The sequence below is a fragment of the Streptomyces sp. NPDC057010 genome (assembly GCF_042673805.1).
Taxonomy (GTDB): Bacteria; Actinomycetota; Actinomycetes; order Streptomycetales; family Streptomycetaceae; genus Streptomyces.
On record NZ_JBHUSC010000006.1, the window covers coordinates 167238 to 219227 of the forward strand.

The 51990-nt window shown below is 71.7% G+C and carries 51 protein-coding genes and 1 pseudogene (1 of these 52 cut by a window edge); 27 read left to right on the forward strand and 25 right to left on the reverse strand.

The features are described 5' to 3' along the window. The 6 genes from dacB to folE form a co-directional block, all read left to right on the forward strand. Positions 1-1326: the 3' portion of a D-alanyl-D-alanine carboxypeptidase/D-alanyl-D-alanine-endopeptidase gene (gene dacB, locus ACFTXQ_RS09890; RefSeq protein ID WP_382637814.1), read on the forward strand. The gene continues 96 nt to the left of window position 1, outside the view; 1326 of the gene's 1422 nt are visible here — the last part of the coding sequence; its start codon lies off the left edge, out of view; it ends in the stop codon at positions 1324-1326. 38 nt (positions 1327-1364) lie between these two features. After that, positions 1365-2510 carry a zinc-dependent metalloprotease gene (locus ACFTXQ_RS09895; RefSeq protein WP_382637816.1) on the forward strand — a complete coding sequence of 382 codons (1146 nt, stop codon included), beginning with the start codon at positions 1365-1367 and terminating at the stop codon, positions 2508-2510. 196 nt (positions 2511-2706) lie between these two features. Then, on the forward strand, positions 2707-3738 hold the full coding sequence (tilS, locus tag ACFTXQ_RS09900) for a tRNA lysidine(34) synthetase TilS (RefSeq protein ID WP_382637819.1): 1032 nt from the start codon (positions 2707-2709) through the stop codon (positions 3736-3738). A 65-nt stretch (positions 3739-3803) separates the two neighbouring features. Continuing rightward, entirely contained in the window at positions 3804-4364 is a 561-nt protein-coding gene (gene hpt, locus ACFTXQ_RS09905; RefSeq protein ID WP_362394741.1) for a hypoxanthine phosphoribosyltransferase, read from the forward strand. 205 nt (positions 4365-4569) lie between these two features. Beyond that, positions 4570-6606, forward strand: a complete 2037-nt coding sequence (gene ftsH, locus ACFTXQ_RS09910; RefSeq protein WP_382637822.1) for an ATP-dependent zinc metalloprotease FtsH — start codon at positions 4570-4572, stop codon at positions 6604-6606. Between the two features lie 97 nt (positions 6607-6703). Then, complete coding sequence (folE, locus tag ACFTXQ_RS09915) at positions 6704-7312, forward strand: GTP cyclohydrolase I FolE (RefSeq protein WP_382637825.1); 609 nt, start codon at positions 6704-6706, stop codon at positions 7310-7312. Between the two features lie 136 nt (positions 7313-7448). Here folE and ACFTXQ_RS09920 read toward each other — a convergent pair whose 3' ends face one another. The 6 genes from ACFTXQ_RS09920 to ACFTXQ_RS09945 form a co-directional block, all read right to left on the reverse strand. Continuing rightward, entirely contained in the window at positions 7449-7934 is a 486-nt protein-coding gene (locus ACFTXQ_RS09920; protein ID WP_382637828.1) for a DUF3180 domain-containing protein, read from the reverse strand. Between the two features lie 49 nt (positions 7935-7983). After that, entirely contained in the window at positions 7984-8592 is a 609-nt protein-coding gene (folK, locus tag ACFTXQ_RS09925) for a 2-amino-4-hydroxy-6-hydroxymethyldihydropteridine diphosphokinase (RefSeq protein ID WP_382637830.1), read from the reverse strand. Beyond that, positions 8589-8948, reverse strand: coding sequence for a dihydroneopterin aldolase (gene folB, locus ACFTXQ_RS09930; protein WP_360894955.1), 360 nt, complete (start codon positions 8946-8948; stop codon positions 8589-8591). The genes folK and folB overlap by 4 nt, the downstream gene beginning before the upstream one ends. Positions 8949-9079: 131 nt before the next feature. After that, positions 9080-9523: a nuclear transport factor 2 family protein gene (locus ACFTXQ_RS09935; protein ID WP_382637832.1), complete on the reverse strand. Its 444-nt coding sequence runs from the start codon at positions 9521-9523 to the stop codon at positions 9080-9082. 25 nt (positions 9524-9548) lie between these two features. Then, complete coding sequence (folP, locus tag ACFTXQ_RS09940; protein ID WP_382637835.1) at positions 9549-10421, reverse strand: dihydropteroate synthase; 873 nt, start codon at positions 10419-10421, stop codon at positions 9549-9551. Positions 10422-10570: 149 nt separating this feature from the next. Next, entirely contained in the window at positions 10571-12424 is a 1854-nt protein-coding gene (locus tag ACFTXQ_RS09945) for a phosphatidylglycerol lysyltransferase domain-containing protein (RefSeq protein WP_382637838.1), read from the reverse strand. Between the two features lie 155 nt (positions 12425-12579). Here ACFTXQ_RS09945 and ACFTXQ_RS09950 point away from each other — a divergent pair, with 155 nt between their 5' ends. Beyond that, positions 12580-13689: an alpha/beta hydrolase-fold protein gene (locus ACFTXQ_RS09950; RefSeq protein WP_382637841.1), complete on the forward strand. Its 1110-nt coding sequence runs from the start codon at positions 12580-12582 to the stop codon at positions 13687-13689. 58 nt (positions 13690-13747) lie between these two features. Here ACFTXQ_RS09950 and ACFTXQ_RS09955 read toward each other — a convergent pair whose 3' ends face one another. Next, entirely contained in the window at positions 13748-14716 is a 969-nt protein-coding gene (locus ACFTXQ_RS09955; RefSeq protein WP_382637843.1) for an ABC transporter ATP-binding protein, read from the reverse strand. A 154-nt stretch (positions 14717-14870) separates the two neighbouring features. On the opposite strand from ACFTXQ_RS09955, the gene ACFTXQ_RS09960 reads away from it, so the two are divergent. From ACFTXQ_RS09960 to ACFTXQ_RS09975, 4 genes are all read left to right on the forward strand, one after another. Continuing rightward, positions 14871-15563 (forward strand): ABC transporter permease, encoded by a 693-nt coding sequence (locus ACFTXQ_RS09960; RefSeq protein ID WP_382637845.1) that lies wholly within the window; start codon positions 14871-14873, stop codon positions 15561-15563. Between the two features lie 7 nt (positions 15564-15570). Then, on the forward strand, positions 15571-16239 hold the full coding sequence (locus tag ACFTXQ_RS09965) for an ABC transporter permease (RefSeq protein WP_382637955.1): 669 nt from the start codon (positions 15571-15573) through the stop codon (positions 16237-16239). A gap of 96 nt (positions 16240-16335) precedes the next feature. Continuing rightward, positions 16336-17325: an ABC transporter substrate-binding protein gene (locus tag ACFTXQ_RS09970; protein WP_382637847.1), complete on the forward strand. Its 990-nt coding sequence runs from the start codon at positions 16336-16338 to the stop codon at positions 17323-17325. A 98-nt stretch (positions 17326-17423) separates the two neighbouring features. Beyond that, on the forward strand, positions 17424-18410 hold the full coding sequence (locus ACFTXQ_RS09975; protein ID WP_382637850.1) for a hypothetical protein: 987 nt from the start codon (positions 17424-17426) through the stop codon (positions 18408-18410). A 12-nt stretch (positions 18411-18422) separates the two neighbouring features. Here ACFTXQ_RS09975 and ACFTXQ_RS09980 read toward each other — a convergent pair whose 3' ends face one another. Beyond that, complete coding sequence (locus ACFTXQ_RS09980) at positions 18423-19046, reverse strand: TetR/AcrR family transcriptional regulator (RefSeq protein ID WP_382637852.1); 624 nt, start codon at positions 19044-19046, stop codon at positions 18423-18425. A 114-nt stretch (positions 19047-19160) separates the two neighbouring features. Here ACFTXQ_RS09980 and ACFTXQ_RS09985 point away from each other — a divergent pair, with 114 nt between their 5' ends. After that, on the forward strand, positions 19161-20036 hold the full coding sequence (locus ACFTXQ_RS09985; protein ID WP_382637855.1) for an NAD(P)-dependent oxidoreductase: 876 nt from the start codon (positions 19161-19163) through the stop codon (positions 20034-20036). Positions 20037-20196: 160 nt separating this feature from the next. Here the strand turns inward: ACFTXQ_RS09985 and ACFTXQ_RS09990 are convergent, their stop codons facing one another. From ACFTXQ_RS09990 to ACFTXQ_RS10005, 4 genes are all read right to left on the reverse strand, one after another. After that, on the reverse strand, positions 20197-20694 hold the full coding sequence (locus ACFTXQ_RS09990; RefSeq protein WP_382637857.1) for a DUF1877 family protein: 498 nt from the start codon (positions 20692-20694) through the stop codon (positions 20197-20199). Positions 20695-20745: 51 nt separating this feature from the next. Next, positions 20746-20961, reverse strand: coding sequence for a hypothetical protein (locus ACFTXQ_RS09995; RefSeq protein WP_382637860.1), 216 nt, complete (start codon positions 20959-20961; stop codon positions 20746-20748). Between the two features lie 62 nt (positions 20962-21023). Continuing rightward, positions 21024-21866, reverse strand: a complete 843-nt coding sequence (locus ACFTXQ_RS10000) for an arylamine N-acetyltransferase (RefSeq protein WP_382637862.1) — start codon at positions 21864-21866, stop codon at positions 21024-21026. Between the two features lie 57 nt (positions 21867-21923). Then, positions 21924-23066 carry an NADH-quinone oxidoreductase subunit D gene (locus ACFTXQ_RS10005; protein ID WP_382637865.1) on the reverse strand — a complete coding sequence of 381 codons (1143 nt, stop codon included), beginning with the start codon at positions 23064-23066 and terminating at the stop codon, positions 21924-21926. Between the two features lie 31 nt (positions 23067-23097). Between ACFTXQ_RS10005 and ACFTXQ_RS10010 the strand changes: the two genes are divergently transcribed. The 3 genes from ACFTXQ_RS10010 (at position 23098) to ACFTXQ_RS10020 (ending at position 25847) form a co-directional block, all read left to right on the forward strand. Further along, on the forward strand, positions 23098-23589 hold the full coding sequence (locus ACFTXQ_RS10010; RefSeq protein ID WP_382637868.1) for a PH domain-containing protein: 492 nt from the start codon (positions 23098-23100) through the stop codon (positions 23587-23589). Further along, on the forward strand, positions 23586-25085 hold the full coding sequence (locus ACFTXQ_RS10015; protein ID WP_382637871.1) for a PH domain-containing protein: 1500 nt from the start codon (positions 23586-23588) through the stop codon (positions 25083-25085). The genes ACFTXQ_RS10010 and ACFTXQ_RS10015 overlap by 4 nt, the downstream gene beginning before the upstream one ends. A gap of 147 nt (positions 25086-25232) precedes the next feature. Then, a complete protein-coding gene (locus ACFTXQ_RS10020) occupies positions 25233-25847 on the forward strand; it encodes a hypothetical protein (RefSeq protein ID WP_382637873.1) in 615 nt (204 codons plus the stop codon). 61 nt (positions 25848-25908) lie between these two features. Here ACFTXQ_RS10020 and ACFTXQ_RS10025 read toward each other — a convergent pair whose 3' ends face one another. After that, positions 25909-26589 carry a response regulator gene (locus tag ACFTXQ_RS10025; RefSeq protein ID WP_382637876.1) on the reverse strand — a complete coding sequence of 227 codons (681 nt, stop codon included), beginning with the start codon at positions 26587-26589 and terminating at the stop codon, positions 25909-25911. A 38-nt stretch (positions 26590-26627) separates the two neighbouring features. Further along, the gene (locus tag ACFTXQ_RS10030; protein WP_382637878.1) at positions 26628-27830 is read right to left on the reverse strand and encodes a sensor histidine kinase; all 1203 of its coding nucleotides are present in this window, start codon (positions 27828-27830) and stop codon (positions 26628-26630) included. A gap of 106 nt (positions 27831-27936) precedes the next feature. Here ACFTXQ_RS10030 and ACFTXQ_RS10035 point away from each other — a divergent pair. Further along, positions 27937-28632, forward strand: a pseudogene (locus ACFTXQ_RS10035) (SAM-dependent methyltransferase); the annotation flags it as partial. Here ACFTXQ_RS10035 and ACFTXQ_RS10040 read toward each other — a convergent pair. Together ACFTXQ_RS10040 and ACFTXQ_RS10045 are read right to left on the reverse strand one after the other, a co-directional pair. After that, a complete protein-coding gene (locus ACFTXQ_RS10040) occupies positions 28631-30181 on the reverse strand; it encodes a M28 family metallopeptidase (RefSeq protein WP_382637881.1) in 1551 nt (516 codons plus the stop codon). The pseudogene ACFTXQ_RS10035 and the gene ACFTXQ_RS10040 sit on opposite strands and share 2 nt — an antisense overlap. A 139-nt stretch (positions 30182-30320) precedes the next feature. Then, positions 30321-31445 carry a DUF5937 family protein gene (locus ACFTXQ_RS10045; protein WP_382637884.1) on the reverse strand — a complete coding sequence of 375 codons (1125 nt, stop codon included), beginning with the start codon at positions 31443-31445 and terminating at the stop codon, positions 30321-30323. Between the two features lie 163 nt (positions 31446-31608). Here ACFTXQ_RS10045 and ACFTXQ_RS10050 point away from each other — a divergent pair, with 163 nt between their 5' ends. Continuing rightward, the gene (locus ACFTXQ_RS10050; RefSeq protein ID WP_382637886.1) at positions 31609-31827 is read left to right on the forward strand and encodes a hypothetical protein; all 219 of its coding nucleotides are present in this window, start codon (positions 31609-31611) and stop codon (positions 31825-31827) included. Here the strand turns inward: ACFTXQ_RS10050 and ACFTXQ_RS10055 are convergent. Genes ACFTXQ_RS10055 through ACFTXQ_RS10075 form a run of 5 tightly spaced genes read right to left on the reverse strand, consistent with a single transcriptional unit; the run spans position 31797 to position 37232 of the window. Next, positions 31797-32606: a type III pantothenate kinase gene (locus tag ACFTXQ_RS10055; RefSeq protein WP_382637889.1), complete on the reverse strand. Its 810-nt coding sequence runs from the start codon at positions 32604-32606 to the stop codon at positions 31797-31799. The genes ACFTXQ_RS10050 and ACFTXQ_RS10055 overlap by 31 nt on opposite strands. A gap of 3 nt (positions 32607-32609) precedes the next feature. Further along, positions 32610-33581: a carboxylating nicotinate-nucleotide diphosphorylase gene (gene nadC, locus ACFTXQ_RS10060; protein WP_382637892.1), complete on the reverse strand. Its 972-nt coding sequence runs from the start codon at positions 33579-33581 to the stop codon at positions 32610-32612. Positions 33582-33583: 2 nt separating this feature from the next. Beyond that, on the reverse strand, positions 33584-35338 hold the full coding sequence (locus tag ACFTXQ_RS10065) for an L-aspartate oxidase (protein ID WP_382637894.1): 1755 nt from the start codon (positions 35336-35338) through the stop codon (positions 33584-33586). Further along, positions 35335-36330 carry a pantoate--beta-alanine ligase gene (gene panC, locus ACFTXQ_RS10070; RefSeq protein WP_382637897.1) on the reverse strand — a complete coding sequence of 332 codons (996 nt, stop codon included), beginning with the start codon at positions 36328-36330 and terminating at the stop codon, positions 35335-35337. Before panC ends, ACFTXQ_RS10065 begins: the two co-directional genes overlap by 4 nt. Next, on the reverse strand, positions 36327-37232 hold the full coding sequence (locus ACFTXQ_RS10075; protein ID WP_382637899.1) for a Rossmann-like and DUF2520 domain-containing protein: 906 nt from the start codon (positions 37230-37232) through the stop codon (positions 36327-36329). The genes panC and ACFTXQ_RS10075 overlap by 4 nt, the downstream gene beginning before the upstream one ends. Before the next feature lie 97 nt (positions 37233-37329). Here ACFTXQ_RS10075 and ACFTXQ_RS10080 point away from each other — a divergent pair, with 97 nt between their 5' ends. The 7 genes from ACFTXQ_RS10080 (at position 37330) to ACFTXQ_RS10110 (ending at position 41333) form a co-directional block, all read left to right on the forward strand. Next, on the forward strand, positions 37330-38472 hold the full coding sequence (locus tag ACFTXQ_RS10080; protein ID WP_382637902.1) for a threonine aldolase family protein: 1143 nt from the start codon (positions 37330-37332) through the stop codon (positions 38470-38472). A 142-nt stretch (positions 38473-38614) separates the two neighbouring features. Next, entirely contained in the window at positions 38615-38800 is a 186-nt protein-coding gene (locus ACFTXQ_RS10085; protein ID WP_382637904.1) for a DUF397 domain-containing protein, read from the forward strand. Positions 38801-38889: 89 nt separating this feature from the next. Then, a complete protein-coding gene (locus ACFTXQ_RS10090) occupies positions 38890-39546 on the forward strand; it encodes a hypothetical protein (RefSeq protein ID WP_382637906.1) in 657 nt (218 codons plus the stop codon). Between the two features lie 14 nt (positions 39547-39560). After that, on the forward strand, positions 39561-39728 hold the full coding sequence (locus tag ACFTXQ_RS10095) for a hypothetical protein (RefSeq protein WP_382637908.1): 168 nt from the start codon (positions 39561-39563) through the stop codon (positions 39726-39728). Positions 39729-39849: 121 nt separating this feature from the next. Continuing rightward, the gene (locus ACFTXQ_RS10100) at positions 39850-40290 is read left to right on the forward strand and encodes a BlaI/MecI/CopY family transcriptional regulator (RefSeq protein WP_382637911.1); all 441 of its coding nucleotides are present in this window, start codon (positions 39850-39852) and stop codon (positions 40288-40290) included. 11 nt (positions 40291-40301) lie between these two features. After that, a complete protein-coding gene (locus ACFTXQ_RS10105; protein WP_382637913.1) occupies positions 40302-40832 on the forward strand; it encodes an amino-acid N-acetyltransferase in 531 nt (176 codons plus the stop codon). Positions 40833-40997: 165 nt separating this feature from the next. Next, complete coding sequence (locus ACFTXQ_RS10110; RefSeq protein ID WP_215018699.1) at positions 40998-41333, forward strand: Lsr2 family protein; 336 nt, start codon at positions 40998-41000, stop codon at positions 41331-41333. Here the strand turns inward: ACFTXQ_RS10110 and ACFTXQ_RS10115 are convergent. Then, positions 41312-41896 (reverse strand): SCO3374 family protein, encoded by a 585-nt coding sequence (locus tag ACFTXQ_RS10115; RefSeq protein ID WP_382637916.1) that lies wholly within the window; start codon positions 41894-41896, stop codon positions 41312-41314. The genes ACFTXQ_RS10110 and ACFTXQ_RS10115 overlap by 22 nt on opposite strands. Positions 41897-42358: 462 nt before the next feature. On the opposite strand from ACFTXQ_RS10115, the gene ACFTXQ_RS10120 reads away from it, so the two are divergent. Continuing rightward, positions 42359-44884 carry an ATP-dependent Clp protease ATP-binding subunit gene (locus tag ACFTXQ_RS10120; protein ID WP_382637918.1) on the forward strand — a complete coding sequence of 842 codons (2526 nt, stop codon included), beginning with the start codon at positions 42359-42361 and terminating at the stop codon, positions 44882-44884. A 73-nt stretch (positions 44885-44957) separates the two neighbouring features. Here the strand turns inward: ACFTXQ_RS10120 and ACFTXQ_RS10125 are convergent, their stop codons facing one another. Continuing rightward, a complete protein-coding gene (locus ACFTXQ_RS10125) occupies positions 44958-47933 on the reverse strand; it encodes an NACHT domain-containing protein (protein WP_382637921.1) in 2976 nt (991 codons plus the stop codon). A gap of 352 nt (positions 47934-48285) precedes the next feature. Here ACFTXQ_RS10125 and ACFTXQ_RS10130 point away from each other — a divergent pair, with 352 nt between their 5' ends. After that, on the forward strand, positions 48286-48903 hold the full coding sequence (locus ACFTXQ_RS10130) for a M23 family metallopeptidase (protein ID WP_382637923.1): 618 nt from the start codon (positions 48286-48288) through the stop codon (positions 48901-48903). Between the two features lies 1 nt (position 48904). On the opposite strand, the gene ACFTXQ_RS10135 is transcribed toward ACFTXQ_RS10130, so the two are convergent. Beyond that, positions 48905-50107: a LamG-like jellyroll fold domain-containing protein gene (locus ACFTXQ_RS10135; protein WP_382637925.1), complete on the reverse strand. Its 1203-nt coding sequence runs from the start codon at positions 50105-50107 to the stop codon at positions 48905-48907. 71 nt (positions 50108-50178) lie between these two features. Continuing rightward, on the reverse strand, positions 50179-51495 hold the full coding sequence (gene cseC / locus ACFTXQ_RS10140) for a two-component system sensor histidine kinase CseC (RefSeq protein ID WP_382637928.1): 1317 nt from the start codon (positions 51493-51495) through the stop codon (positions 50179-50181). A 143-nt stretch (positions 51496-51638) separates the two neighbouring features. On the opposite strand from cseC, the gene ACFTXQ_RS10145 reads away from it, so the two are divergent. After that, positions 51639-51990, forward strand: a 352-nt coding sequence (locus ACFTXQ_RS10145) for a helix-turn-helix domain-containing protein (RefSeq protein ID WP_382637931.1), incomplete at its 3' end; no start/stop codon positions are given.

Genomic DNA, 51990 nt, shown 5'->3' on the forward strand with positions numbered 1-51990 from the left:
TCCGGCCAGCGTAAGGCCGAGCGGGACAGGGCCGCCTCCTGGGGCGGCACGGGTGGCGCAGATCACGGTGGGACCGGCCTTCCGCAGGCCGCGCCCAGTGCCCCCGGGGTGCTCGGAGCCGTCGGGCCCGCAGCTCCGCGCAGTGAGGTCGCGGCCGCCTCGTCCGGGCTCGCCGGTGTGCTGAAGCCGTTGCTCGCCGATCCCGCGCTCGGGAGCGTGCGTACCGCCTCCGTGGTCGACGTGGGCAGCGGGCAGGTGCTGTACGAGGCCGGGGCGGGGGACGCCATGACACCCGCTTCCACGATCAAGATCGTTACTGCTGCCGCGGCGCTGGCCGCGCTCGGGCCCGAGCACCGGATCAAGACCAGCGTGGTGGGTGGGGCGGGGGCCGGGCAGATCGTGCTCGTGGGGGGCGGGGATCCTTCGCTGACCGCCAAGAAGAAGAGTCCGGCCGGGTCCGGGGGGAGCCTCGTCGCCCTCGCCGCCGACACCGCGCAGGCGCTGAAGGCCGCCGGGACCGGGAGCGTGACCCTGGCGTACGACGACAGTCTGTTCGTCGCCGGGCGGCATCCGATCGGGGCCAACCCGAACATCGCCCCCGTGACCGCGCTGGCGGCCGATGAGGGGCGACCCGACGATTCCGTCTCCGGGCCCGTGGAGAGGTCCGAGGATCCCGCCAAGGACGCTGCGCGGGCCTTCGCCGGGCTGCTGGCGGAGAGGGGGGTGAAGGTCACCGGGGAACCCGTACGGGCCAAGGCGGCGGGCGGGGCGCAGCCGCTGGCCGTCACGCTGTCCACACCGGTCGGCGGGCTCGTCGAGCGGATGCTGACCAACAGCGACAACGACATCGCGGAGGCGCTGGCCCGGCAGACCGCCCTCGCCTCCGGGCAGCCCGCCAGTTTCGACGGCGCCGAGAAGGCGGTGGGCGCGCGGCTGGCCGGGCTGGGCGTGGACGTCTCCGGGGCGCGGTTCGCCGACGGGAGCGGGCTCAACCGGGCCGACAAGGTCAGTGCCGGGCTGCTGACCGGGCTGCTGGCCAAGGCCGCCGATCCGGGGCACCCGGAGCTGCGGCCCGTGCTGACCGGGCTGCCGGTGGCGGGATTCACGGGGACCCTGCGCGCCCGCAACGCCGGCACCTCCCCGGCCGCCGGGCTGCTCCGGGCCAAGACCGGCACCCTGACCGGGGTCAATTCGCTGTCCGGGACCGTCGTCGATTCGTCGGGGAGGCTGGTCGCCTTCGCCTTCCTGACCGCGAACAGCGCCGACGGGTCCGCCGCCGAGAAGGGGCTCGACAAGCTGGCCGCCGCCGTCGCGAGCACTTCGTAGGGGGTCCGCCGGAGGGCTGGTCCACGTACGGTTGACGCATGACGAGCATCAGTGGTGCGGAGATGGTCGACTGGAACCTCGCGGTGGCGACCGCGACCCGGCTGGTGCGGCCCGGCCCGGAGGTCAGCCGGGACGAGGCCCGGGCCGTCGTCGCGGAGCTGCGCGGGCACGCCAGGACCTCGGAACGGCACGTGCGCGAGTTCACCCGGATGATCCCGGAAGGGACACCCGTCAACGACACCCCCGTCCTGGTCGTCGACCGGGCCGGCTGGGTCAAGGCCAACGTGGCCGGCTTCCGCGAGCTGCTCCAGCCGCTGCTCGGGAAGCTCCAGGACCGCCGCGCTGGCACCCCCGGCGGAGCCGTCCTCGGCGCGGTCGGCGGCAAGGTCACCGGCGTGGAGCTGGGCATGCTGCTGAGCTTCCTGGCCTCCCGGGTGCTGGGGCAGTACGAGACCTTCGCGCCGGTCTCCCATGATCTGCCGGGCTCCTCGGCCGGCGGCGGGCGGCTGCTGCTCGTCGCGCCCAACATCGTGCACGTCGAGCGCGAGCTGGAGGTGAACCCGCACGACTTCCGGCTGTGGGTCTGCCTGCACGAGGAGACGCACCGTACCCAGTTCACGGCCGTCCCGTGGCTCCGGGACCACCTGGAGGGCGAAATCCAGACGTTCCTCGGCGCCACCGAAGTGGACCCGATGACCGTCCTGGAGCGTCTGCGCGAAGCCGCCCAGTCCTTCGCGGGCGCCCGCCCCGACGCCGAGAGCGGGGACGAGGGCCGCTCCCTCGTGGAGCTCGTGCAGACGCCCGAACAGCGCGAGGTGCTGGCCCGGCTGACCGCCGTCATGTCGCTGCTGGAGGGGCACGCCGACTACGTCATGGACGGGGTCGGGCCGCAGGTGGTGCCCTCCGTCACCGAGATCCGCGAGAAGTTCCAGCAGCGCAGGGCGAGCGGCGCCGGCCGGCTCGACGCCGCGCTGCGCAAGCTGCTGGGCCTGGACGCGAAGCTGCGGCAGTACCGGGACGGCGAGCGGTTCGTGCGCGCCGTCGTCGGCCAGGTGGGGATGGACGGCTTCAACCGGGTGTGGACCTCCCCGAACACGCTGCCGACCAAGGCCGAGATCGCCAAGCCCGCCGACTGGGTGGCCCGGGTGCACCGCAAGGGGAGCGAAGAGAGCGAACGAGGGTGACGCAGGGGGCGTAAACATGTCTCACTGGGGGAAGCAGCATCACCCGTCCGAGGGACCGTGGGCCGTGGAAGGGCGTGCGATGCTCGGGGAACGGCTCGCTTCTGTCACCATCGACGCACTCTGAGTGACAACCACCCCAGCGCGCCACACCCCCAAAGCCTCCGAGGCATCCGAACTCCATCGAAGGGCACCGGACATGGGTCCCCATCCTGCGGTCGCGGCGATACGCCTGGCGGTCCGCCGCGTACTCCACGACGTCCTCACCGACCTCACCCTTCCCGCCGACCCTCGCACCGGCGCGGGCCTCCCGCCACTCGTCCTCGTCGCCTGCTCCGGCGGAGCCGACTCCATGGCCCTCGCCTCGGCCCTCGCCTTCGAGGCCCCCAAGCTCGGCATCCGGGCCGGCGGCATCACCGTCGACCACGGCCTCCAGCCCGGCTCGGACCTGCGCGCCGCCGAGGTCGTCTCCCGCATGACCGCCCTCCGCCTCGACCCGGTGGAGTCCGTCGCCGTGCGCGTCGGCCGCGACGGCGGACCCGAGGCCGCAGCCCGCGACGCCCGCTACGGGGCCCTGGACGAGGCCGCCGACCGGCTGGGCGCCGCAGCCGTGCTGCTCGGACACACCCGGGACGATCAAGCCGAAACCGTCCTGCTGGGCCTCGCCCGCGGCTCCGGCATCCGCTCCCTGTCCGGCATGGCGGAAGTCTCCGGCGGGCCCGGCCGCAGCAAGCGCTACCGCCGTCCCTTCCTCCAGGTCGACCGGCAGACCGCCCGCAAGGCCTGCATGGTCCAGTCCCTCCCCGTCTGGGACGACCCGCACAACATCGACCCCGCCTACACCCGCTCCCGCCTGCGCCACGAGGGACTGCCCGCCCTGGAGAAGGCGCTGGGCAAGGGGGTCGTCGAGGCGCTCGCCCGCACCGCCCAGCTCTCGCGCGACGACGCCGACGCCCTGGACGCCTGGGCCGCCGAGGCCGAGACCGGCGTACGGGACGAGGACGGCCGCCTGGAGTGCGCCAAGCTGTACGCCCTGCCCCCGGCCGTCCGCCGCCGGGTGCTGCGCAGGGCCGTGGTCGCCGCCGGTTCTCCGGCCGGCTCCCTCTTCGCCCGTCACATCGAGGAAGTCGACCGCCTCATCACCGGATGGCGCGGTCAGGGCGCCATCAACCTGCCCGGCCGGGTCGAGGCCCAGCGGCAGGGTGGCAGACTTGTCATCCGGCAGGGCTGATTGGTGCTGAAACACGGCTGAGTCCTCCGGGGGCACCCCCGGAGCCCCGGCCGACAACGAAAGTGATGCGGGTGGACGAGAAGGACATGGGCGGCGACCTCCAGTCGGTGCTCATCACCAAGGAAGAGATCGACGCGAAGCTGGCCGAGCTGGCCGCGAAGATCGATGCGGAGTACGCGGGCAAGGACCTGCTCATCGTCGGTGTCCTCAAGGGCGCGGTGATGGTGATGGCGGACCTGGCGCGTGCCTTGTCCACCCCGCTCACCATGGACTGGATGGCGGTGTCCTCCTACGGCGCCGGGACCCAGTCCTCGGGCGTGGTGCGGATCCTCAAGGACCTGGACACCGACATCAAGGACAAGCACGTCCTGATCGTCGAGGACATCATCGACTCGGGCCTGACGCTGTCCTGGCTGCTGTCGAACCTGGGCTCCCGCCAGCCGGCCTCCCTGGAGGTCGTCACGCTGCTGCGCAAGCCCGACGCGGCGAAGGTCGCGATCGACGTGAAGTGGGTCGGCTTCGACATCCCGAACGAGTTCGTCGTGGGCTACGGCCTCGACTACGCGGAGAAGTACCGCAACCTGCCGTTCGTCGGCACGCTCGCCCCGCACGTCTACGGCGGCTGATCCCGAGCCCGGCCCCCGGGTACTCCGGTGAACGCCCGGGGAACCTGGGGGCGATTCCCGCCGTTGGAGCAGGGGAAAGCGGGTCTGTCAGCCGTCCCACGAGGCCGCGGGTGACAATACAGGGGTACATTCCGAAGAACAGTCTTTACTCACAGCAGCATTTACCTACGGGCAGGAGGGACGGGGTGCCTGGCGCCCCGTATGGATGGACGTGAAGCGATACTTCCGTGGGCCGGTCATGTGGATCGTGCTGGCCGTCCTCGCCGTGGTCGTGTTGATGAATGTCGTCGGCTCCGGCGGCGGCTACAAGTCGGTGGACACCAGCGAGGTCATCAAGGCGATCAACAGTGGCCAGGTGGAGACAGCCAAGCTGACCACCGGTGACAGCCAGCTGATCAAGATCGAGCTGAGCCAAGGCCAGAAGCTCGGCAAGCACGACGGCACCAAGTTCCAGGCCAACTACATCGGGGACCAGGGCGTCCAGATCGCCCAGAACCTCCAGACCAAGGTCGAAGCCGGTCAGATCCCGGACGGATACTCCGTCACTCCGGACAAGACCAGCCCGTTCCTGAGCGTGCTGCTCTCGCTCCTGCCCTTCGTCCTCATCGTCGTTGTCTTCCTGTTCCTGATGAACCAGATGCAGGGCGGCGGCTCCCGGGTCATGAACTTCGGGAAGTCCAAGGCCAAGCTCATCACCAAGGACACCCCGAAGACGACGTTCGCCGATGTCGCGGGCTCGGACGAGGCCGTCGAGGAACTCCACGAGATCAAGGAGTTCCTCCAGGAGCCGGCGAAGTTCCAGGCCGTCGGCGCCAAGATCCCCAAGGGCGTGCTGCTCTACGGCCCGCCCGGCACCGGCAAGACCCTGCTCGCGCGCGCCGTCGCGGGCGAGGCCGGTGTCCCCTTCTACTCGATCTCCGGTTCCGACTTCGTCGAGATGTTCGTCGGTGTCGGTGCCTCGCGTGTCCGCGACCTGTTCGAACAGGCCAAGGCCAACGCCCCGGCGATCGTCTTCGTCGACGAGATCGACGCCGTCGGCCGGCACCGCGGTGCGGGCCTCGGCGGCGGTCACGACGAGCGCGAGCAGACCCTCAACCAGCTGCTCGTCGAGATGGACGGCTTCGACGTGAAGGGCGGCGTCATCCTGATCGCCGCCACGAACCGCCCGGACATCCTCGACCCGGCGCTCCTGCGCCCCGGCCGCTTCGACCGGCAGATCGCCGTCGACCGTCCGGACATGCAGGGCCGTCTGGAGATCCTCAAGGTCCACCAGAAGGGCAAGCCGGTCGCTCCGGACGTCGACCTCTCGGCCGTCGCCCGCCGCACCCCCGGCTTCACCGGTGCCGATCTCTCCAACGTCCTGAACGAGGCGGCCCTGCTGACCGCCCGCTCGGACAAGAAGCTGATCGACAACCACATGCTGGACGAGGCGATCGACCGCGTGGTGGCGGGCCCGCAGAAGCGGACCCGGATCATGTCGGACCGGGAAAAGAAGATCACCGCGTACCACGAGGGCGGCCACGCCCTGGTCGCGGCGGCTTCCCCGAACTCCGACCCGGTCCACAAGATCACGATCCTGTCCCGCGGCCGGGCCCTGGGCTACACCATGGTCCTGCCCGACGAGGACAAGTACTCGACCACGCGCAACGAGATGCTCGACCAGCTGGCGTACATGCTGGGCGGGCGCGCGGCCGAGGAGCTGGTCTTCCACGACCCGACCACGGGCGCGGCGAACGACATCGAGAAGGCCACGGCGACGGCCCGCGCGATGGTCACCCAGTACGGCATGACCGAGCGCCTCGGCGCGATCAAGTTCGGCGGCGACAACACCGAGCCGTTCCTGGGACGCGAGATGTCGCACCCGCGGGACTACTCGGAAGAGGTCGCGGCGCTGGTCGACGAAGAGGTCAAGAAGCTCATCGAGACCGCGCACAACGAGGCGTGGGAGATCCTGGTCGAGAACCGCGACGTCCTGGACAACCTGGTCCTCGCGCTGCTCGAGAAGGAGACGCTGGGCAAGGAGGAGATCGCCGAGATCTTCTCGACGATCGTCAAGCGCCCGGCCCGCCCCGCGTGGACCGGCTCCTCCCGCCGCACCCCCTCCACCCGTCCGCCGGTGCTCTCTCCCAAGGAGCTCCAGCTGACGAACGCGGCGAACGGCACGTCGGCGGCCGCCGCCGTCGCGCCGGTCTCCACGGAGAAGGGCATCGAGGTGGCCCCGGAGGACCGCCCCGAAGCCTGATCCACCCGGAATGGAAGCCGCGCCCCCCAGGTTCTAGCCTTGGGGGGCGCGGCACTTTTACGTGCCCGTGAGTGGTGCACACAGGAACGAGGATGAGATGACCGACCCAGTGACCCTGACCGGTGGCGAGGGCACGATCGGCGAGTTCGACGAGAAGCGCGCCGAGGCGGCGGTCCGCGAGCTCCTGATCGCGGTCGGCGAGGACCCGGACCGCGAGGGCCTCCTGGAGACGCCGGCGCGCGTGGCGCGGGCGTACCGGGAGATCCTGGCCGGTCTGTGGCAGAAGCCCGAGGACGTCCTGACGACGGTGTTCGACCTGGGGCACGACGAGCTGGTCCTGGTGAAGGACATCGAAATCGTAAGCCTGTGCGAGCATCACCTGTTGCCGTTCCACGGTGTCGCGCACGTCGGCTACATCCCTTCGGAGAACGGCAAGATCACCGGCCTGTCGAAGCTGGCGCGCCTCGTGGACGTCTACGCCCGCCGACCGCAGGTGCAGGAACGTCTCACGACGCAGATAGCGGACTCCCTGATGGAGATCCTCGACGCGCGCGGCGCCATCGTCGTGGTCGAGGCCGAGCACATGTGCATGTCGGTCCGAGGCATCCGCAAGCCGGGCGCCAAGACCACCACGTCCGCGGTCCGCGGCCAGCTCCGCGCCACGGCCACCCGAGCCGAGGCGATGAGCCTCATCATGGCGCGCTAGCCGGATTGTCAGTGCCGTTCGCTACGGTCCCCCTCCGTGACTTCACAGAGGGGGACCGATGCTTTGGGGTCTACCGACGTGGCGACGCGCGGGACTTCCTGGTGAACGGGCATCTGGTCCGCACGCCGTGGGAGACCTAGGCGGTGACGTGGGCCTTGTCGGGGTCGTCGTCCTCCGGGAGCTTCAGGACGTGTTCCAGGAAGAGGGCGGCGGCGATGACGGCCGCGCCCGCCAGGACCGAGAAGCCGGCGTACCAGGTCTGGTCGCGGCGGGCGGGGACGTCGAGGGAGTCCATCAGCAGGAAGACGCCCACGCCGCCGTAGGCGCCCGCGACCAGGGCCGCCACCAGGGCGCTGGCCTGGCCGAAGACCACCGCGCGGGCCGCCATCAGCGGCTCCACGCCCTTGGCACCCGGCCGGCGCTCGCGCTGGGCCTTGAGACGGGCCCGCATGGACAGGGCCGTCGCGAAGAGGATCACCGCGATCACGGCCAGCACGATCGGGGCGGCGAGCGGGACGCCCGGCAGGGTCCCGTAGGCGTTCCACAGCCGGGCGCCCGCCCAGGACAGGACCCCGGCGACGGCGAAGATACCCGCCAGGACCGCCGGCCTCAGTTGCTTCACTTGCCCGTTCCCCACTCTCAGCGACTCGCAGTGAACAGGCTACTAACGACTACTCGGGGAGCCGGAGTTCCAGGTCCGGGCGCGGCGTCACTCCGGAGAGGCCGATTCCGGCCAGGAGGGCGGCGACGGGGCCGTGGCCCGGGAGCTGGGCCTCCGGGTCGATGTCGTGCCAGGGGGCCAGCACGAAGGCGCGCTGGTGGGCCCGCGGGTGCGGGAGGGTGAGGACGGGGTCGTCGGAGACCACGTCGGCGTACGCGACGATGTCGACGTCGATCGTGCGCGGGCCCCAGCGCTCCTCGCGGACGCGGTCGAAGGCCTCTTCGATGGCGTGGCCGCGCTCCAGGAGCGAGGACGGGGGCAGGGTGGTCTTCACCGAGACGACCGCGTTGAAGTACGCGGGCTGCGAGCCGGGCTCGACGCCCCACGGCTCGGTCTCGTAGACGGGGGAGACGGCCTTGACCCGCAGGCCGGGGGTGTCGCCGAGGGCGTCGATGGCGCCCTGGAGGGTCTCCAGCCGGTTGCCGAGGTTCGCGCCGAGCGCGATGACGGCCCATTTGGGGTTGGAGAGGGTGGTGTCCGCGGCGTCGACGGTCTCGACGACCGATGCGGGTACCGGCTGCACGGTGGGGTCGCTCTGTGCGTTCAGTCCGTTGTTCATGCGCGGCTCCGGGTGATCGTGATGGTCACGTCGTCGAAGGGGACGGTGATGGGCGCGTCCGGCTTGTGGACGACGACCTCCACCTGCGCCACCGCTTCGTGCTTGAGGCAGCGCTGGGCGATCCGCTCGGCGAGGGTCTCGATCAGGTCCACGGGCTCGCCCTGGACCACGTCGACGACCTCCTCGGCGACGACCCCGTAGTGCACGGTCTTCGCCAGGTCGTCTCCGGCCGCCGCGGGGCGGGTGTCGAGGTGCAGCACGAGGTCGACGATGAAGGTCTGGCCTTCCTCGCGCTCCCGGGGGAAGACGCCGTGGTGCCCGCGAGCCTTGAGGCCGCGCAGCGCGACTCGATCCACGCGAATCACTCCTGCTTTCGTAGGTGCTTCCGGTCCGGGACTCCCCGAAACCATGGGCGTATGCCGAGTGCGGTCGGCGTCGTCCGTCTTCGAATTTACCTGCGAAATACTCCGGACCCCGCCGGAGGGGGTCAGGCGGTGTCCTCTTCGTCCTCTTCGTCGGACTCGGTGAGGACCGGAGAACCGTGGTGGGACCACAGTCGCCAGCCCTCGGGTGTGCGTCGGAACACATTCGTGGCGACGACCAGCTGGCCGACGAGCGGGCCGAGCTCCCCGCCGTCCTCGGCGGGTCCGCCGCTGAGGATGTTCTCGGTGCACGTCACCAGTGCGGTGTCGCCTATGACGGCGACCTTGGTGTCGGTGAGGAAGAACTGGATGTAGTCCGTGTGGGACATGATCAGGGCGTACGAGCGCAGCACCTCGCCGCGGCCGGTGAGCACGGGCCAGCCGGGGTGCACGCAGGAGATCTCGTCATCGAGCCAGAGCGCCGACAGTGCGTCGAAGTCCCCCCGCTCCATGGCCTCGTAGAAGGCCGTGTTGACCTCTTCGACCGCTTCGATGTCGGTTCTGCTCACCTGGCTCCTTCTTGGTCCGTAGGGGTCACAGCGCTCCTTCCACGGCGCGGGCCACCCGAACCGCGTCGGCGGTCGCCCGTACCTCGTGGACCCGTACGGCCCAGGCGCCCTGGTGGGCGGCGATGGCGGAGACGGCGGCGGTGGCGGCGTCGCGCTCGCGGGCGGGCGGCGGGGTGGTGTCGGCCGCGCCGGCCAGGACCCGGCCGAGGAAACGCTTCCGCGACGCGGCGACCAGCAGCGGGAAGCCGAGGGCGCGCAGCTCGGGCAGGTGCGCCACGAGGGCCAGGTCGTGCTCGGCGTTCTTGGCGAAGCCGAGGCCGGGGTCGACGACGAGCCGCTCGGGGGCGATGCCGCCGGAGACGACCGCGTCGATGCGGGTCCGCAGTTCGGCGGTGACCTCGGCGAGGACGTCCTCGTAGACGGCGAGGCGGTTCATGGTGTCGCTGAAGCCGCGCCAGTGCATGACCACGAAGGGGACTTCGGCGGCGGCGACTGCCGGGATCATCTCGGGGTCGGCGAGGCCGCCGCTGACGTCGTTGACGAGGGTCGCGCCGGCCGCGACGGCCTGGGCGGCGACGGCCGCGCGCATGGTGTCGACGGAGACGGTGACGCCTTCGGAGGCCAGGCCGCGGACGACGGGGACGACGCGGCGCAGCTCTTCCTCGGCGTCGACGCGGGGGGCGCCGGGGCGGGTGGACTCGCCGCCGACGTCGACGAGGTCGGCGCCCTGGGCGACGAGGTCGAGGCCGCGCTTGACGGCGGCGGTGGTGTCGAACCAGCGGCCGCCGTCGGAGAAGGAGTCGGGTGTGACGTTGACGACGCCCATGACCGCGCAGCGGTCCCACTCGGGCAGACCTGTCACCAGGCCCCTGGGGGCCGGTCCGCGGTTGGTGTTCATGGGATCAGGGTAGAGCCCTTGCCCTCGCCGGGCGGTTGCGGCGCCGTTGCCGGGGCTCCGCCCCGGACCCCGCGCCTCAAACGCCGGCGGGGCTGGAATTGCCGCTGCGCGGCAACCCAGCCCCGCCGGGCGTGGTCAGGGGGCGGCGGTCAGGCCGCCTGGACCTCGCGTTCCGCCTGGGTCGGGATCTTGGCGCCGGAGTGGTTGTGGGCGCAGGTGCGGACCGGCCTGGGGCGGCGGCGGCTGGCGAACAGGCGCGGGAGGGCCAGCGTCACGAAGCCCTCGGCCTGCATGGCGGCGAAGCCGATGCGGGGCAGGTCGCGGGTGGTGCGGAAGACGACGAAGCGGGGCTCCCAGCGGGGGCGGAACTTCGCGTTGAACTTGTAGAGGGACTCGATCTGGAACCAGCGGGACAGGAAGACCAGCAGGCCCCGCCACATCCGCAGCACCGGTCCGGCGCCGATCTTCTCGCCGCGGGCGAGGGCCGAGCGGAACATCGCGAAGTTGAGGGAGACCTTCTCGATCTTCAGGGCGGGGGCGGCCTCCAGGGAGGCGACGATCAGCAGCTCGTTCATGCCCGGGTCGGCGGCGCGGTCGCGGCGCATGAGCTCCAGCGACATGCCGTCGGCGCCCCACGGGACGAAGTGGAGGACTGCCTTCAGGTCGCCGAAGGGGCTGGTGTCGCCCTCTTCCACGCGGTGGGCGGTGGCGATGAAGCAGTCGCCGTCGCCCGGGTCGCCGACGCGGCCCAGCGCCATGGAGAAGCCGCGCTCGGTGTCGGTGCCGCGCCATGCGTCGGCGGCGCCGCGCACCTGCTCCAGCTCCTCCTCGGTCAGCTCGCTGACCCGGCGGACCTTGGTGGTGTAGCCGTTGCGCTCGATGCGCTTCACCATCTGGCGGACGTTGCGCATGGCACGGCCCGAGAGGGAGAAGTCTTTGACATCGACAATCGCCTCGTCACCCAGCTCCAGCGCGTCGAGGCCGGTCTCGCGGGTCCAGACCTCGCCGCCAGTCTCGCTGCAGCCCATGACGGCCGGGGTCCAGGAGTGGGCCTTGGCCTCCTCCATGAACCGCTCGATGGCGCCGGGCCAGGCCTCGACGTCGCCGACGGGGTCGCCGGAGGCGAGCATCACGCCGGAGACGACGCGGTAGGTGACGGCGGCCTTGCCGCTGGGGGAGAACACGACGGCCTTGTCGCGGCGGAGCGCGAAGTGGCCCAGCGAGTCGCGGCCGCCGTGCTTGGCGAGCAGCTCGCGCAGCTTGGCCTCGTCGTCGGCGGTGAGCCGGGCGGCCGGGTGCTCGGGGCGGAACGCCAGGTAGATGGTGGTGAGGGCGGTCAGCATGCCGAGGGCGCCGAGGGAGTAGCCGACGGTCCAGGAGACCCGGCCGGCGTAGTCGACGGGGCCCTCGACGCCGAAGAGGCCCTTGACCACGTGGGTGAGCTGGTCGGACAGACTGGGGTTGCCGACGACCTTGCCGGGGTGGACGTTGACGATGACCAGGCCCAGGCTGATGGAGCCGGCGCTCATCAGGACGAAGTTCGCGAGCGCCTTCCAGCGGCTGCGCGGGTCGGGCAGCGCCTTGAATTCACCCTGGTGGCGCAGCAGCAGGGCGAAGAGGACCGCCGCGATGATGACGCCGATGACGGAGTGCCGGTACGCGAACTGCGCGGCGGCTCCCGCGGGGAGCAGGAGGACGGCGGCCCGCCAGGCGCGCCGCTTGTGCCGCTTGAGGCCGTGCGCCAGCAGCAGGAGCAGGACGCCCGAGCTGATGGCGAGGGCGGCGGCGAACGGCCCGACGGAGCCGGGCAGCACCTCGGTGACCGCGTGGATCCGGCTGTGCCGGAACCGGGGGAAGACCCCGGCCGCGATGTCCAGAAGGCCGACGATCGTGACGGCCGTACCTACCAGGCCGGGCACGGTCTCCGGTCGTGGTCCGCGGAGGATTCGGCGGACCCGCTTCGGAACCTGTCCGGACTTATCGCCATCTATCCTGCTAGACATCGCTTCCCGTTGCTCCGCGAGAGATCATGTGGCCGGAAGGCCGCGACAGCCTCCGGTGTGTGGTGCGTCCCTTAGGACGACATCGAGGAGGAGCGGGTTCACTCTTCCGTCGGAAAAAAAACTAGTCCTGCCATCAGAAAGTCGACTGACTGCTCATGGGTCTCACCAGTAATACGGTCCTGGCGCTGGCCATCATCGCCGGTGTGCTGCTGTTCGCGGCAACGATCTGGTTCTGGCCGAAGCTCTCCGGCCGCACCTGGCGGGCGGTGACCGGCCGGATCGGCCTCCTGCTGGCGACCCAGCTGGCGCTGTTCTCCGCCGTTGGTCTCGCAGCCAACAAGTCGTTCCTCTTCTACGGTTCCTGGGCCGACCTGTTCGGGCAGGAGACGTCCATGGGCAAGGTCGTCGACCACTCGATGAGCAGCAAGGACATCAAGATCGTCGACAAGCAGAAGCTGGACGTTCCCGGCGGTGCCAAGCCGCAGGTCGGCGGTCAGATCCTGAAGGTTGCCATAACGGGGCAGAAGTCGAAGATAACGAGTCCCGGCTACGTGTGGCTCCCGCCGGAGTACTTCCAGCCGCAGCACAAGGACCAGAACTTTCCGGCGTCCATCGTCCTGACGGGGTACCCGGGCACCGCCGAGAACCTGATCAAAGGCCTCGACTACCCCATGAAGGCCTTCAGCCTGTCCAAGGCGGGCAAGATGAAGCCGATGATCCTGGTCATGCTGCGCCCGACCGTGGCGCCCCCGCGTGACACCGAGTGCGTGGATATACCCGGCGGACCGCAGACCGAGACCTTCTTCGGCCAGGACCTGCCGCAGGCCATCCAGGACACCTTCCGGGTCGGCAAGAAGCCGCAGAACATGGGCTTCATCGGCAACTCCACGGGCGGCTACTGCGCCCTGAAGATCGCCGCGCACTACCCGCAGACCTTCGGCGCCGCCGCGGGTCTGTCCGCGTACTACGAGGCTCCGGACGACCCGACGACCGGTGACCTGTTCCACGGCGACGACAAGCTGAAGAAGCGCGCGGACGTCCTGCACAGCATCGAGAACAAGAAGCCGACCGGTACGTCCTTCCTGGTCACCAGCAGCGAGAAGGGCGAGCCGAACCTCGGCGACACCAAGAAGTTCATCAAGCTGGTCAAGGGCCCGGACCGGGTCTCCTCGATCATCCTCGACAGCGGCGGCCACAACTTCAACACGTGGCGCCGCGAGATCCCGCCGATGCTGGTGTGGATGAGCGGCCGCATCCAGGCCTGAGGCCGGGGTGCACAGGCGGAAGGGCCCGACTCCGGTCGGGCCCTTCCGCCGTTTCGCGCTACGCCTCCTGCAACTGGGCCCGGCGCAGTGCCCGGTGGACGCCCTCCGGGGTCAGTACGCCGATCAGTTCGCCGGAGTCCGGGTCCGTGACGCCGATCCGGCCCGAGTCCTCCTGGAGCAGGGCGGCGAGGGCCTCGCGCAGCGTCGCGCCCAGCTCCACCGACGCCGCCGGGGCGGGGGCCCCGTCGGCCGCCGCCGTGAGGTCGGCCGCCTCCACGGGGGTGACCGCGAGCCGCTTGAGCCCCCGGTCGGCGCCGACGAAGGAGGCCACGTACGGGGTGGCGGGTGCTCCGAGGACCGCGGCCGGGGCGGCGAACTGCTCGATGGTGCCCGCCCCGTAGACGGCGATGCGGTCGCCGAGCCGGATCGCCTCCTCCAGGTCGTGCGTGACCAGCAGGATCGTTTTGCGGACCGTTTTCTGGAGGGTCAGGAACTCGTTCTGGAGGCGTTCGCGCACCACCGGGTCCACGGCGCCGAACGGCTCGTCCATCAGCAGCACCGGCGGATCGGCGGCGAGCGCGCGGGCCACGCCGACGCGCTGGCGCTGCCCGCCCGACAGCTGCTCCGGGTAGCGGCCGCCGTACACGGCCGGGTCCAGGCCGACCAGTTCGAGCAGTTCGGCCGCCCGCGCGCGGGCCTTGGCCTTCGGGGTGCCGAGCAGCTGCGGCACGGTCGCCGTGTTCTCCAGCACCGTCTTGTGGGGGAAGAGCCCGACCTGCTGGATGACGTAGCCGATCCGGCGGCGCAGCTCGACCGGGTCGGCCGCGGCGATGTCCTCGCCGGCGAGCAGGATGCGGCCGGAGGTCGGCTCGATCAGCCGGTTGACCATCTTCATCGTGGTCGTCTTGCCGCAGCCCGAGGGGCCCACGAGCGTGACCAGCTCGCCCTCGGCGACCTCGAAGGACAGGTCCTCGACGGCCGTCGTCCCGTCGGGGTAGCGCTTGGTCACATGCTCGAATCGGATCACATCCCCATCCTCGCCCACCGTTGTGCCCGATTCGGCGAAGACTTTGTCAGATGTGTGTTGCGCGCCTGTGAAGGGTTCCGGCCATTGTCGGTGCCGGGGGTTATGGTCGCCTTGAGGTCTTGGGACGTGCGTTCGGTGACGGGGGGTGAGGAGCATGGCCGGGCAGGGCTGCCTGGTGGCGAACGACTGGATCTGCTGGGAGTACGTCTCCTCGCGCGCCCAGGAGCTCACCGACGCCACCCTCGAACACGTCTGGATCACCGGAGCGTCCGTCCTCATCGGTATCGCCGTGTCCGTGCCGCTCGCGCTGCTGGCCCGCCGCGGCCGGCGCTGGGCGGCGCCCGTGCTCGCCTTCACCACGCTGCTCTACACGATCCCCTCGCTCGCCATGTTCTCCCTGCTGCTGCCGCTGTTCGGGCTCTCGGCGGCGCTGGTGGTGACCGGCCTGGTGCTCTATTCGCTGACCATCCTGGTCCGCAATGTGATCGCGGGCCTGGAAGCCGTCCCCGAGGAGGTGCGGGAGGCCGCGCGCGGCATGGGCTACGGCCCGGGCCGGCTGCTCTGGCAGGTCGAACTGCCGCTGGCGCTGCCCGCGCTGCTCGCCGGGGTCCGGATCGCGACCGTGTCGACCGTCGCGCTGACCACCGTCGGCTCCATCGTCGGCAAGGGCGGCCTCGGCAACCTCATCGCCCCCGCCGTGAACAGCTCCTTCAAGGCCCAGGTGCTCACCGCCTCGGTGCTGTGCGTGCTGCTCGCGCTCGTGGCCGACCTGCTGCTGCTCGGCGTGCAGCGGCTGCTGACGCCGTGGACGCGGGCCGGCCGCCGGCCCGCCGGCAAGGAGGCCTGACGTGGCGGTGGGTGTGGCGGGGGACGCCTGGGACTGGCTGGCGAACGGCGCCAACTGGTCGGGGGAGAGCGGGGTCTGGCACCGGCTCGGCGAGCACGTCTACGTCAGCGGGATCGCCCTCGCGATCGCCTGCGCCGTCGCCCTGCCCGTCGGCCTGTTCCTCGGCCACCTCGGCAAGGGCGGCGCCCTCGCCGTCAACATCTCCAACATCGGCCGGGCCGTGCCGGTCTTCGCGGTGCTGGCGCTGTTCATGGTCTCCCCGCTGCGCAACGCGGGCTATCTGCCGACCGTCGCCGCGCTGGTGCTGTTCGCCATCCCGCCGCTGCTGACCAACGCCTACGTGGGCATGCGCGAGGTGGACCGCTCGGTGGTGGAGGCCGCCCGGGGCATGGGCATGTCCGGCGGCCAGTTGTTCTTCCGGGTCGAACTGCCGCTCGCGCGCGGGCTGGTGATGACCGGGCTGCGTTCGGGCGCCGTGCAGGTCATCGCCACGGCCACGATCGCGGCGATGGTCGGGCAGGGCGGCCTCGGCCGGATCATCACCGCCGGCTTCAACACGTACAACACGGCCCAGGTCGTCGCGGGCGCCCTGCTGGTGGCGGCGCTGGCCCTGCTGGTGGAGGGCGTCCTGGTGGCGGCGGACCGGCTGCTGCCGGGGGCCGCGACGGGCCGCTGATCCGTGCCGACCCCTTCGCCGAGCCGCCCCGCTCGTCCCGCTCGTCCCGCCCGTCCCGCTCGTTCTGCTTTTCCTCGCCTCGAACGGAGTACCTCCATGACCAAGACCACGCGCGTCCTCGGCGCGTCCCTGGGCACCCTGGCCCTGACGGTGTCGCTGGCCGCGTGCGGCGGCGACAGCCTGGAGAAGAGCAAGGACGGCGGCTCGTCCTCCTCGGCCGCCCCGGCCTCGGGCGGCGCCAAGGGCAGCCTGGTGATCGGCGCCGCCGGGTTCACCGAGTCCAACGTGCTGGCCGAGCTGTACGCGCAGCTCCTCAAGGACGCCGGCTACAGCACGTCGATCAAGACGGTCAACAACCGCGAGCTGTACGAGCCCTCGCTGGAGAAGGGCGAGATCGACGTGGTCCCGGAGTACGCGGCCACGCTCGCAGAGTTCCTCAACGCCAAGGTGAACGGCCCGAAGGCGCCCGAGGAGAAGCCGGTCGCGTCGAGCGACGTCGCGGCGACGGTGGCCGGGCTGGAGAAGCTCGCGGCCCCGCTCGGCCTCAAGGCGCTGCCGGCGGGTGAGGCCGTCGATCAGAACGCCTTCGCGGTGACCAAGGAATTCGCCCAGAAGAACAATCTCAAGTCCCTTTCCGATCTTGGAAAGTCGGGCCTGAAGGTGAAGATCGCGGCGGGCGACGAATGCGCCGTCCGCCCCTTCTGCGGGCCCGGGTTGACGAAGACGTACGGAATCCAGGTTTCCGGTATTGACCCGAAGGGCGTCGGCACCCCGCAGGCCAAGCAGGCGGTCAAGGACGGCGCGGACCAGCTGGTGCTGACCACGACCACGGACGCCACGCTGGACGCCTTCGGCCTGGTCCTGCTGGAGGACGACAAGAAGCTCCAGAACGCCGACAACGTGCTTCCCGTGGTCAACGCCAAGGACGCGGGCACCCCGGAGGTCGCGGCGGCGCTCGACAAGCTGACGAAGGTGCTCACGACGGCCGACCTGGTCGACCTGAACCGGAAGGTGGACGCGGAGCGCGCCAAGCCGGCGGACGTCGCGAAGGCCTACCTGGAATCCAAGGGCCTGTTGAAGAAGTAGCAGTTACGGGGTTGATGCGGAAATGTGGGGTAACTGCCCGGAAGAGATTTGCCGGGCGGGTACCCCACATGGCGTCCACGCCCTGTAAATTTCGGGCCATGCCCCGTGGACGCCACCGCAATCCCGAACCTCTGCACCGGCTGCTCACGCCGACGAGCGTGGCCGGTGTGTCCGTCGTCAGTGCCGGCGCGGCCTGGCTGCTCGCGGAACCGGTGGCGCTACGGCTGCTCGTGGCCCTCACGGCGGGCGCCGGGATCGCCGGCGCCGTCGTGATGCGCGCCTGGGACCGCTCGGCGGGGCGCCGCGTCGCGGAGCTCGCGCGCGAGCGGGTCAAGGACGAGTGGAGGACGGAAGAGCGGATAGCCGAGCTCGAATCCGACCTCGAAGAGGCGCGGCTGCTGCGCGCGAAGCTGGACACCAAGCTGCGCGCCAAGCGGGTCGAACTGGCCGGGCTGCGCGGCGAACACGCGGCGCTGCTGCGGCGGTACGCGACCGCCGAGACCGAGCGCGCCAGTGCGCTGGAGGGCCGGCGTCTGCTGGCGATCGAGGCCGCGGCGGCCCCGGCCGCGCCGAAGGAGCTGCCGCCGGTCACGGAGGAGCGCACCTCGGCGGGCGCGCCCACCGCGCTCGGCTATGCCCGGGCCCACGCGGCCTTGGAAGCGCTGGCGGCCCGCAGGGCCCGGACCGAGGCGCGGGCGCTGCCCGCCGCCCCCGCGGCGTCGGCCGCGCCCTCCGGGGGCGACGGCGGTCACGGGCGTCCGGCCGCCGCGGTGCCGGCCCGGCGTCCGGCGGCGGCCGTGGCCCCGTACGCGGCGCAGCGGCGCAGCGCGTCCCGTGTCGAGGGCGGCTTCGACTTCTTCGGCACCAAGAGCGCGGCGCAGGCCCGCGCGGTGATCGAGGCGGTCCAGAACGAGGACCTGGCCGACGTGGTCGGCGCCGAGGCCCTGGAAGTCCACAAGGCGGAGTCCGCGCGGACCAAGCCGGCCACCCCCGAGATGCGCGAAGTGGGCCAGGTCATCGACCTGACGGCCCACGACGAGACCGAGCCGATCGACGTGGCCCGGCTCCGCACCGCGATCTCGTAGCGGCATTCGCCCTCAGGTCGCGTACGAGCCCACGAGCCGGGCCAGGTGGCGGCCCGCCACCAGGAGCGGGGTGCGGCTCTGGGTGACCTGTGAGGTCATCTCGGCGCCTTCGAGGGTGGCGATGACCGTCACCGCCAGGTCGCGGGCTTCCGGTTCCGGGTAGCCCGAGGCGAGCAGTTTGGCGGCCACCAGCTCCTGCCAGTGGGCGAAGGCCTGGGCGCAGGCGGCCTGGAGTTCCGGGAGGCGGCCCACCGTTTCCAGGGCGGTCGCCGTGACCGGGCAGCCGTCCCGCCAGTCCGAGGCCGCGAGGTGGTCGGCGAGGAGGACGGTCACGGCCTCGACGGCACGTGCCGGGTCGGCGTGCGTGGCCAGGCCGGCGCGGAGGGCTTCGGCGAACTCCTCGTCGCCGAAGTGGATCGCGGCGACCGCGAGCTCCTGCTTGCCGCCCGGGAAGAAGTGGTACAGCGAGCCCAGGGTGGCTTCGGCCTCGCGGACGAGCTGCTTGACCGGGGTGTTCTCGTAGCCGCCGTGCTGCATGAGGCGGGAGGCGGTGCGGACCAGCCGCTCGCGCGTCCCCGGTGCGGTCTTCGCTGCCGAAGCGGCTGTCGCCGTCGTTGCCGCTGCTGCTGATGCCATGGCGCGATCCTACCCGCGATTCTGGATAGAGCGTTCGTTCTAGTCCGTGTTACGGTCGCCCGAGTGCTGGATAGAGCGTTCGTTCTAGACCTTTGTTGTGGGGAGAACTCCGTCATGAACCAGGTTTCGATCACCATCGTCGGCCTCGGACCCATGGGCCGGGCCATGGCCGCCGCCTACCTCGACGCAGGCCACCGCGTCACCGTCTGGAACCGCAGCGCGGGCAAGGACGCCGACCTCGTCGCCCGCGGGGCGCACCGCGCCGCCGACATCGCCGGGGCCGTCGCCGCGAGCGACCTGACCGTCCTCAGCCTCATCGACGTGGACGCCATGTACACAGCCCTCGGCGACACAGCCCTCGACGGCCGCGTCCTGGTCAACCTGTCCTCGGACGTCCCGGACAAGGCCCGCGGGGCCGCGAGGTGGGCCGAGTCGCGCGGGGCCGCCTACCTCACCGGTGGCGTCAACGTCCCGCCCACCGGCATCGGCCAGGAGGGCTCCTCGATCTTCATCAGCGGCCCGCAGGAGGTCTACGAGCGGTACCGCGCCACGCTCGACGTGCTCGCCGCCACCGACTACCGCGGCGCCGACCCCGGCTACGCCCAGCTCTACTACCAGCTCAACATGATCATGTTCTGGACCGCCTACACCGGCTGGTACCAGGCGCTCGCCGTCGCCCGCGCCAACGGCCTGACGGCCGCGGACGTCCTCCCGTACGCCGGCTACACGGCCGACACCATGCGCGGCTTCTACACCCACTCGGCGCCCGCGGTCGACGCGGGCGACCACGACGGAGCCGCCGCCCGCCTCGCCATGTGCGCCGCGAGCGTCGAGCACGTCCTGCACACGGCCGCCGACTCCGGCGTGGACACCGGGATCCTGGCCGCGCACGCCGAGCTCTACCGGCGCGGCGTCGAGGCCGGCTTCGGGGCGGACGGCACCACGCGCCTGATCGAACTGCTGGGCGGCAAGGCCCCCGTGACCGGCTAGGCCGTCTCTTTCGGATCTTGCCGGTTAAGCCCGCGTCGTCCGGTGCCGTGCATCGCAAGGCGGAGAGGCTCCCGATTACTGGACGTACTTGGGTGCCTCGACAACGCGGCGAGGTGCGGTGCCGGGCGGCGCGGGTCAGGCAAGATCCGAAAGAGACGGCCTAGGCCCACACGGCCTTGACCACGGCGTGGCCGGCTGCGGCCGCTCGCCCGTAGAACCCCCGCAGGTCCGTGTGATGGTGGAGGAACTCCTGCCTGACCTCCGCCTCATCCGGGCCGTAAACGCCGAGTTTGGCGCCGGCGATGCTCCACAGCTCGTCGAAGGGGACGCCGGCGAGGAAGCGCGCGGCCCGTGACACCCCGGTCGGCTCCAGAATCATCAGGGGCGGGTTGGAGGTGTCGGCATCGGCGCGGTGTGCGACGGGGCGTCCACCGTAGATCGGCAGCGTCCAGGGCTTGTCGGCATCCACAGCGAGGGCATCGGCAGCCGCATAGAGCCTGTCGACGGAGCTCCACACCTTGTCGATCGAGTCGGCGATGCCCGCCGCGTACTCGGCGGGGTGGTTCTCCCACGCCTCCCGCATGAACGCCGCCAGCCAGGTGTGGTCATCCCGGATCTCGGATTGCGCGATGGCGCGCAGGTGCATCTGGATGCTCACGGTGACGAGTTCTCCTGTCTACGGTCGGCCGGCCGGCCAAGAGGCCCGGCCTCAGAACAGCGGCAACTGCCCCGGATGCGGGCCAAGTACGAATCCGTCCAGCGTCGGCGCCGACGCGCCGAGGACCACCCGGGCCCGCGAACCGGGGCAGGACACCAGGTCACCGCGCCCCCGCCCCGCCGGGGGGTCGTGGCGGGCGATCCGGCCGGCGGTGACGGCGCAGTCGCGGCCGCAGGCGGGGCAGGCGCGGCGAGGGGAATGGGACATGCCCCAAGTCTGCCCTGCCGCACCGACATCAGGCCCGCGCCGACCTCAGCCCCGCACCGGCCTCACCCCTGCCGCGATGCCAGCCACGCCTCGTGGGCCCGCTCCACCCCGGCCCACAGGGCCGCCCGGTCCGCCGGGGTCAGATCGTCGAGCTCCCGCCCGAAGACCCCCTCCACGGCGTCGAAGAACTCCTCCGCACCGCCCAGTTCCCGCTCGACGGGCCCCTTGTCCGGATCGATGCGGCTCAGCACCCGCCCCCGCAGCAGGTCGATGCCCGTCGCGTCGCGGCGCAGCAGCGCCAGGGTCCGTATGAAGGGGGAGTCCTCGGCGGTCGACAGCCGCCGGTGCTCCTCGGCGAAGTCGGCCATCGTCACCGGGGCGGAGAGGAAGTTCATGACGGGGAACGGGCCGCCGACGTTGTGGAAGGTCCAGCCCGGCTCGGCGCCGTCGAGCCGCTCCAGGCGGTAGCCGAACCCGCCCTGCTCGTAGCTGCCTTCGCGCAGGGGCAGCGGTTCGTACGGCCCGTCGCCCAGTCCCGCGTCGACGAAGTAGGCCTCGCCGCCGACCCGCACGGTCAGCGCGAGGTGGTTGCCGTTCACCTCCCGCGCGTCGGCCTCCTCGTAGGCCCCGCCGAGATGGTGGGTGACGTCGTAGCCGAGCGAGGCGAGGAGCGCGGCGAAACCGCCGTTGAGGTGGAAGCAGTAGCCGCCCCGCCCGGCGCCGAAGCGCCGGGCCGACAGCTCGGGGTCGATACCGGGCGGCCGGCCCAGCTGGATGTCGATGTTCTCGTACGGGACGCGCTCGAGGTGGGCGCGCTGGAGGGCGAAGAGGCCCTCGACGGACGGGGTGTGGGGTCCGGTGACGCCGAGCCGCCGCAGATAATCGGCGAATATGCCAGTGGTCATCGGCCCACCCTACGAGCCGGATGCCCCTTCACATCCGTTTTTATGGCTGCTTGTCGGCTACTTGTCGATGTCGCCGACGACGAAGAACAGCGAGCCGAGGATCGACACCATGTCCGCGACCAGCTGCCCCGGCAGGAGCACCGCGAGGGCCTGGATGTTGTTGTACGAGGCGCTGCGCAGCTTCAGCCGGTACGGGGTCTTCTCGCCCTTGGAGACGAGGTAGTAGCCGTTGATGCCGAGGGGGTTCTCGGTCCACGCGTAGGTGTGGCCCTCGGGGGCCTTCAGGACCTTGGGCAGGCGCTGGTTGACGGGGCCCGGCGGGAGCTCGGCCAGGCGGTCCAGGCAGGCCACGGCGAGGTCGAGCGCGTTGTGGGTCTGCTCCAGCAGGACCTCGAAGCGGGCCAGGCAGTCGCCCTCGGTGCGGGTGACGACCTTGAGGACGTCCTGGAGCTCGCCGTAGGCCAGGTAGGGCTCGTCGCGGCGCAGGTCGAAGTCGACGCCGGAGGCGCGGGCGATGGGGCCGGAGACCCCGTACGCGTGCACCGCCTCCGGGGACAGGACGCCGACGCCGCGGGTACGGCCGCGGAAGATCTCGTTGCCGCGGACGAGGTTGTCGTAGACGTCCATGCGGGTGTTGACGTCGGCGATCGCGGCGCGGGCCCGGCCGAGCCAGCCGGCCGGGAGGTCCTCCTTGAGGCCGCCGACGCGGTTGAACATGTAGTGCATGCGGCCGCCGGAGATCTCCTCCATGACCGCCTGGAGCTCCTCGCGCTCGCGGAACGCGTGGAAGATCGGCGTGATCCCGCCCAGTTCGAGCGGGTACGAGCCGAGGAACATCAGGTGGTTCAGGACCCGGTTCAGCTCGGCCAGGAGCGTACGCATCCACACCGCGCGCTCGGGGACCTCCATGCCGAGCATCCGCTCGACGGCCATGACGACCCCGAGCTCGTTGGAGAACGCCGACAGCCAGTCGTGGCGGTTCGCGAGCATCACGATCTGGCGGTAGTCGCGGGCCTCGAAGAGCTTCTCGGCGCCGCGGTGCATATAGCCGACCACGGGCTCGGCGCTGGCGATCCGCTCGCCGTCGAGGACGAGGCGCAGGCGCAGCACGCCGTGCGTGGAAGGGTGCTGGGGGCCGATGTTGAGCACCATGTCGGTGCTCTCCGCCGCGCCGCCGATGCCGACCGTGGTCTCCGTCATGCGGGCATTGTCTCAGCCGTAGGGTGGGCGGATGGAAACGGGGACGACGGGTGAGACGGGCGGCCCCGAATGGGTGGGTCTGCCCGGTGGGCTGCTCACGCTGCGCAGGCTGCTGCTGGTGGGGTGGCTGGGGCTCCTCACGGTGGTGACCGGGGTCGTGCTGGGCGTGTTCGCGGGCCCGGTGTGGGCCGCGTTCGCGCTGCTCTGGCCGGTCGGCCTGGCCTGGGGGTGGGTGCTGCTCGGGCGGAACTGGCGGTCCTGGCGGTACGCGGAGCGCGCCGACGACCTGCTGATCAGCCGGGGGGTGCTGTGGCGGGAGGAGACGGTGGTCCCGTACGGGCGGATGCAGCTGGTCGAGGTGACCTCCGGCCCGCTGGAGCGGCGCTTCGGGCTGGCCTCCGTACAGCTGCACACGGCGGCCGCGGCGACGGACGCCAGGATCCCGGGGCTGGCCCCGGCCGAGGCGGAGCGCCTGCGCGACCGGCTCACCGCGCTGGGCGAGGCAAGGTCGGCGGGCCTGTGACCTCCGGTCCGGTCGGCGGGGACGCGGTGGCTCCCGACCCGGTGACCTCCGGTCCGGTGGGCGCCCTCGGGGCGGGCTCCGCCGGGCCCCCGTCCGCGGGTGGGGCCGTCGGGTCCGAGGCCGCGGCCAGCGGCCGCGTGCCCGCCGCAGGCGAGTCCGGAGCGGGGCCGGGCCCGGACTCCGCCGGGCCCGCCGCGGGCGGAGCCGCGGGCGAGCGGCGGCTGCATCCGTTCACGCCCCTGCGGCGGGCCTGGGTGCCGATCGCCGCGACCGTCGGCGTCGTCGCGCAGCAGGGGGAGCGGGCGGGGGAGTGGATCGCGGAGCTGTCCGCCCTGCTCCGGGTGTCCGCGATCGCCGGCCTGGTGCTGGTCTTCGGGCTGTACGGGTTCCTGAGCTGGTGGTTCACCCACTACGCCGTCACCGACACCGAGCTCCGCATCCGCAGCGGCCTCCTCTTCCGGCGCACCGCCCACATCCGCCTCGACCGGATCCAGGCGGTCGACGTCACCCGCCCGCTGCTGGCCCGGCTGACCGGGGTCGCCAGCCTGCGGCTCGACGTCATCGGCACGGAGGAGAAGGACCAGCTGGCCTTCCTCTCCGAGAAGGAGGCGGTGGCGCTGCGCGCCGAGCTCCTCGCCCGGGCCGCCGGGTTCGCCCCCGCGGAGGCCGTGCGCCTCGGCGAGGCCCCCGAACGCGGGCTGCTGCGCGTCCCCCCGCGCGACCTCGCCGTCTCCCTGCTGCTGAGCCTCGGCGTGATGGCGGCGCTGGCCGGCGGGATCACCGTGCCGGTGGTCGCCTGGTGGGTCAGCTCCAGCCCGTGGGCGGCCCTCGTCACCCTGCTCCCGATGCTGGGCGCGGTCTGGTCGGGGAGCGCCGGCCGTTTCCTCGCCGAGTACGACTGGACGGTTGCCGAGTCCCCCGACGGGCTGCGCCTGGACCACGGATTGCTGGACCGGGCCCACGAGACCGTGCCGCCGGGGCGCGTGCAGACCGTACGGATCGTGGAGCCGCTGCTGTGGCGGCGGCGCGGGTGGGTCCGCGTGGAGCTGGCGGTGGCGGGCTCGAAGAACGAGGTGCTGGTCCCCGTGGCCACGCGGGCCGCCGCGTACGCCGTGATCGCCCGGGTCCTGCCCGGCGTGGACCTGGCGGCGCTGTCCTTCTCCGGCTCCCCGGCGGGCGCCTCGCGCTGGGTGGTCCCGGTGTGGTGGAAGGGCTACGGCCTCGCCGTCTCCCCGGACGTGTTCGCCGCCCGGCACGGCCGCCTGTGCCGGCGTACGGAGATCGTCCCGCACGCCAAGGTGCAGAGCGTCCGGCTCTCCCAGGGCCCCTGGGAGCGCGCCCGCGGGGTGGCCGACGTGCACGTGGACACCGGCGCGAACGGCACGGTCACGGCCCGGCTCCGCCCGGCGGCCGAGGCCGCCGGGCTGCTGCACGCCCAGGCGGCCCGCTCCCGCACCTCGCGGGCTTCGGCCCGGCCGGACCGCTGGATGACGTAGCACGGCGCAGGGCCGGACGAGGGGTTGAGTACGGCACACGAGGTAACTGTGTGATCAACGGAAGGTCGTATCGATCACTCCGGGTAGCGAAGGGGGCGACGGATCCTCGACCCGATCCGCACTCGTCGACCGCAAGGAACAGCACCCATGAGCTCGACCTCTTCCCGCCTCCTCCGCACCGTCCGCGTCGCGGCCCCCGCCGCGGCCGCCCTGACCCTGACCCTGGCGTTCGCCGGCCCGGCGGCCGCCGACCCGGCCTTCGTGTCCCGCTCGGGCGGCACGGTCAGCTTCTCGGCGCTGCCCGGAGAAACGAACACCGTCACGTTCGAAATCGTCGGCACGAGCTTCCAGGTCTCCGACGCGACGGCCAACCTGACCCCTGGTCCCGGCTGCATTCGGGTCGATGCCCACACCGCCACGTGTGGTGGGGCCAACGTGACCCGCATCCAGGCGAGCCTGGGTGACCGGAACGACATCGCCACCAACAAGACAAGCGCTCCGTCCGACATGGACGGCGGAGCGGGCTGGGACCAGCTCTTCGGCGGCTCGCGCAACGACCGGCTCTCCGACCCCGATGGCTGGGGCGGCGGCCCGGTCGACCGCACCACCTTCGACGGCCAGGGGGGCGACGACACCATCGTCAGCAGGAACGGCGGCTTCGACCGGATCCTGTGCGGTGACGGCTTCGACATCGTCGTGGCCGACAACGCCGTCCTCGACAACGTTCCCTCCGGCGCGGCCTGCGAGTTCGTCATCCGCTGAAGCCCCGTATGACGTTCCCCCTCGGGTCCGGGCGGCCCGAGGGGCAACGTCCGTGCAGCTGCTATCCGGCGGCTCCGCCGCCCCCGGCCCGGACCAGCCCCGTCTCGTACGCCAGGACCACCACCTGCACCCGGTCGCGCAGCCCCAGCTTCGTCAGGATGCGGCCCACGTGGGTCTTCACCGTCGCCTCCGACAGCACCAGCCGGCCCGCGATCTCCCCGTTCGACAGGCCCTGGGCGACCAGCAGCATGACCTCGCGCTCGCGGTCCGTGAGCCGCTCGATCTCCTTGTTCTCCGGCTCCTGCGTGGTCGTCGGCAGCATCGGCGCGAACCGGTCCAGCAGCCGCCGCGTCGTGGACGGGGCCACCACCGCGTCGCCGCTGTGCACCGAGCGGATCGCCGCGAGCAGTTCGGCCGGCGGAACGTCCTTCAGCATGAAGCCGCTCGCGCCCGCCTTCAGCCCCGAGAAGGCGTACTCGTCCAGGTCGAAGGTGGTCAGGATGATGACCTTCGGGTGCTCCTCCGGCTCACAGATCCGCCGCGTCGCCTCGACCCCGTCCAGCTTCGGCATGCGCACGTCCATCAGCACCACGTCCACCTTGGTGGCCCGCAGCACCTCCAGCGCCTCCAGGCCGTCGCCGGCCTCGGCGACGACCTCCATGTCCGGCTGGGCGGCGAGCACCATCCGGAAGCCGGTGCGCAGCAGCACCTGATCGTCGACCAGCATGACTCTGATGGACATCCGTTACCTCGACCTCGTGTTCGTACTCGTCGTACCCGTCAGCTCTTCTTCAACGGGAGCAGCGCGCTGATCCGGAAGCCGCCGCCCGGCCGCGGCCCGGTGTCCAGGGTTCCGCCGACCATGCCGATCCGCTCGCGCATGCCGATCAGCCCGTGCCCGGCGCCGTCGGCGCCGCCGTCCTCGTACAGTTCGTGCGCCGCGCCCCGCCCGTCGTCCTCGACCAGCAGGCCGAGCCCGTCGTCGAAGTAGACCAGCCGCACGCTCGCCTTCGCATCGGGGCCGCCGTGCTTGCGCGTGTTCGTCAGCGCCTCCTGCACGATCCGGTACGCCGTCAGCTCAACGCCGCTGGGCAGCCGCCGCGGCGCGCCCTCGACCTCGAAGTCCACCGAGAGGCCTGCCGCCCGTACCTGCTCGACCAGGACCTCGATCTGCTCGACGTCCGGCTGCGGTACGTAGTCCTCGGACTCCTGGGGCTCGCCCGTGCGCAGCACGCCCAGCAGCCGGCGCATCTCGGCGAGGGCCTGGCGGCCGGTGCCGGAGATGGTCTGGAGGGCCTCCTTGGCCTGCTCGGGGGCCGCGTCCATGACGTACGCCGCCCCGTCCGCCTGGACCACCATCACCGAGACGTTGTGCGCGACGACGTCGTGCAGCTCGCGGGCGATCCGGGCGCGCTCGGCGGCCACCGCCACCTTCGCCTGGGCCTCGCGCTCCTTCTCCAGACGCTGGTTCCGCTCGATGAGCTGGGCGTAGTAGGCGCGGCGGGTGCGCAGGGAGTCGCCCATCACCCAGGCGAGGACGAAGGGGATGATCATGAAGAGGGTGAAGAGGATCTCGTCGACGGTGCTGCCCCCCTTGTCCACTCCGAAGCGCAGGAAGTAGAGCGGTGCGGCGGCCACGCCCCAGCCGAGCGCGGTGCGCGAGACCCAGCGGGGGACGTCGCTCGCGGCGACCGTGAAGAGGATCACGAACATGGCGACGTCCCAGACGCCCGCGGTGATCCCCGTGCCCAGCTGGAACACGCCCGCGCCGAGGGTGAGCCAGAACATCGCCTGCGTCCACTTGCGGCGCAGGGCCACGGCCGTGCTCAGCGCGAGCACCACCGGAACGGCGGCGATCTTGAGGCGGGTGCCGAGGTCGGGCTCGCCGGCGACGTTCAGCATCGAGACCCCGAAGAGGAGGACAGCCCAGAAGCTGTCGACGCCCGTCGGGTGTCTGCGGAGGAAGTCGTAGAGGCGCTGCACGTAACCCAGAGTAGGGAAGGGAGATAGGTGCTGGAGTCAACCACAGGTGCCAACCTCGCACCGGGGGTGTACTCCCCAAGGTGGAGCCGAGCATAGCCTTGGGGTGATGAGTACTCAGGGTGAATGCGTGACTCCGGCTCGGTGGAGCGGGGCGATGGAGGCCGCGCTGTACGGGCCGGGCGGCTTCTACGTGCGGCCGGACGGGCCGGGGCCGGCCGGGCACTTCCGCACGTCGGTACACGCGTCCGGGCTGTACGCGCAGGCCGTGGCACGGCTCCTGCTGTGGGTGGACGCGGAGCTGGCGCACCCGGAGGGGCTGGACCTGGTCGACGTCGGGGCCGGGCGCGGGGAACTGCTGGCCGGGGTGCTCGGGGCGCTGCCGGCGGAGGTGGCGGCGCGGGTGCGGCCGTACGCGGTGGAGCGGGCGGCGCGGCCGGAGGGGATCGATCCGCGGATCCGCTGGGTCGCGGCACCGCCCGAACGGACGACGGGGCTCCTTTTCGCCAACGAATGGCTGGACAACGTGCCGCTGGACGTCGCGGAGGACGGGCGGTACGTGCTGGTTTCGCCGGACGGTACGGAGAGCGCCGGCGGGCCCGTGGACGGGCCGGACCGGGCGTGGCTGGAGCGGTGGTGGCCGGGCGGCGGCCGGGCGGAGATCGGCCGGGCGCGGGACGAGGCCTGGGCGGCGGCCGTGGCGAGCGTGGAGCGGGGGCTGGCGGTGGCGGTGGACTACGCCCACACGCGGGAGGCGCGGCCGCCGTACGGCACGCTGACCGGGTTCCGCGGGGGTCGGGAGGTTACTGCGTGACCTCGTCGTGGCCCTCGTGGAGGCCGCCGCCGGTGCCGCCGCCGGGGGTCGGCTGCGAGGTGACCGGCTTCGACAGCGGCGCCAGGTCGTACGCGTAGTGGCCGACCGCGTCCGCGATGACGTCGACGTTGATGTCGAGCGCCTTCTGGTCGATGTTCGTGATGTCGTCACCCTTGGCGTGGTAGTTCACGTCGTAGGCGACCCCCGCCTGCCCGCCGAACTTCGCGGCCTCCTCCGGCGTCTTGATGCCCTCGGCGCCCGTGAACGTACCGCCGGAGGGGATGCCGACCTCGATGAACGGGCCGTAGTCCGAGCGGCCGGAGAAGTCCGTGCCCGCGTGCGGGATCTTCTTGGAGTCGAGGAAGTCGGTGATCCCCTTCTCCAGCTGGGCGGAGCCCTCCGGGCCCGGGCCCGCGCCGACGCCGTCCGAGTCGTCGCCGTCGTAGACGAAGTACGCGGAGTTCGGCGAGGCGATCATGTCGAAGTTCAGGTAGAGCTTGATCTGCTTCTTCTGCGCGTCGCTCAGACCGGCCACGTACGCCTCGGAGCCCAGCAGCCCGTACTCCTCCGCCGACCACCAGGCGAACTTGACCTTGTTCTTGATCTTCGTCTGGCTGCTCGCGAGCCGCTGCGCGACCTGGAGGATGCCCGCCGAGCCGGAGCCGTTGTCGTTGATGCCCGGGCCCGCCGCCACCGAGTCGAGGTGCGCGCCGAGGAAGACGGTGTTGTTCTCGTCGCCGCCGCGGGTCTCCGCGACCACGTTGTAGGTCTTCCGGTTCTCGCGGAACTGCCGGATGTCGAGGGTCACCTCGACCGGACCGGCCGCGGCCTCGGCGGCGAGTTTCTCGCCGTCCGCCTGGGTGATGCCGCCGGTCGGGACCTTGCCCGCGTTGGCGTCGCCCAGGGTGCCGTTGAGGGCGCCCGCGGTGTTGTTGTAGATGATCGCGCCGACCGCACCGGCGGCAGCCGCGTTGGCCTGCTTGGCGGCGAAGGTGCAGCCGCCGCGCTTGATCAGGGCGATCTTGCCGGTGAAGGCTCCGGCGGCGAAGTCGCCGGGCTCGCAGCCGTTCGTCCCGTCCGCGTCGACCGGGGCGACGGCGACGCCCGCCGTCACGCCCGTGTCCGGGGTGCTGGCGGTGTACGTCATCAGGTGGATCGGGACGTCGCGCCCCGCCGAGCCGTTCACCGTGAGCTTCTCGGCGATCGTCTCGACGTACACGAAGTCGAACTCGTTCTTCGTCACCTTGTAGCCGGCGGCCTTCATCACGGCCTCGACGTACTGCGCGGACTGCACGTGGCCCTTCGAACCGGCCACGCGCGTGCCCTTGTTGTAGTCCGCGATGGACTGAAGGACCTTCAGATGGTTGTACGCACCCTTGCCGGTCGCGTCCTTGACCAGCTTCCTGGCCAGCGCGTCACCTCGGGCGGCATCGCTCTGCGGGCTCCCGGTGGCACCGGCCGGCCCGGCGATCAGCAGCGGGGAGACGAGGGCCGCGGCCGCCAGGGCGGCGGTTGCAGCGGCTATACGGCGTGAGGGCATGCAGGGTCCTTCCACGGCAATGTGAGCAGGGAGGAGCGGTGGACGCACGTTAAGCAGCAAGGAGCCACTCTGACCAGAGTTTTAACTGATTCCGGTTTGTGAATTCCGCATATCGGCGAGTTCGGGGCTCCGGTACCGCCTAGCGGAGGACGCCCTCGATGAAGTCCGAGCCGATGCGGGCGACCGCTGTCAGGTCCAACTGGTGCTGAACATAACGCCCTTCACGCCGTGTATGGGTCAGACCGGCCTTTTTCAGTACGGCCAGATGGCGTGACACCTCCGGCGCGCTGATCCCGTACACGGTGGCCAGCTCGCTCGTCGTGTACGGGGCGCGGGCCAGGCTCCGGCACAGCCTCATCCGCATGGGGTGCGCCAGTGCCTCCATCCGCCGCTGGAGCAGCTCCACCGAGCCGGGCGCGAGGGCCGGTTCGGGCGTGCCGAGCGGATAGTGGACCACCGGCCGCCAGCCGGGGGCGTGCAGCACGAGGAGGTGGGGCCAGCCGAAGTTGGTCGGTACGAACACCAGGCCGCTGCCCGTACGGGGGTCGGTGGCGGTCGTGGAACCGTTGACCATCTTGTCGGCGGTGATCGTGGTGAGGCCCTCGTCGACGCTGAGCGCGGACGAGACCTCCTTCAGCGCGGCCGGCAGCCCCTTGCGGCGGAGCACCTCGGTCTTGTGGCGGGCGTCGGCGCTCTGCCCGGGCTCGACGCGCTTCCAGGTCTCGGCGAAGAAGGCCTCGTCGCAGTCCTCCAGGAGCCGGCGCATCCACACCCGGACGGCGGCGGGGTCGTCCAGCAGCCGGACGGAGAAGTCCAGCTGGCGGGGGCCGCGGGCGGCGGCCGTCTCCAGGGCCCTGGTCCGGGCCGCGGGGTCGGTGAGGGGGGAGGGCCAGCCGCCCTCGTTGTACAGCGCCAGCCAGCAGTGCTCCAGGGCGGCCAGCACGAACTGCTCGTCGTCCAGCCGGTCGAGCACGTCGAGCTCCTCGGCCAGGGTCCCGGCGGGGCGGCCGGTGCCGGCGGGGGAGGCGGCGAAGGCCATGAAGATGTCGGAGAAGGAGCTCCGCCACATGAAGTCGGCCTCCAGCAGCCGGTCCGCGAGGCACGGGTCGAGGGCGGCGGCGGTGGCGGAGGTCCAGGAGGCGAGGCGGGGGTGGTGGGCGGGCTGGGAGAGCGCGTGCAGCGCCATGCAGAGCTCTGCGAGGGGGGAGGGCGCGAAGGTGATCTGCTCCGCGGGGAGCCCGGCGATGTCGATGGTGACGCTCATCGGCCCATTCTGCCGCGCCGGGCGCCTCGGACGGCAGGTGCGGCGCCGTTGCCGGGGCTCCGCCCCGGACCCCGCGCCTCACACGCCGCCGGGGCACGGCTCACGATTGACGGCGGCCGTCAATCGGCGGGCGGGGCCGGCCCGGCGGGGTCAGGGTGGAGGTATGACCGCCATCGAGCAGTACCTCATCGACAGCTACCGGGCGTCCCAGCACCGCGACCCGATGCCGCCCCCGCCCGGCCGGGACGACCTCGCCGTGCTGCGCGCGGCACGCGCGTACGAGCAGTTCCAGGCCGTACTGGAGGGGCGCCCGGCCCGCCACCCCTGGTGGGCCGCCCTGCGGCGGCTGGTTCAGTCGAAGTTCGGGGCGTTGCGCTCGTAGACCAGCCGCAGCCCGATCAGCGTCAGCCACGGCTCGTGATCGTCGATCACCGAGGACTCGCCGAGCACGATCGGCGCCAGCCCGCCGGTGGCGATGACGCGGACGTCGTCCGGGTCGCCGTTCGCGCCCGCCAGCTCCTTCGCCATCCGGGTGACGATCCCGTCGACCTGCCCCGCGAAGCCGTACACCACGCCCGACTGCATCGCCTCGACCGTGGACTTGCCGATCACGTTGCGCGGCCGCGCCAGCTCGATCTTGCGCAGCTGCGCCCCCCGTACGCCGAGGGCCTCCATCGAGATCTCGATGCCCGGGGAGATCACCCCGCCCACGTACTCGCCCTTCGCGGACACCGCGTCGAAGGTGGTCGCCGTACCGAAGTCGACCACGATCGCCGGGCCCCCGTAGAGCTCGACCGCGGCGACCGCGTTGATGATGCGGTCCGCGCCGACCTCCTTCGGGTTGTCCATGAGGATCGGGACGCCCGTCTTGATGCCGGGTTCGACGAGGACCGCCGGCACGTCCCCGTAGTAGCGGCGGGTGACCTCGCGGAGCTCGTGCAGCACCGACGGCACCGTCGAGCAGATCGCGATGCCGTGGATGCCGTCGCCCAGCTCGTTGCCGAGCATCGGGTGCATGCCCATCAGGCCCTGCATGAGCACGGCCATCTCGTCGGCCGTGCGCCGCGGGTCGGTCGAGATGCGCCAGTGCTCGACGATCTCGTCACCGTCGAACAGGCCCAGGACCGTGTGGGTGTTGCCCACGTCGATGGTGAGGAGCATCGGTTACTCCGCCTCGCGCAGGTCGAGGCCGATGTCCAGGATCGGGGAGGAGTGGGTCAGACCGCCGACGGCCAGGTAGTCCACGCCGGTCTCCGCGTACGCCCGGGCGCTGTCCAGGGTGAGGCGGCCCGAGGACTCCAGCACCGCGCGGCCCGCCACCAGGGCCACGGCCTCCTCGGTCTCCGGGACGCTGAAGTTGTCGAGCAGGATCAGGTCGGCACCGGCGTCCAGGACCTCGCGGACCTGGTGCATCGTGTCGACCTCGACCTCCACGGGCACGTCCGGGAACGCCTCCCGCACGGCCTTGAAGGCCTGCGCGACCCCGCCCGCCGCGACCACGTGGTTGTCCTTGACCAGCGCCGCGTCCGACAGCGACATGCGGTGGTTGACGCCGCCGCCGCAGCGCACCGCGTACTTCTCCAGCGCGCGCAGGCCCGGGGTGGTCTTGCGGGTGTCGCGGACCTTGGCCTTCGTGCCCTCCAGCACGTCCGCCCAGCGGCGGGTGGCCGTCGCGATGCCCGACAGGCGGCACATGATGTTCAGTGCGCTGCGCTCCGCCGTGAGCAGGTCACGGGTGCGGGCGCGCACGGACAGCAGGACCTGCCCGGCCTCGACCTTGTCGCCGTCCTCCGCGTGCCGCTCCACCTCGAAGGCCTCCGTGCACACCACGGAGAACACGGCCTCGGCGATGCGCAGCCCGGCCACGACGCCGTCCTCGCGGGCGACGAAGTCGGCGACGGCCTCGGCGTCCTCGGGGATCGTGGCGACGGTGGTCACGTCGACCCCGCCGTCGAGGTCCTCGGAGAGCGCCATGTGCGCGATGTCCTCGACCTCGACGGGGTCCAGGCCCGCGTCCGCCAGCAGCTGGGCCAGCGCCGGGTCGAGGCCGCTCTCCTCGCCGTCGCCGCAGGCGCAGTCGTCGCCGCAGCCGCCGTCGTTCTGGTCGATCAGGGGAAGTTCGTCGGGGGTGCTCACGGTCACTGCTCCAGGCTCTGGGTGCTGAGGGGTACGTGCACGGACGGGAAGTCCGCGGAGTCGGTGGGGACGACGACCAGGGCCCGCTTCTCGGTCGCCGAGAGCCGGACGACGAGATGGCGCCGCCAGGCGGCATCGTCCCGCTCCGGGTGGTCCTCGCGCCAGTGGCAGCCGCGGGTCTCCACGCGCCGCCGGGCGGCGGCGACGAGCACCCGGGCCACGCACAGCAGGTTCGTGGCCTCCCAGGTGTCCACGCCCGGTTCGGCGGTCTTGCCGTGTACTTCGAGGTCGTTCAGGGCGGTGGCGTACAGGCCTTCGAGGGCCTCGGCCGCCGTGCGCAGCGACTCGGCGGAGCGCAGCACGCCCGCGCCGTCCGTCATGATGCGCTGGATCTCGTAGCGCGCCCCGGCGGGCTGGAGCGGGCCGGTCGCGGGGACCGGTATGCCGGGGCCGTTGCCGGAGCGGGCCTGGGCGGTGATGTCGTCGGCGATGCGCTCGGCGAAGACCAGGCCCTCCAGCAGGGAGTTGGAGGCGAGGCGGTTCGCGCCGTGCACGCCGGTGCAGGCGACCTCGCCGCACGCGTACAGGCCGGGGACGGTGGTCCGCCCGTGCAGGTCGGTCCGTACGCCGCCGGAGGCGTAGTGCGCGGCGGGCGCGACGGGGATCGGCTCGGTCACCGGGTCGATGCCGTGCGCGCGGCAGGCGGCCAGGATGGTGGGGAAGCGGTTCTCCCACATCTCGGCGCCGAAGTGCCGGGCGTCCAGATACATGTGCTGCGCGCCCTGCTCCTGCATGCGGCGCGTGATGCCCTTGGCGACGATGTCGCGCGGGGCCAGCTCGGCCAGCTCGTGCTGCCCCTGCATGAAGCGGACCCCGTCGGCGTCGACGAGGTACGCGCCCTCGCCGCGGACGGCCTCCGAGACGAGCGGCTGCTGCCCCTCGGCGTCCGGGCCGAGGAAGAGCACCGTCGGGTGGAACTGCACGAACTCCAGGTCGGAGACCTCGGCCCCGGCACGCAGCGCGAGCGCCACGCCGTCGCCGGTGGACACCGACGGGTTGGTGGTCGCGGAGAAGACCTGGCCCATGCCGCCGGTCGCCAGGATCACGGCGGGCGCGTGGACGGCGCCGACGCCGTCGTGCTGGCCCTCGCCCATGACGTGCAGCGTGACCCCGGCCGTACGGCCCTGCGCGTCCTGGAGGAGGTCCAGTACGAGCGCGTTCTCGACGGTCTCGATGCCCGCCTCGTGGACGGCCTCGACCAGCGCCCGGGAGATCTCCGCCCCGGTGGCGTCGCCGCCCGCGTGCGCGATCCGGCGGCGGTGGTGGCCGCCCTCGCGGGTCAGCTCTATCTCGCCGGTCTCGGTGGAGGTGTCGAAGACGGCGCCGGTGGCGATCAGCCGGCGGACGGCGTCCGGGCCCTCGGTGACGAGGAGCCGGACGGCCGCCTCGTCGCACAGGCCCGCGCCCGCCACCAGGGTGTCGTCCAGGTGCTGTTCGGGGGTGTCGCCCTCGCCCAGGGCCGCGGCGATCCCGCCCTGGGCCCAGCGGGTGGAGCCGTCGTCGAGCCGCGCCTTGGTGACCACGACCGTACGGCGGCCCGCGGCGGCGCAGCGCAGCGCGGCCGTCAGCCCCGCGACGCCGGATCCGACGACCACGACGTCGGCGTCGACGGACCATCCGGGGGCCGGAGCGTGCAGCCGTATGCCAGTGCCTGCGCCTGAACCGCCCGACGGGAGGTCTCTGCCCGGTGTGCTCACGAGTGTGCTCCGAATTCCAATGGGATGTTGTCGATCAGCCGGGTCGCGCCCACCTTCGCGGCGACGGCCAGCACGGCGTGCCCCGTGAACGCGGGGCCGATGTCGGTGAAGTCCTGCGGGTCCACCAGCGCCAGGTAGTCCAGGGCCAGCGGCGGCTCGTGCCGGCCCGCCTCCTCCAGGACGTGCAGGGCCGCGGCCCGTACGGCCTCCGGCAGCCCGGCGCCCGCCGCCGAGACGGCGTGCGCGTCCGCGGAGGCGCGGATCTCCCCGAGCTTGGCCAGGGCGTTGGCCCGCTCGTCGCTCGCCGGGTTGGCCTCGGCGCGGGCGCGCAGCGCGGCCTGCGCGGCGAGCCGGTCGCGGCCGGCGAACAGGGCGCGGGACAGGGAAAGCGCGGTGCGCCGCTCCTCGGGGGAGAGGTAGCGGTTGCGGGAGGACAGCGCGAGCCCGTCCTCCTCGCGGACGGTCGGTACGCCGACCACCTCCACGGGGAAGTTCAGGTCCGTCACCATCCGCCGGATCAGCGCCAGTTGCTGCGCGTCCTTCTGGCCGAAGAGGGCCAGGTCGGGGCGGGTGAGGTGGAGCAGCTTGGCCACGACGGTCAGCATCCCGTCGAAGTGGCCGGGGCGGGTGGCCCCTTCGAGGCGCCCGCCCATGGGCCCGGCGCTGATCCGCACCTGCGGATCGCCGCCTGGGTAGACCTCGTCGACGGCCGGGGCGAACACGGCGTCGGCGCCCGCCCCTTCGGCGATCGCGAGGTCGGCGTCGAGGGTGCGGGGGTAGCGGTCGAGGTCCTCGTTCGCCCCGAACTGGAGGGGGTTGACGAAGACGGTGACGACGACCTGGCCCTCGGGGCCGGCCTGCTCGCGGGCGTCGCGGATGAGGGTGGCGTGGCCCTCGTGCAGGGCGCCCATGGTCATCACGACGGCCCGGCGGCCGCCCCGCGCGAGCTTGTGCAGCTCCTCGGCGGTGTTCAGCAGCTGCAGACCGGTCACTGGTCACCACCCTCGGTGTCGGCGAGTACGCCGAGCAGGTCTTCGGCGAGTTCGGGCTTGAGCAGACCGTGCGCGAGGGCCCGGTCGGCGGTGGTGCGGGCCATCGCCAGGTACCCGGCGACCGTGGCCGGGGCGTGCTTGCGCAGCTCCGAGACGTGCGCGGCGACCGTACCGGCGTCACCGCGGGCCACCGGGCCGGTCAGGGCCGCGTCGCCGGAGCGCAGGGCGTTGTCCAGGGCCGCGCCGAGCAGCGGGCCGAGCATCCGGTCGGGGTGCTCGACCCCGGCCGTGCGCAGCAGCTCCATCGCCTGGGCCACCAGGGTGACCAGGTGGTTCGCGCCGAGGGCGAGGGCCGCGTGGTAGAGCGGACGGTTCTCCTCCGCGATCCACTCGGGCTCCCCGCCCATCTCGATGACCAGGGCCTCGGCCGCGAGCCGTAGTTCCTCGGGGGCGGTGACCCCGAAGGAGCAGCCGGCCAGCCGCTGGACGTCGACCTCGGTGCCGGTGAAGGTCATCGCGGGGTGCAGGGCCAGCGGCAGCGCGCCGGCCCGGCGGGCCGGGTCGAGCACGGCCGCCCCGTACCGGCCGGAGGTGTGCACCAGCAACTGCCCGGGACGCACCGCACCGGTCTCGGCGAGCCCCTCCACCAAACGGGGCAGCGCGTCGTCGGGGACGGTGAGCAGGACCAGGTCGGCCAGCTCCAGCACCTGCGCGGGCGGCACCAGGGGCACGTCGGGCAGCATCCGCGCGGCGCGGCGCACGGACGCGTCGGACACGCCGGACACGGCGACGGGCCGGTGCCCGGCCTGCTGGAGCGCACGCGCCAGCGCGGGGCCGACCCGGCCGGCGCCGACGACGCCGACGGTGAGCCGGGCAGGGCGTGGCTGCTGAGATGGGTTCACGCGGGGAGGGCCTTCCGTTCCAGTCCGCGGGGGGTACCGGACGATACGTCGCCATGCTAGCTCCTGGGGGTTCTGGCCGGTCGGCGATGATTCGGGCATGACGGACGAGGCGCAGGACACGCAGCGGCTGGTGGCGGCCTGGCGCGGGGCGCGGCGCAAGCTGTCCCGCGTTCCGCGCGAGGCGACGGTGGCGGAACTGCTGGCGCCGCTCGCCGAGGCCCCCTACGCCCTGGACCAGCCGGCCGACATGTACGGCGACGGGGTCGTCGCCGAGCTGGAGGGGCGGGTCGCGGAGCTGCTGGGCACGCAGGACGCGGCGTTCTTCCCGAGCGGGACGATGGCCCAGCAGGTCGCCCTGCGCTGCTGGGCGGGTCGCACCGGGAACCCGGTGGTCGCGCTGCACCCGCGGAGCCATCCGGAGCTGTGGGAGGGCGGCGCGCTGTCGGCGGTCTCCGGCCTGCGGTCGGTCCACCCGACGGCGGAGTCCCGCCAGCCGCTGCCGGAGGAGGTCGCCTCGCTCCCGGAACCCTTCGGCACGCTGATGCTGGAGCTCCCGCTGCGCGAGGCGGGCTTCCTGCTGCCCACCTGGGAGGAACTGGAGGCGCTGGTCGAGGCGGCCCGCGAACGGGACGCGGTCGTCCACTTCGACGGGGCCCGGCTGTGGGAGTCCACGGTCCACTTCGGCCGGCCGCTGACGGAGATCGCGGCCCTGGCGGACTCGGTGTACGTCTCGTTCTACAAGTCGCTGGGCGGCCTGAGCGGGGCCTGCCTGGTCGGGCCGGCGGACTTCGTGGAGGAGACGCGGGTCTGGCGGCACCGGTACGGGGGCCAGATCTTCCGCCAGTTCCCCCAGGCCCTGGCGGCCCTGGCCGGCCTGGAACGCGAGCTCCCGAGGCTCCCCTCCTACGTGGCGCAGGCCCGCCTGGTGGCGGCCGAGCTGGGTTCCGCTCTGGCGGAGTCCGGGATCCCGTGGTTCCGGGTCCACCCGGAGGAACCGCACACCCACCAGTTCCAGGTGTGGCTCCCGTACGAGGCGGACCGGCTCCGGCGGGCCTCCCTGCGCCAGGCGGAGGAAACGGGCACGGTCCTCTTCCACCGCTGGTCCTCCGACGGGCCGCCGGGCCTGTCGGTCACGGAGGTGACGGTCACGGCCCCGGGCCTGTCGTGGACCCCGTCGGAGATCCACGAGGCGGTCCGTTCCTTCACGGCCCGCCTGCGATCCAGCCCCTCCGGCGTTTGAGGAGCGGGGTCCGGGGCGGCGCATCAGCGCAGCGGCAGCGGTACGAAACGCCGAAATTCCTGGAAACGCTGTGGCACCGAGCCGTTACGGAGTTACCGTCCCCCGACGGGAATTACCGGCGACCGTGCCCGGAGGAGAGACCATGACCGCTCAGCCCACGTGGCAGAAGTCCTCGTTCTGCGGCGAGGGAGACGCCTGCGTCTACGTCTCCGCAGCCCCCGGCACGCTGGTCCGCGTCGCCGACCACGCAGACCCCGCACACCTCGTCCTCGCCACCACCCAGGCCGCCTGGACCGCCTTCCTGCGCGCCGTCAAGGAAACCGGCTGAGCGGGCCGTCATCCCCGACCGCACCCCCCGCCGCGCCGAGAGCGATCACCCTCAGGGGATTTTGTCCGATTAGCGCGTATCTTCGGCCCATGCCCACGCCCTACGGATCCCGCGGCGGCATGGCGTTCAGCGCTGCTGAGCTGCTCGTGCTCAGGCGTTCGCTCGCCCACGCCCTTCAGTCCTCCTCGGCCCCCCTCACGGCCGCGGAGGTCCAGGACTGCCTGCGCCTCGCGCAGTCGGTGGACGACGTGGTCCAGGAGGCGGGCCGGCTCAGAGCCTTCCTGCGGGAGGATCTGGCCCGCTACCGGGGCGCCCTGCCCGGCAGTCTCTCCGGATACCTCGAACTGCTCCAGGACGCCCTGGCCGCCGGGTACGAGCCGGTCCCCGACGACCTCGCCGCCCTGCGCGCCCTGCGGGCCAACCCGGTCGCGGCCGCGCTGCTGGAGCGCGCCCAGTCCGTCGCGGAGCGCTCCGTGCGCCGCCGGCTGTCGACCACCCCCGCGCCCCGGACCCGCCTGCTGGCCCTGGCCGGCGGCGCAGGCACCGGCACCGGCACCGGCACCGGCGACGGCAGCGGCGACGGTGGCCGGGACCGCCGCCCGACCCCCGCGCCCGCCCCGAAGCCGCAGCCCAAGCAGCCCCCGTCCCCTGACCGGCCGCCCCGCCCCGTCCCGACCCCCGGCGAGGTGTTCCCGCCACGCCGCAAGCCCACCCCGCCCCCGGCGGCCGGGCTGGCCGCCGGCTAGCTACGCTGGGGGGCATGGACTACGTCTCCGCGCTCGTGCCCCCCGTCGTGATGGCCGCGTTCTTCATCGCTCTCGTCGTGACGATCGTGAAGAGCCAGGGCGGTGCCAACAAGGCCAAGGAGGACGCGGCGGTCGACGCCGTGATCGCCCGCGCCGAGGCCGCCCGGCAGCACGAGAAGTAGGCACCAGAAGTAGGCACCCGGATACGAAGGGCGCACGGTACCCGCCGTGCGCCCGATTTTTGTTGCGCGTTGTCTGCCGAATAGTCGGGCAATTCCGCACAAGCCGCACTATCGTGCTGGTGTGCCTCGCCCCTTGGGAGAACTCGAAGACGCCGTCATGACGCGGGTGTGGCAGTGGAACCGCCCGGTCACCGTCCGAGAAGTACTGGAAGACCTCCAGCAGGAACGGTCCATCGCCTACACCACGGTCATGACCGTTATGGACAATCTTCATCAGAAGGGCTGGGTCCGCCGCGAAGCGGAAGGCCGCGCCTATCGATATACGGCGGTCTCCACCCGAGCCGCCTACTCGGCCGCACTGATGAACGAAGCCTGGTCGACGAGCGACAACCCCGCGGCCGCCCTCGTCGCCTTCTTCGGCATGATGTCCGCGGAACAGCGCGAAGCCCTCCGGGACGCCGTAAGGATCGTCCAGCACGACGACCACGACGACGAGTCCCCGGCGGAGACCGAGGCCACCGAAGGGGACTCCGCCGAGCGCCCGCGGGAGCCGGGGCGATAGCGTCCGGTCGCATGGGAGAGTTTTCCGCTGCACATGCAGAAACAGTGACGATCCGCCGCGCCCGCACCGGTGATGTTCCCGCCCTGCGCCGCCTGCTCGACCAGTACGTGCAGCAGCGGATCCTGCTCGACAAAGCCCCGGTCGTCCTTTACGAGGACATCCAGGAGTTCTGGGTCGCGGAACGCGACTCCGACCGCCAGGTGGTCGGCTGCGGCGCTCTCCACGTGATGTGGGAAGACCTCGCCGAAGTGCGCACTCTCGCCGTCGACCGCGAGTTGAAGGGCGCCGGCGTCGGCCATCGCGTGCTCGACCAGTTGTTGCGGACGGCCCGTGACGTCGGGGTGAGCCGGGTTTTCTGCCTGACCTTCGAAGTCGACTTCTTCGCGAAGCACGGCTTCGTCGAGATCGGCGAGACCCCGGTGGAGACCGATGTGTACATGGAGCTCCTGCGTTCCTATGACGAGGGCGTAGCAGAGTTCCTGGGTCTCGAACGAGTGAAGCCGAACACCTTGGGCAACAGTCGGATGCTTCTGCACCTCTGATCGATCACCACGGCTTTTCCCGTGCCGCGCACGCCTGTGGCCTATGTCCGAATCGCGCACGTTTCCCGCCCTGTTGCGGTCTCGAACCTCTCCCCGGGGGTTTGTGTTTTCCAGGCAAAAGCGGTTTCCTTTCCGCGTACTGCTTTTCGATGAAAGGAAATCCCGGTGGCACAGAAGGTTCAGGTCCTTCTTGTCGACGACCTCGACGGTGGCGAGGCGGACGAGACGGTGACGTTCGCTCTGGATGGCAAGACCTACGAGATCGACCTCACCACCGCCAACGCTGAAAAGCTCCGCGGTCTGCTCGACCCGTACACCAAGGGCGGCCGCCGCACCGGCGGGCGCGCGACCGCTGCCCGCGCCAAGGGCCGCGCCGCCTCGGCCGGCAACCCGGACACCGCCGAGATCCGCGCCTGGGCGAAGGAGAACGGCTACAACGTGAACGACCGCGGCCGCGTCCCGGCCGAGATCCGCGAGGCCTACGAGAAGGCCAAGGGCTGACCAGGACCGGTCGTACCGCGCCGCAGGCGCGCGCGGTGGCATTCCGTCGCCGCCGCGGCCACCAGGCGTACGAGATCGGGCCCGCGACCGGGTCCGCCGCCCCCGCCGGGACCCGGCAGGGCGGGAAGTAGGGCCTCACACCCCTGCTCGGGGGGCCGCAGCCACACGGCGGCTCCCCGAGGGCTCAGGGGCGGCCCCGGGGGAGCCGGGGCGGTGATCCGGCCACCCGCACCCAGGGCGGTGAGATCCAGGGCGACCCCGCCCCACTCCAGCCAGTCGAGCAGCCCCTCCAGCTCGTCTGCGCTCCCCGCGGCCACCAGGAACCGCATCCGGCGCCCCATGAGGGCCACCGGGCCCGTACCGACCGGCCTGCGCAGCAGCGCCGCCCCCGCATCGGACGGCAGCTCCAGCACGTCGAAACGGGACCCCGTGACGAGCTGGACGGGCGGGCCGCCCGTGACGGTCCAGCCGAGCACCCGCTCGTACCAGGAGGCGTACGCGTCCTCCTCGGCCGGCGCGCGCGGCAGCGGGACGGTGGCGACGGGTGCGGCGGTTGCGGCCATGTCCGGAGCAACTCCCGAAACGCCCCGGGGTTACGGCCGCTGTGACCCATCGCACCCGCACCATTGCGGAACGTAAACATCCGCGGGGCGGAGTCCCACATTCGGGAGCGAACCGTGTTCGCCCTTAGCGGAGGGGACCGGTGCCACCGGCATGGAGTGTCCGTGCTTACGGGTAAGACATTCCTAGTGGATCGGGGCGACACGCTGATTTGACGGGCTCCCGTTCGCCATCGGCGTACACGCATGACGGGTATCTGCCTGGCCTGCGGGAACATCGTCTCCCACTATCGGGTTGGAGCAGTTGTCGGCTGTTCAGGCCGGTTTTCCTCACCAAGGTGGGGGTGAGCCGTGGACGGATGTCGGCAGTTGGAATGAGCTGTCCCGCCCTGCGGGACTAGCATGCGGAAGGACAGGGCGGGGACCGACCCCGAACTGCCCGACCGCTCTGAGGAGCGATAAACGATGTTCGAGAGGTTCACCGACCGCGCGCGGCGGGTTGTCGTCCTGGCTCAGGAAGAAGCCCGGATGCTCAACCACAACTACATCGGCACCGAGCACATCCTCCTGGGCTTGATCCACGAGGGTGAGGGTGTCGCCGCTAAGGCCCTGGAGAGCCTCGGGATTTCGCTCGAGGCTGTTCGCCAGCAGGTTGAGGAGATCATCGGTCAGGGGCAGCAGGCCCCGTCCGGCCACATCCCCTTCACCCCGCGGGCGAAGAAGGTCCTGGAGCTTTCGCTCCGAGAGGCCCTCCAGCTCGGCCACAACTACATCGGCACCGAGCACATCCTGCTCGGCCTGATCCGCGAGGGCGAGGGCGTCGCCGCCCAGGTCCTCGTGAAGCTGGGCGCCGATCTCAACCGAGTCCGGCAGCAGGTCATCCAGCTGCTCTCCGGCTACACCGGCGGGGGCAAGGAGTCGGCCACGGCCGGCGGCCCGGCCGAGGGCACGCCCTCGACCTCGCTCGTCCTGGACCAGTTCGGCCGCAACCTCACCCAGGCTGCCCGCGAATCCAAGCTCGACCCGGTCATCGGGCGCGAGAAGGAGATCGAGCGGGTCATGCAGGTGCTGTCCCGCCGTACGAAGAACAACCCGGTCCTCATCGGCGAGCCCGGCGTCGGCAAGACCGCCGTCGTCGAGGGCCTGGCCCAGGCGATCGTCAAGGGCGAGGTCCCCGAGACCCTCAAGGACAAGCACCTCTACACGCTTGACCTGGGTGCCCTGGTCGCCGGTTCCCGCTACCGCGGTGACTTCGAAGAGCGCCTGAAGAAGGTCCTCAAGGAGATCCGCACCCGCGGCGACATCATCCTGTTCATCGACGAGCTCCACACCCTCGTGGGTGCGGGCGCCGCCGAGGGCGCGATCGACGCCGCCAGCATCCTCAAGCCCATGCTGGCCCGTGGTGAGCTCCAGACCATCGGTGCCACGACGCTCGACGAGTACCGCAAGCACCTCGAGAAGGACGCGGCCCTCGAGCGCCGCTTCCAGCCGATCCAGGTGGCGGAGCCTTCCCTCCCCCACACGATCGAGATCCTCAAGGGCCTGCGCGACCGCTACGAGGCCCACCACCGCGTCTCCATCACGGACGAGGCCCTCGTCCAGGCGGCGACGCTGGCCGACCGGTACATCTCGGACCGCTTCCTGCCGGACAAGGCGATCGACCTGATCGACGAGGCCGGCTCCCGGATGCGCATCCGCCGGATGACCGCGCCGCCGGACCTCCGCGAGTTCGACGAGAAGATCGCGGCCGTGCGCCGCGACAAGGAGTCGGCCATCGACTCCCAGGACTTCGAGAAGGCAGCTTCCCTCCGCGACAAGGAGAAGCAGCTGCTGGCGGCGAAGACCAAGCGCGAGAAGGAATGGAAGGCCGGCGACATGGACGTCGTCGCCGAGGTCGACGGCGAGCTCATCGCCGAGGTCCTCGCGACCGCGACCGGCATTCCCGTCTTCAAGCTCACCGAGGAGGAGTCCTCGCGACTGCTCCGCATGGAGGACGAGCTCCACCGTCGGGTCATCGGCCAGAAGGACGCCATCAAGGCGCTCTCGCAGGCGATCCGCCGTACCCGTGCGGGTCTGAAGGACCCGAAGCGCCCGGGTGGCTCGTTCATCTTCGCCGGTCCCTCCGGTGTAGGTAAGACCGAGCTCTCCAAGACGCTCGCCGAATTCCTCTTCGGCGACGAGGACGCGCTGATCTCCCTCGACATGTCGGAGTTCAGCGAGAAGCACACGGTTTCCCGCCTCTTCGGTTCGCCCCCCGGCTACGTGGGCTACGAAGAGGGCGGCCAGCTCACCGAGAAGGTGCGCCGCAAGCCGTTCTCCGTCGTCCTCTTCGACGAGGTCGAGAAGGCCCACCCGGATATCTTCAATTCCCTTCTCCAGATCCTGGAGGACGGTCGCCTGACCGACTCCCAGGGCCGGGTCGTGGACTTCAAGAACACGGTCATCATCATGACGACCAACCTGGGTACCCGGGACATCTCGAAGGGCTTCAACCTGGGCTTCGCGGCGCAGGGCGACACCAAGACCGGTTACGACCGCATGAAGGCGAAGGTCAACGAAGAGCTCAAGCAGCACTTCCGGCCCGAGTTCCTCAACCGCGTCGACGACACGGTCGTCTTCCACCAGCTCACCGAGGAAGACATCATCCAGATCGTCGACCTGATGATCGCGAAGGTCGACGAGCGCCTGAAGGACCGCGACATGGGCATCGAGCTGAGCGGCGACGCGAAGCTCCTGCTCGCCAAGCGCGGCTACGACCCGATCCTGGGTGCCCGGCCGCTGCGCCGGACCATCCAGCGCGAGATCGAGGACGTCCTGTCGGAGAAGATCCTCTTCGGCGAGCTGCGTCCCGGTCACATCGTGGTCGTCGGCAAGGAGGGTGACGGCGAAGAGGCCAAGTTCACCTTCCGCGGCGAGGAGAAGTCGGCCCTGCCCGACCTCCCCCCGATCGAGGCCACGGGCTCCGGCCCGGACCTGTCGAAGGGCGCGTAGCGCTCCGCGGGCAGCAGTACGAAGGGGCGGCCCCGGGACCGGAAGGTTCCGGGGCCGCCCCTTTGCGCGTGCCTTAGCCGAGGTTGGCGTGGGGGAAGTGGCGGGCCACCCAGTCGGCGTACGCGGGGATCCGCCGCACCCGTTCCGTGGAGGTGAGCACGAGGTCCTGTACCGAGCGCATCCTCAGCGCCTCCGGGGTCGCGTCCCGCGAGGCGGCGGGCAGCTCCAGGTGCTCCAGCCGTTGAAGGCGCCCGATCGCCTCCCAGCCCGCCCTGTCCGGGGCGTGGGCCAGAGACAGGCTGCGCAGCTCCTGGTGGCGGACCAGGCCCTCCAAGGACGGGAGCGGCCCGGCGAGCCGGAGTGAGTGCAGTGACACCTCGGGAGCGAGATCGTCGAGGCGCCACTCGGCGTACGAGCCCTCCAGGCCGAGGTGGCGCAGACTGCGCCAGCTGCGGGTCACCGCACCCAGGGAAAGCGGTTCGGCCAGGTCGAGAACGGCTGATTCGAGGGGCAGTCCGATGAGGCCGTGGAGGTCGGAGATCAGCCCGCACCGCGAGATGGCGAGCGACTTCAAGGTGTTCTGCCCGCGCAGGAAGTCCACGTCCATCAGCAGGCCGTTGTCGAGGAGGGTCAGCTGTTCGACCTGCGCCCGGCGCAGAAATGCGGTCAGTGCCTTGTGTGACAGGTCGCCGGTCGCCCAGATTCCCCGTGGTGTGAACGCGTCGAGGGCCTCCAGCTGCGCTTCTGAGGAGACGGTGAGGCGGTCCGGCGGCGGATCGAGGCGAGCGATGACCTCGGTGATGTACTGCCGGCTGCCGAACCGGCGCCACAGCTGGGTGAGCGTCTCACGCACGACGGACGAGGGATGCTCGCAGTAGCGGGCGAGGAAGGGGATGGCGAGGTCGGAACCCACCTCGCCCGCCGCGATCACCGTGTGGTGGGCTTCCTCGTCCGTGGTCACCCGGTCCGGGCCGGGCAGCAAGTCGAGTACCAGCGGGCCGATCCTTCCGAGGGCTTGAGCCGCGTCCACGCCCGCCGGCGGAATGAGTTGTCCGGCCTGGTGCTCCACCTCCGCCCGGAGCTCCGGATCCAGCTCGGCCGCGTACTGCAACGAGGCCAGGGCGAGCAGCAGCGAACGCTCGGAGCCCCGGACCAGCAGGTCGTTCAGGATCGCGGCGCGGTCCCGGGGGCGGCCCTGGGCCACGGCCATGCGGATGACGTCCTCCCACTGGTCGTCCTCGGCGTGCCGGGTCAGCTCGCCCAGACCCCCCTCGTCCAGGGCGGCCCGTGCCCCCAGGAAGTCCTGGAACGTGCGGTGGACGAAGTCCACCGTGTCCTCCGTGGGGGCCCGGAGCAGCCCGGTGCGTTCCAGGAAGTACTGCAGTACCGCCGGGGCCGTGCCCAGTACCTGCGTCGCCTCCGGTACGGCGGGCAGCGCGTCCGCGATGAGGGCCTCGGCCCGGTGGCGGCCCATCTCGGTCCGGCCGTTGCGGATCAGCCAGTAGGCGAGCCGCTGCAACAGCTGGAGCTGTGGCTCCTCGGTGAGGGGGACGGGCAGCCGCCGCTCCCGGTCCCGCCGGTGGAGCAGCATCGACAGGGCGGCCGTGTACAGCTCCTTGCGGCCCGAGGGCAGGAAACCCCGCCGCTCCCGGTGCAGGGCGCAGATCAGCCCGCACAGCAGCGGGTTCGTGGCGAGCCGTGACAGGTCGGGCTTGCTGCGTACGGCGTCCAGCAGCTCGTCGCGGTAGCGGTCCAGCTCCTCGCGCTCGCCTTGGGCCGCCTTGTGCCAGCGTTCCACGAAACCGGCGACCTCGGTCCGGTTCATGGGGGAGAGGGTCAGCTCCGTGAATTCGGTGTCCGCGAGCCAGTCCTGCCGTACGGCCGAGGGCCGGGAGGTCACCAGCCAGCGGTTGCCCGGGTACTCGGTGATCAGCCCGGTGAGCCAGTCCCGGGCGGCGGCCCGCTCGGTCTCGGGGACCTCGTCGAGGCCGTCGACGAGGACCAGGGCGCGCCGGGCCCGCAGGACCCGCCCCTCCCAGCCCTCCGGCTGCTCCCCGGCCAGCGGGGAGTCCACGGCCGTCAGGAAGGCCTTGGGCGCGGGCAGTCGTTCGCCGTGCCGGGTGAGGGTGCGCAGGGGCAGTACGTAGGGGATGCGTCCGCCCTGTTCGCCGCGGGCGGCGGAGACGGCCAGCCACTGGACGAGCGTGGTCTTCCCGGACCCGGCCTCGCCGCGCAGCAGGGCCAGCGGGTGGCGGCTGAGCAGTTCGTCGGCCGGGCCCGCGCCGAGGTGGAAGGACAGCTCCTCGATGCCGCCGAGCAGGGTCTGCTCGTCGGGGTCGAGGATGAGCGAGCTCGTGGCCTCCAGGCTGATGTAGGCCACGTCCAGCGGCCAGCGGGCCGAGCCGGGGGCCAGATCGAGTCCGTAGATGGTGAGCGTGCTGTGCCGCCGGACGATGTGCTCCAGGTACCTGCGCTCGAAGGCCGCGTCGTCGGCCTCCCGGTGGCGGAGCTCTTCCAGCAGGAGGTCGATCATCCGGATCAGCCGGTCGAGCATCCGCGTCTGCTCCACCAGGGCGGCCGGGACGAAGGTGGACCGCTGCGTGAAGAAGTGCAGGACGTGCAGGCAGGTCACCTCCAGGAGGGCCTCGTGGAAGAGCTCGCCGTCCCGCGAGAGACCGAGGTAGGGCGCGGCCGCCCGCAGTCTGCGGGCGAGGGCGACCGGGTCGAGCCGCACCGCCTGGACGTCGTCCATGGTGAGGTCGCCCAACGCGTGCAGCGTCCCCGCGAGGGCCGTGGCCACCCCGGCCTCCTCGCCGGGCGGGAGCCGGCGCTCGCCGGGGGCCCGTATCGCCTCCTCCACGAGGTTCTCGGCGAGTTTGCGCAGGTCGGCGCGGTCCAGCGTGCCCTTCTCGCGGAAGGCGACGTACGGGGAGAGGCGCACGGGGTCGTCCACCAGGCCGGCGCCCGGGCCCTCCGTGCGGAACAGCTTCTTGATCAGAGGGGTGAAGACCCCCGAGGCCAGCCGGATTCCCACCATCGATAAGTCCACGACGCAGGAGCGTAGTGACGGTTGCGGGCCGATGGTCCCGGAACGGCCGGGCGAAGGTCCTGAGCCGGTGACAAGCCGCACAGGGCAAATCGGACGTACTAGGCGGATTCGTAGATCCAATGGAATCGCGGGCGCGCGGGGACCCCACCCCCGTCCCAGGAGGGAGCCCGTCAACCGACCGCGTCACACCGGCTCGGCTACGAGCGCCGGTAGTAACCGGGACATTTGGGGAAGTCCGGGGCCGCGGGTTACCAAAGGTGGGCCAACCCGGCACGTGCCGCATCGTGCCGGGTCACTTCATGCCCGTGACGGGCGTGACACGCCCTCGTCCCCGGCCCCGGAGGTCTGCTTCATGTCCGCGCAGCGCGTCAGCACCCGTCGTACCCGTATCGCCGTCGGCGCCACCGCTCTCGGTGCGGTGCTGGCCCTCGGGGCCGGGACGACCGCCGCGTTCGCCGACACCACGCAGACCGCCCTGGCCGGTACCGCCGAGCTCGTCGCCGAGCAGGCCGCCGCCCAGTCCGCCGTCGCCGCGGCCGCCGCGAAGGCCGGCCTGTGGGACAAGCCGGTCGAGAAGTACACGCTGTCCGCGACCTTCGGCAAGGGCGGCAGCATGTGGTCGCACAAGCACTCCGGCCAGGACTTCGCCGTCCCGACCGGCACCCCGGTCCACGCCGCGGCCGCCGGCGTCGTCGTCAAGGCCGGCCCGAACGGCGGCGGCGACGGCCCCGCGTACGGCAACGCCATCGTGATCAAGCACGCGAACAACACGTACTCGCAGTACGCGCACCTCTCGCGGATCCAGGTCAAGATCGGCCAGAAGGTCTCCGTGGAGCAGCAGATCGCCCTGTCCGGCAACACCGGCAACTCCAGCGGCCCGCACCTGCACTTCGAGATCCGCACCACGCCGAACTACGGCTCGGCCGTCAACCCGGTGACCTTCCTGCGCAACGCCGGCGTCACCATCTGATTCAGCCGATCACCCAGAAGTGGGTCGCGGTGCCCTTCGCCGCGTCGTCCAGCTCGCCCTTGCGGTAGGCGGCGGCCTGCTCCGGAGTGAAGGCCGTTCCGTAGAACCGGATGTAGTTCATGGAGCCCGTCCAGGCGCCGGCCCAGGCGTTCTCGTGGCGGGCCCGGCCGAGCTGGAGCGGGCCCGCGTTCTGCCAGATCCCCGGGATCTGGGCCTCGCCGGCCTTCTTGCCCTCCACGTAGAGGGAGATCATCTTCTTCTCGGCGTCGTGGACGGCCGTCAGCACGGTCGTGTCCTTGACCGTCTTCTGGCCCTCCGCGGCGACGGTCACGATGGTGGGCTTCGCGCCCTTCTCGTTGGTCCGTACGCGGAACACCCAGGCCTGGTTGCCGTTCACCTCGTCGGCGCCCAGCTCGAACGAGAACGACTCACCCGTGCCCTGGCTGAGCGCGATGTGCGCGCCCTTCGCCGGGGAGGTGTTGTTGACGCGGGCCGAGAGGGAGAAGCTCTTGGTCGTGTCCACGGCCGCCTCGGTGGCCTGGGCGTAGGAGTTCGGGTTGCCCTTGAGGTGCAGCTCGAAGCGCTCGCCCACCTTGGGCACCGTGGCCTCGGGGCCCATGCGGATGTTGGTCTTGCCGACGCTGTCGCGCAGCAGGGACGGGTCGCTGGACACCGTGGGGGAGTAGGACTTCGACGGCGAGGCGTTCGGATCCGGCGCGGCGGACGCGGACGCGGAGGGCTGGTTGTCCGCGACGTCCTTCGTGCCGTCGTCGGCCGGCTTGTCGCCCTTCAGCAGGAAGAACGTTCCGCCACCGGCGAGCAGCAGCACCACGGCCACCGCCCCGCCGATCATCCACAGCCGCTTCTTGCGCCGCTCGGCCGCCGTCCGGTCGGCCATGGCCTCCCAGTCCGGCTGCTCGGCGGAGGGCATGACCGGCAGCCCCTGGTCCGGACCCGGCAGACCGGGACCCGGCCCGAAGGCCTGCGGGGGGCCGAAGCCGCCGCCCGCGGGCGCGGCGGGCGGGAAGCCGTAGCCGCCACCGGTCTGCGGGAAGCCGTAGCCGCCCTGCGCGGGCGGGCCGGGCTGGGCGGGCGGGAAGCCGTAACCGCCGGGCGCGGGCGGTCCCGGGGGAAACCCGTAGCCGCCGCTCCCCGGGGCGGGCTCGGGCTGCGGGTTGCTCGGGGGGTTCGTGCCGTCGGTCATGCCACGGATGCTAAGTCACGCACCCCTCGGACCGTACGGCCCGGTACCGATCCGGTATCCGGCCGGAGGGTTCAGCCCTGCGGCAGCTGGATGACGGGGAAGCTCCCCGTCGCCGTCGGCGCGTGCTCCGGCAGCCACAGCACCGCCACCGCCCCGGCCGCCGCGCCCTCGCGCTCCACGCCGCCCGGAGCGGCCACGTTGCGGAAGGTCAGCCGGGCGCCCAGCACCCGCGCCTGGCCCTCCGCGATGGTCAGACCCAGCCCGTGCCCCACGCCCGCCCGGTCCGTCGACCCCGTCCGGAACCGGCTCGGGCCCTCGCGCAGCAGCGCCTCCGGGAAGCCCGGCCCGTGGTCCCGGACCCGTACGACCCGGCCCTCGACGTCGACCTGGATCGGCGCCTGACCGTACCGCGAGGCATTGGCCAGCAGGTTCCCCAGGATCCGCTCCAGGCGCCGCGGATCGGTGCTGACGATCTCGTCCGCCACGACCCGTACGGACGCCTCCGGCATCAGCGCGGTCACCCGCCGGCTCACGAACTCGCCCAGCGCCACGTCCTGGAGCTCCGCCCGCTCGGACGCGCTGTCCAGCCGGGCCACCTCCAGCACGTCCTCGACCAGCGCGCGCAGCGCCTGCGCCCGGTCCCGCACCAGCTCCGTCGGCCGGCCCGGAGGCAGCAGTTCGGCAGCTGTGAGCAGGCCCGTCACCGGCGTCCGCAGCTCGTGCGCGATGTCCGCGGTCACCCGCCGCTCGGCCTCCAGCCGCTGCTGGAGGGCGTCGGCCATGGCGTCCACGGCCCGCGCGAGATCGTCCGTCTCGTCCCGTACGACGCCCCCGACCGCGTCCCGTACCCGTACGTCGGGATCCCCGTGCGCCACCCGCTGCGCGGCGGCCGCCGCCTTGCGCAGCCGGCGCGAGATCTGCTCGCCGATGAGCACGCCGAGCGCCGAGCCGGCGATCACGACGGCGAGGGAGCCGACGACCAGGGCCCGGTCCAGGTCGCGCACCATGTTGGCGCTCTCCCGGAACTGCGTGTGCAGCGACAGCACCTGCCCGTTGCCGAGCGGCACGGCCGCCCACACCTCGGGCAGCCCGCGCGGGTTCTCCTGGATGAACGTCCCGCGCCGCCCGGACCGCGCCTTCTCGCGCAGGTCGCCGGGCAGGTCGGGATCGTTGAGCTTGGCCCCCATCGGCGGCTTGCGCCCGGCCTCGGCGTTGCGGGAGATGAACTGCACCCGGTCCAGCTGCGTCTCGCGGGCGCTCTCCAGCATCGAGGTCCGGGCAGCGCTGTGCACCACCAGGCTGAGCGCGACGGTGATCAGCGTGCCCACGGCGGCGATGGCCAGTGCGATCTTCCAGCGGATCCCCGTACGCAGGGTCACCTGTCTCATGCCGGTCTGCTCGGGTGGAGAGCGCCGGTTACGGCCGGGGGAGCTGCGTCTTCAGTCCGGGACCGCAGAGCGGCGAGCTGCCGCTGCGTCATGGTCAGCCTCACGTTTGTGTTCGGATCGTGACTGTACGTAGCGTCCACGGCATGGGGCAGGCTTCGGAGCTGTCGCGGACGTTCGGGTCTGTGCGGAAGGTCTACAACCTGGCCCTCGCCGCCCGTTCCGAGGCCTGGTCGGTGCGTCGGGAGCGGGTGGGTTACGGGCAGACGTCGGCGATGCTCACGGCGTGGAAGCAGACCGAGGAGCTGGCCTATCTGGCCGAGGTGTCGTCCGTTCCGTTGCAGCAGGCGCTGCGGCATCTGCAGGCCGCGTTCGTGGGCTTCTGGGCTAAGCGGTCGAAGTATCCGCGGTTCAAGTCGAAGCGGAAGTCCCGGGCCTCGGCCGAGTACACGCGCAGTGCGTTCCGCTACGCCGATGGCCGGCTGAAGCTGGCCAAGA

Coding starts and splice junctions, on each gene's coding strand:
- tilS (WP_382637819.1), top strand. CDS start 2,707: ATGGGTCCCCATCCTGCGGTCGCGGCGATACGCCTGGCGGTCCGCCGC.
- ACFTXQ_RS10095 (WP_382637908.1), top strand. CDS start 39,561: ATGGACTACGTCTCCGCGCTCGTGCCCCCCGTCGTGATGGCCGCGTTC.
- ACFTXQ_RS10010 (WP_382637868.1), top strand. CDS start 23,098: ATGGAAACGGGGACGACGGGTGAGACGGGCGGCCCCGAATGGGTGGGT.
- ACFTXQ_RS09970 (WP_382637847.1), top strand. CDS start 16,336: ATGACCAAGACCACGCGCGTCCTCGGCGCGTCCCTGGGCACCCTGGCC.
- folK (WP_382637830.1), bottom strand. CDS start 8,592: ATGAACAACGGACTGAACGCACAGAGCGACCCCACCGTGCAGCCGGTA.
- ACFTXQ_RS10020 (WP_382637873.1), top strand. CDS start 25,233: ATGAGCTCGACCTCTTCCCGCCTCCTCCGCACCGTCCGCGTCGCGGCC.
- ACFTXQ_RS09945 (WP_382637838.1), bottom strand. CDS start 12,424: ATGTCTAGCAGGATAGATGGCGATAAGTCCGGACAGGTTCCGAAGCGG.
- ACFTXQ_RS10000 (WP_382637862.1), bottom strand. CDS start 21,866: ATGACCACTGGCATATTCGCCGATTATCTGCGGCGGCTCGGCGTCACC.
- ACFTXQ_RS09960 (WP_382637845.1), top strand. CDS start 14,871: ATGGCCGGGCAGGGCTGCCTGGTGGCGAACGACTGGATCTGCTGGGAG.
- ACFTXQ_RS10080 (WP_382637902.1), top strand. CDS start 37,330: ATGACGGACGAGGCGCAGGACACGCAGCGGCTGGTGGCGGCCTGGCGC.
- ACFTXQ_RS10055 (WP_382637889.1), bottom strand. CDS start 32,606: ATGCTCCTCACCATCGACGTGGGCAACACCCACACGGTCCTGGGCCTG.
- ACFTXQ_RS09950 (WP_382637841.1), top strand. CDS start 12,580: ATGGGTCTCACCAGTAATACGGTCCTGGCGCTGGCCATCATCGCCGGT.
- ACFTXQ_RS10005 (WP_382637865.1), bottom strand. CDS start 23,066: ATGACGGAGACCACGGTCGGCATCGGCGGCGCGGCGGAGAGCACCGAC.
- ACFTXQ_RS10025 (WP_382637876.1), bottom strand. CDS start 26,589: ATGTCCATCAGAGTCATGCTGGTCGACGATCAGGTGCTGCTGCGCACC.
- ACFTXQ_RS10115 (WP_382637916.1), bottom strand. CDS start 41,896: ATGGCCGCAACCGCCGCACCCGTCGCCACCGTCCCGCTGCCGCGCGCG.
- ACFTXQ_RS10050 (WP_382637886.1), top strand. CDS start 31,609: ATGACCGCCATCGAGCAGTACCTCATCGACAGCTACCGGGCGTCCCAG.
- ACFTXQ_RS09980 (WP_382637852.1), bottom strand. CDS start 19,046: ATGGCATCAGCAGCAGCGGCAACGACGGCGACAGCCGCTTCGGCAGCG.
- ACFTXQ_RS09985 (WP_382637855.1), top strand. CDS start 19,161: ATGAACCAGGTTTCGATCACCATCGTCGGCCTCGGACCCATGGGCCGG.
- ACFTXQ_RS10085 (WP_382637904.1), top strand. CDS start 38,615: ATGACCGCTCAGCCCACGTGGCAGAAGTCCTCGTTCTGCGGCGAGGGA.
- hpt (WP_362394741.1), top strand. CDS start 3,804: ATGCGGGTGGACGAGAAGGACATGGGCGGCGACCTCCAGTCGGTGCTC.
- cseC (WP_382637928.1), bottom strand. CDS start 51,495: ATGAGACAGGTGACCCTGCGTACGGGGATCCGCTGGAAGATCGCACTG.
- ACFTXQ_RS10120 (WP_382637918.1), top strand. CDS start 42,359: ATGTTCGAGAGGTTCACCGACCGCGCGCGGCGGGTTGTCGTCCTGGCT.
- ACFTXQ_RS10045 (WP_382637884.1), bottom strand. CDS start 31,445: ATGAGCGTCACCATCGACATCGCCGGGCTCCCCGCGGAGCAGATCACC.
- ACFTXQ_RS10130 (WP_382637923.1), top strand. CDS start 48,286: ATGTCCGCGCAGCGCGTCAGCACCCGTCGTACCCGTATCGCCGTCGGC.
- folP (WP_382637835.1), bottom strand. CDS start 10,421: ATGAACACCAACCGCGGACCGGCCCCCAGGGGCCTGGTGACAGGTCTG.
- ACFTXQ_RS10040 (WP_382637881.1), bottom strand. CDS start 30,181: ATGCCCTCACGCCGTATAGCCGCTGCAACCGCCGCCCTGGCGGCCGCG.
- ACFTXQ_RS10105 (WP_382637913.1), top strand. CDS start 40,302: ATGGGAGAGTTTTCCGCTGCACATGCAGAAACAGTGACGATCCGCCGC.
- ACFTXQ_RS10090 (WP_382637906.1), top strand. CDS start 38,890: ATGCCCACGCCCTACGGATCCCGCGGCGGCATGGCGTTCAGCGCTGCT.
- ACFTXQ_RS09995 (WP_382637860.1), bottom strand. CDS start 20,961: ATGTCCCATTCCCCTCGCCGCGCCTGCCCCGCCTGCGGCCGCGACTGC.
- folE (WP_382637825.1), top strand. CDS start 6,704: ATGACCGACCCAGTGACCCTGACCGGTGGCGAGGGCACGATCGGCGAG.
- ACFTXQ_RS09975 (WP_382637850.1), top strand. CDS start 17,424: ATGCCCCGTGGACGCCACCGCAATCCCGAACCTCTGCACCGGCTGCTC.
- ftsH (WP_382637822.1), top strand. CDS start 4,570: ATGGACGTGAAGCGATACTTCCGTGGGCCGGTCATGTGGATCGTGCTG.
- ACFTXQ_RS10135 (WP_382637925.1), bottom strand. CDS start 50,107: ATGACCGACGGCACGAACCCCCCGAGCAACCCGCAGCCCGAGCCCGCC.
- ACFTXQ_RS09895 (WP_382637816.1), top strand. CDS start 1,365: ATGACGAGCATCAGTGGTGCGGAGATGGTCGACTGGAACCTCGCGGTG.